A 57671-nucleotide genomic window follows, 5' to 3' on the forward strand; every position below is an offset into this window, starting at 1 on the left:
GTCAACAGTCTTCCTTGACGTCGAGGAGGCCGGACGGGCCGCGGCGGCGGGCCGGTCGCGGCCGCCAGCCAGGTGCGGCGGTTCCAGCCGCCGCATGGGGCATGCCTTGTTACGGAAGCCATCATGTGTGACTGTGGGAGTGGCCGGAAGGAGGCACTTTCATGTTTCAGGGGAACAGCGATGTGATCGACTCCCCCGGCCACGAGGCCGAGGCCTGCACCGTCTTGGAGGTGCTGAACCGGATCAGTGGCAAGTGGGCCATCGGCATCCTGCTGCGGATCAGCGACGGACCGGTCCGGTTCACCGAGCTGCAGCGGTCGATCAGCGGCATCAGCCGGCGGATGCTCACCCTCACACTGCGTAACCTGGAACGTGATGGGCTGCTGACGCGGGTCGTCTACCCCACGGTGCCGCCGAAGGTCGAGTACCAGGCCACCGATATGGCCCGGGAGCTGTATGCCACGCTGCGGACGCTCACATCGTGGGCCGAACGGCACCGCGACGACATCGCCGTGGCCCGCGCGGCCTACGACCGCAACCACGGCCCCCAGGGTGGGGTCGAGTAGAGCACCCTGGAGGCCATGATGCGAAGATGCATCCGAGTATGACATTGGGTGACTGTCGCTGGGCTGGAGCGATCCCGTCCGGATGCCAGTCCTGGAACAGGGCAGCCCGTACACCATGCGCCAGTGCCCGTACCGGGCGGGAACGTCCCGCTACGGTGCCCCGGTCCGCGTCCGCCACCGAATCCCGTCGATCAACTGCCGGCGTGTCCACGTCGGCGGCTGACCCGGTCTCTTCCTCATGCCGATACGCCGGACCACGGGGATAGCGGCGTCTGGTTGGATGTCACGGAGGTTTCCGACCGGGGCTCCGCCTGTCGTCGCCGGCGGCCCGACCGATCAGTCGGACACAGCGAGTTCGCCGAGCTCCGACCAGTCGTCCTGCTCCAGAACCGTGTTCACGATGCGCGGCGTCTCGGCGAGGTACTTCGGCAGTGTCTGCCGGGCGGCCCTGAAGTGGTCGGACTGGACGTGCGCGGCTCCGGCGTCGCCATCCTGGAATGCCTCGACCAGTACGTACTCGGTCGGGCTCTCAATGTTGCGGGACCAGTCGAACCATTTGCAGCCCGGCTCAGCGCGGGTCGCCTCGGTGAACGCCCGTGAGATCTCCGGCCACTGGTCGGCGTACTCCGGCTTGATCCGGAACTTGGCGGTGATAAAGATCATTATAGACCCTTTCCGAGCTCATGGCTCTTGCTGTGGGCGACGGACCGCCTGGGGTACCGAGCTCCAACGACTGTCTCCACACCATCGGCGACGGGTGGCCCCCACGCTCGGCACCTCGCCCATGGTCGTAGCAGTCACAGCCGCCACGGGCAGTCTCGATTTGAGAAATTCGGGGCCTGCCGCGGGTTCGTGATCAGGGCTCGATGCGCTGGGTGGCAGTGACGCTGGGTGGCAGGGACGCCGTAGGGCAGCCGAGGTGTCACGCCGCAGGGTGGGAGAATGTATACTTGTCAGACTTTCCTTGTCCGGGGAGGGCAGGCAATGAGTCTTGAGGGGCGTCCCGCCGGCGCGGAGGTAGCGGGGAGCCGCGGCGGACCTGGCCAGGGGCCGGCCGTGGCAGGCAGCCCGGTCCTGCGCTACGCGATGGCGCGGGATGCGTCGCACTATCACCTGGTGCCCTCCGCGGTGGAACGTGTTGCCGGCGTGGGCGATGTGGCGGGGCTGTTTGCGAGATGCCGGCGGAGTGGTTCGTACCTGACGTTCCGCTCGGGCGGAACGAGCCTCAGCGGCCAGGGCGTCACCGACGGGATCCTGGTCGACGTGCGACACGGTTTTCAGTCGGCCGAGGTGCTCGACGGTGGTCACCGTTTGCGCGCCGAGCCTGGCGTGACCGTCCGTGCGGCCAACGCGCGGCTGCGTCCGTACGGGCGGAAGCTCGGCCCCGACCCAGCGAGTGAGGTCGCCTGCACCCTGGGTGGAGTCATTGCCAACAACTCCAGCGGAATGGCCTGCGGCACCGGGCAGAACGCCTACCAGACGCTTGAGGCGATGACCGTGGTGCTGTCCAGCGGATCCGTGATTGACACCGGTGCGCCGGACGCGGATGAACGGCTGCGCGCGCTGGAACCCGATCTGTATGCGGGCTTGCTGCGGCTCCGCGAGCGGATCTGCCGCAACCCGGCGTCCGTGGCGACGCTGCGTCGGCAGTTCTCAATGAAGAACACGATGGGCTACAGTCTCAACTCGTTTCTCGACTACGAGCGTCCCGTCGAGATCCTGGCCCATCTGATGGTCGGTAGCGAAGGCACGCTCGGGTTCGTCGCCTCGGCCACGTTCCGGACGGTGGAGCTCTTTCCCCACGCCTCGACCGGCTTGGCGGTGTTTCGTGACCTCGCCACCGCGACCGCCGCGTTGCCCGAGCTGGTCGACGTGGGGTTCGCGACGATCGAACTGATGGACGCTCGGTCCCTTGCCGTTGCGCAGACCCTCGGCGCGACACCGGCTGAGATCGGCTCGCTGGAGGTGCGTGACCAGGTTGCGCTCCTGGTGGAGCTGCAGGCAGCGACCACCGAGGAGCTTGCCGACAAGGTGTCCGGGGCCGGCGGCGTGTGCGATGGGCTCGAGATCGAGTCGCCCCTGGAGTTGACCTCGGACCCGCGGCGCCGAAAGGACCTGTGGCATGTGCGCAAGGGTCTCTATACGGCCGTCGCGGGAGCGCGCCAGGCGGGGACCACGGCGTTGCTGGAGGATGTGGCGGTTCCGGTGCCGCACCTGCGGGCAGCGTGCCAGGAACTCACGAAGCTGTTCGACGCGCACGGCTATCAGAACAGTGTCATCTTCGGCCATGCCAAGGACGGCAACATCCATTTTATGCTCACCGAGACCTTCCGGGATCCCGCGCGGTTGGAACGCTACCACGCATTCACCGAGAAAATGGTCGAGCTGGTGCTCGAGCACAAGGGGACACTCAAGGCAGAGCATGGCACCGGCCGGATCATGGCGGGGTACGTCCGTCGCCAGTACGGCGATGAACTGTATGACGTCATGACGGAGGTGAAGCGGCTGTTCGACCCGCCGGGAATCCTCAACCCGGGGGTCGTGCTGTCCGACGGTCCTCGCTCCTATCTGCGCAATCTCAAGGATGTGCCGACGGTCGGCTACGGCGCGGACATGTGCGTGGAGTGCGGGTACTGCGAACCGGTCTGCCCGAGCCGGACGCTGACCCTGACTCCTCGGCAGCGGATCGCCCTGCTGCGGGAGCGTGAGGCCGCGCGGCGGGAGGGAGACGAGGGGCTCGCCGATGAGCTGTCCGCGGCCTACCGCTATGACGCGGTCGACACCTGCGCGGTCGACGGTATGTGCCAGACCGCTTGTCCTGTGCAGATCAACACCGGATCACTCGTGCGAGAGCTGCGCGCCGAGAGGGTGAACAAGGCCGAGGACGCGCTGTGGCGCTCGGCGGCCCGCCACTGGGGGGCGACCACCACACTGGCTGGGAAGGCGCTTTCTGCCGCCGCCGCACTGCCGCCGACGTTGCCGACAGCCGCGGCCTCCCTGGCCCGCAGAACGTTGGGCACCGACAGGATGCCTCAGTATGACGCCTCGCTGCCCCGCGGTGGGTACCGGCGCCGGGCGGTCGCGGCTGCCGCAGAGGCGTGCGCCGTGTACTTCCCGGCGTGCGTCGGGGCCATGTTCGGCTCGTCGTCATCCAGCGGCGGGGTCATGCCCGCGATGCTGACGCTGTGCGCGCGCGCCGGGGTAGCGGTACGGGTACCCAGGGGCATCGCGTCGATGTGTTGCGGTATGCCGTGGAAGTCGAAGGGTCTCAGGGGTGGCCACGAGGTCATCGGGGCCAAGGTCCTGCCGGCGCTGCTCGCGGCGACCGACGGCGGCCGCCTGCCGGTCGTGTGCGACGCGGCGTCATGTACAGAAGGTCTGGAGGAGCTTGGCGCCGAGGCGAAGCGGCTTGGCGGCGGCTACGAGGCACTTCGTTTCGTGGACGCGCTCGAATTCGTGCGCGCCGAAGTCGTGGGCCGCCTCTCGGTGACCCGCCGGGTGGCGTCCCTGGTACTGCACCCTACGTGCTCGACCGAGCGGCGGGGCACCACGACTTTACTCAGGGAACTCGCCGGGCTGGTCAGCGACGAGGTGGTCGTGCCGCTGGACTGGAATTGCTGCGCGTTCGCCGGTGATCGCGGACTTCTGCATCCCGAGCTGACCGCGGCGGCGACGCTGAACGAGGCACGTGAGGTCAACTCCCGTGCCTTCGAGGTGCATGCGTCGGCCAACCGGACCTGCGAGATCGGAATGTCACGCGCAACGGGGCGCGAATACGTCCACATTGTCGAGGCGCTGGAGTACGCGACTCGCCCGATCCGTGATTCTGCCCATCCAGGCGGTGCCGGCTGAGAACGCGACGTGTCGGAGAACGCCGATCGACGACTTCCGTGACCTTGATGGATGCGCGACCCGAGCGAACGTGTCACCCGCGCGCCGTCGCGGCTTCGTACGCGAAGTCCGCCTCCGGGCCCGGTTCGGCGCCGAAAGCGCCCGCGAGTCTCTCGCGCGCGCGGGAGAGGTGTTTGTGGAGTAAGATCGTTGCTGCGTCCTGATCGCCGGTCACGATCAGCTCGAGCAGGCGAGCGTGCTCGCCGTAGATTGATTCCGCGCTCAGTAGCGCCCGACCCTGCACCTGCGACATGCACAGCCGGACTTCACCGGCGAGTTTGTGGTACATGCCGCTGATGCGGGGGCTGGACATCGAGTCGACGAGGCTGAGGTGAAACCGCATGTCGGGCTCGACGATCGCGATCTGAGGGCCATTGATCACCGACTTGATCTCGTCATTGGCCAGCTGGGCCTGCGCGGGAACGCGGCGGGCCGCGGCGAGCAGCCGGAGTGGCTCGCGCTCGAGGCAGTAACGCGTGTTGTAGATGTCGCGAACGTCGTCCGGGCCGAGCTCGGGGACCCGGGCGACCTTGTGACTGCCGCGGACAAGGAGACCGGCCGCGACCAGCTTCTCGATTGCCGCCTTCGCGGTCGGGCGAGCGACATCGTACTGGGTGGCGACGCCTACTTCGGTCAGCGCCTGGTTGCTGCCGATAGTGCCGCTGAACAGCTCGGTGCGAAGATTTTCGACCACCGCGTCTATGAGCGATACCGGCTGTACAGGGCGGCGCATCACCCAGTCACCTTCCAGTGCATGCGAGTCAGGCGGGTTGGTGACCCTCATGGAATCAACACGAGCTAGCCGAGATTACAACCGTCGGTCGTCGTGGCCCCGCGCGGTCTCGACCTCGGTGGGCGCACCTCACGGCGGGCCGCATCGGCCAGCAGCGCCGTGAACCGCACCCACCCATGAGGGCCGGGGCCTGTCAGGGCTGAACCGCCCCCGGGCTCTTGAGAGCCCGGGGCGGTTCACCCGCCCACGTGAGCCGCGCTCTCAGGTATTCAGCTCCGGGGTGTCGCGGGTCGGGGTGAGCTCGGGGGTGGCGTGGTAGTCGACCGCGCCGGCCGCCTGCGGGTAGTGCAGGTCGAAGGCGGGCCGCTCGGAGCAGATCCGCGGTAGCGAGGTGAAGTTGTGCCGTGGCGGTGGGCAGGACGTCGCCCATTCCAGCGAGTTGCCGAAGCCCCACGGGTCGTCCACCGTCACGATCCGCCCCTTCCGGTACGACCACCACAGGTTGTACAGCAGCGGCAGGGTCGACAGCGCAAGCAGGGAGCTGCCAGCGGTGGCGATGGTGTTCAGCGTGGTGAAGCCGTCGTCCGGGCCGTAGTCGGCGTATCGGCGCGGCATGCCCTTGACGCCGAGCCAGTGATCCACCAGGAAGGTCAGGTGGAAGCCGAAGAACATCGTCCAGAAGTGCACCTTCGCGAGCCGCTCGTTCAACATCCGGCCGGTGACCTTCGGGAACCAGAAGTACACCCCGCCGAAGCCGGCGAACAACAGGCCGGCGACGACGTAGTGGAAGTGGCCGACGACGAAGTAGCTGTCCGAGACGTGGAAGTCGATCGGCGGGCTGGCCAGCAGGACACCGGTCAGACCACCGAACAGGAACGTCACCAGGAAGCCGACGGCGAACAACATCGGCGCCTCGAAGGTGAGCTGTCCGCGCCACATCGTGCCAATCCAGTTGAAGAACTTGACCCCGGTTGGCACCGCGATCAGGAACGTCAGGAAGGCGAAGAACGGCAGCAGCGCCGCGCCGGTGACGTACATGTGATGCGCCCACACGGCGATCGCCAGCGCCCCGATGCCGATGGTTGCGTAGACCAGTCCCTTGTAGCCGAACAACGGCTTGCGGGAGAACACCGGGATGATCTCCGTTATCATCCCGAAGAAGGGCAGGGCGATGATGTACACCTCGGGATGCCCGAAGAACCAGAACAGGTGTTGCCAGAGGACTGCGCCGCCGTTACCCGGGTCGAAGATGTGCGCGCCGAACCGGCGGTCGAACTCCAGGGCGAGCAGCGCGGCCGCGAGCACCGGGAAGGCGACCAGAACCAGGATCGAGGTCACCAGCAGGTTCCAGCAGAAGATCGGCAGCCGGAACATCGTCATGCCGGGCGCCCGCAGGCAAAGGATCGTCGTGATGAAGTTGACCGCGCCCAGGATGGTACCCAGACCGGAGACGGTCAGACCCAGCACCCACAGGTCACTGCCGACGCCCGGCGAGTAGGCGGCGTTCGACAGCGGCGTATAGGCGAACCAGCCGAAGGAGGCGGCGCCGTTCGGCGTAAGGAAGCCCGCGGTGACCGTCAGGCTGCCGAACAGGAACAGCCAGAACGACAACGCGTTCAGCCGTGGAAAGGCCACGTCAGGCGAGCCGATCTGCAGCGGGATCAGGTAGTTCGCGAACGCGAACGCGATCGGCGTCGCGAACATCAGCAGCATCAGCGTGCCGTGCATCGTGAACACCTGATTGTACTGCTCGTTCGACAGGTACTGCAGGCCCGGTCGGGCGAGCTCGGCCCGGATGAGCATCGCCAGGATTCCAGCGAACGCGAAGAATACCAGCGAGGTCATGAAGTACAGCAGCGCGATGTCCTTGTGCGACGTCGTCCGCAGGTACTGCGCCAGGGTTTTCACAACCCTGGGCGGGAGCTCGCCCGCCGGCGGGTCCGTGTGCCCGGCCGGCCTATCGTGCACAAGTGTCACATTCCGCTCCCGATGGTGTTGCCGCTGCCAGCGGTGGTGCGCGCGGCCCCGGCGTCGGGTGTCACGACCGCCGCCGGGCAGCCAACAGTGAATGTGTCATTACCGTCGGCGCGGACGGGTCCGCCGGATAGACGGCCCCACGCCGCGCGGCTCGGCGCACCGGCCGAGGAACCTGCCGGCACTAGTCACGTTATCCGCGCATCGGCCGCCGCGGCCCGGTCTGACGTCCTACATCCAGAGGCACTCCGGCACCCGGAGCGGGCGCAGAACGTCCTGCCCAGGCAGGTCCACCATTGGTGGAATCACCTTCTCGGCCGAGGCCGCCGCCACAGCGAAGGCCGCCCTGGCCACCAGTATGAGCGACAGGGAATCGCGTTCGGCATCCCGGTGGATCTTCCCGAGCTCCGTGCGCCACTCGTCGAGGTGGCGCAGGCCTCCGGGAAAGCCTCAGCCCGAAGCCGGCGGAGGTGAATCCCCGCCTGGTACCTGCGGTCCGCGTCGCGCAGGAAGGTGGTCCACCCAGTGGACCGACGCCTTACGCGACGCAGATCGCGGGCGTACTTTTGGGCGACGGGCTCTCGCGCGAGCCACCGGGACCACCGGGACCACCGCGACGTCGCATTCCCCAATGGCCGGGCCCCGAACATTCCCATCACCACAGTCCAACATTCCCGCTATCACAGGAGGAAGGCATGTCCCTCGTCAGACGGATCCTCGTCATGCTGCTCGCGACGGCGGCAGCGGCGATCACCGTGGCCGGGCTCGGAACCACCGCCGCGTCCGCGGCCCCCGCCTGCAACCCGAAGCTGGCACCCTACGGACTCATCGGCGCACGCTGGAACCAGCTCGGCGGCCCCCGCAGTTACCTGGCCTGTCCGACCAGCGGCGAGCGTGATGTCTACTTCACCAACGGTGAATGGGCTGGCCGGCGGCAGAGGTTCCAGGGTGGGGAAATCACCTGGTCTCCCCGGCAGGGGAAGCAGATGGTGATCGCTGCGTGGGAGGCGAACGGTTACGCCCACGTGAGTTGGGGGCCCACCGACCCGTACCACTACGACAAGTTCATCGTCCGCTGGACCGCGTACGGCAACACCTGGCAGCGGGACGTGACCGGAGGGAGATCCGGGCAGTTCCGCGTCGTGAGTGCGACCAACGGCGGCTACCAGTTCCTCATCGAGGGCTGTGACAACGGCGGCATCGGCGGGTCGAAGTGCCGCCAGGGCTGGACCCTGCCCACCGCCACCCGCCGTTAGCCGCCGCAGGCCACTGCCGGGCCGCGTGTCCGCACACATTGCCGTGTCCGCACACATTGCCGTGTCCGCACACATACGGCGTCCGCGCACATACAAACGCCTGTGCTTCGATCGATGCCCTCCGGGTATCCGTCGACTTTGCTTGATGATCGAACGCGAAACTGCTCGGGTACTCCCGCCGGACGTCGGCTTCGCGACATCGGGGAGCCGCATGAAGTCGTGAGACCAACCGATCAAGTCTGGATAAAATCCGACGGAAGGCGAGGTTTTCCTCACTCAGGCAACTACGTCATCGGGGGGTGACCGGATGTCCGGATCCGGCGGGCTGGTGGCGCGAACGCGCTCGCGTGGACCTGACGAGTGCACGGCCGAGGGGGCCCATGACCGGGCCCAGGACCGGACCAACTCGGCTGGTTCACCACAGGCGGCAGGTTCCGCCGAGCCCGCCGAGCCCGCCGAGCGTAGTACGGCACCGCGCGCCGGTGCCGCTCGCGGGCCGGCGGCGCCCCGGGGACGCGGGGTACTCGAAGGCGCCTTCGACATTCTCGACGCTCTGTCCTGGTTCGACTCCGTCGGCCTGTCGGAACTCGCCAGGACCGCCGGGCTGCCCAAGACGACGGTACATCGGCTGGTCGAGCAGATGTGCGCGCTCGGGGTGGTCGATCGGGACAGCGGCGGCTACCGGATCGGCTCCGGCCTGCGCCGGCTGGCAGCCCCGGACCGTTCCCTGCACCGGCTGGCACGGATCGCCCGAGACCCGGTCGCCTCGCTCAGCGCGGCCACCCGTACGACGATCGCCCTGGTCGTCCTGCGGGAGAGGCGGCTGGTGCTGGCCACCAGCGCCGCTGGGGACCGTGGGATCGACCTGCGGGGCAGCACGAGTTCGCTATGGCTCGACACCGCCGCCGGCCAGATGCTGCTTGCCTGCCAGCCGGAGCTGGTGCCGCCGCCCTCGATGTCCGAGCGGGAGTGGAAGCGGGCCCGTGCTGTCATCCGGCGCGAGGAGGCGGCGTTTGACCAGCAGGATCTTGCGGATGGGATCTGCTGCGTGTCGGTCCCGGTGCGTAGCCGTGACGGGGTTGTGGTGGCCGCGCTCACCGCCTTGGTAGTGGCCCAGCGCATCCCCGCCGGCCTGGTCGGGCGGATCCGGCACGCCGCGGGGCGGCTTGGCGGACGCCTCACCGGTCCGTTGGAGGGACGTCCGCTTCCGTGTGGCGCGACTGACGACAAGCGGGCACGAGGCCGGCTGGTCCTGGTCGGTGACCGGTCGGACGTCCCCGGCGGGCAGGGACCGGGCGCAGCCTAGACTCGGACCGGTTCGGTAACCAGGGCTCCGGCAAAGTTGCTGGTTAGCAACTGAAGTTCATGATTGTCTGTAGGGGTCGTTCGGGGCGGCTGGCGTGGTGGCGGAGCGCCTGGGGGCGGGACCGTCACCGGCCAGCCCCCGCTGTCCGGCGTGCAACCAGCCATCGAAGGGATCGCCATCCCGGGCGATCTCGCGGCGGCGATCACCCGCGCGCTCGCCCAGCTCGGCGGGCAAGCCGCGTATGCCGTCCGGTCCAGTGCGACGGCAGAGGACCTGCCGTCGGCCTCCTTCGCCGGCCGACAGGACACGTACCTGAACGTCGTGGGGCCGGCGGCGATCCTCCAGCACGTCAGCCGGTGCTGGGCCTCGCTGTTCACCGAGCGGGCCGTGACCTACCGCCAGCGCAACGCCGCCGGCCCCGAGGTCTTCGCGCTCGACGAACTGGGCAAGATCACCCTTGCCGCCCACGGTGACCACCGCACTGCCGTCACCGACAACAGCGCCGGCATGTTCGCCGCCGCCTCGGGCGACGCCCTCATCGCCAAGGACGGCGCCGCCATCGCCAGGACCACCTATCGAGAGTGGCTCGCGCGCTGACTCGGCCGGGGCGTGCACGACATCCGTCGTGTGGGACCCGGCCGGAATCCTTGTAGATTCGACGTGGTCGACGACCGGCGTTTCCGGCGGGCTACTCCACCACCGCTACCGGTTCGCGCTGTGGGGCCGCCGGCTGGGCGTTCGCGGGGCCGTGCGCCACGGTGGCAGCGGGGCGGCCGGGGAGGAAGAGGCTGGCGACGAAGCCGACGGCGGTCAGGGCGACGACCCACCAGAACGTCACGCCGAACGCCTCGGCGACCTTGTCGGCGACAGGGCCGGGAAGCTTCACCCCCGCCGACTCGGCGAGCGCGCCCTCGCCACCGACGCCCGGCAGCCGGCTGGCGATGGCGTGCTGCAGTTCGACGGCGACCAGCGCGGTGGCCAGCGACCCGCCGACCCGCTGCAGGATGTTCAGCGTCGTGGTCGCGCGCGGCACCGCCGCCTGCCCGAGCGTCGCGTAGGCGGCGCCCATCGCGGGCATCATCGTCGCCCCGAAGCCCAGACCGCGCACGAACAGCGAGAACGCCAGCAGCACCTCATTGGTGTGCGCGTCGACCTGGGTGAACAGCAGCGTGCCGAGCAGGGCGAGGGCCATGCCGAGCGGGACGACCGACCGGGCGCCGCGGCGGTCGGAGACCCGTCCCGCGATCGCCATGGAGATCATGGCGCCCAGTCCCTGCGGCGCCATGAGCAGGCCGGCGTCACTGGCGCTCTGCCCGCGCGCGACCTGGTAGTAGAGCGGAAGCAGGAACATCGCACCGAACAGCATGGCGCCGATCACGAAGGTCGTGACGCTCGCGATGCTGAACACCCGGTCGCCGAACAGCCGCATGTCGAGCAGGGCGCCGTCGCGGCGCAGGGCATGCACGACGAAGCCGGCCAGCAGCACTACGCCGACGGCGATGCTGACCTGCACCTTCGCAGCCCCGAAGCCGCCGCCGTTGCCCGCCTCGGACAGGCCGTAGACGAGCGCAGCCAGCCCCGGCGAGATCAGCGCCAGGCCGGGCAGGTCGAGCCGGTGGTGCGCCGAGCCGCGGTCATCGCGTGGCAGCACCCGCCAGGACAGGAACAGGGCGAGCACGCCGATCGGCACGTTCACGTAGAAGATCCAGCGCCAGCTGAGGTGGTCGATGATCAGTCCGCCGATGACCGGGCCGAGTACCGGCGCGATGAGCATCGGGACGCCGATGATGCTCATGACCCGGCCGATCCGCCGCGGGCCCGCGGCCTGGGCGAGCAGGGTCATGCAGATCGGCATGATCATGCCGCCGCCGAGGCCCTGCAGGACCCGGAAGGCGATCAGCGTCCCTGCCGACCAGGCGAGGCCGCACAGGGCACTGCCGGCGACGAACAGCGCCAGCGAGATGTTCCACATCCGCGTCGCGCCGAACCGCTCGACCGACCAGCCGGCCAGCGGGATCACGACGGCCAGCGCCAGCAGATAACCGGTGGTGACCCAGGAGATCGTGGACAGCGACGTGTGGAACTCGTTACCGAGCGCGTGGATGGCGACCGAGACGATCGTCGTGTCGAGGATCACCATGATCGCGCCGAGCATCACTGTGGCGGACAGCCGGATCAGCGCCGGGTCCAGCTTGGCGGCCGAGGCGGGCCCGGGCGCGGCGGTGGCGGGCGGCGAGGCCGCGTTGGGTTGGTCAGGCACGTTGATCTCCGTGGCAAAGGCGGCAGACGCCGGGGGCGGTCGGTCGCGTTCGGACCTGCGGCGACCGGACGGGACAAAGCTGGTCGCCGCCCAGCATCCGACGATCGTTGAGTTGTGTCAAATATATCGTCATGACAACGAGACGTTCGCGGCGGCTTGCCGATACGATCGACGCATGATCGAAGCCGCTCGGGAGGCCGCCGGAGAGGCGACTGCCCGGGACGCGGGCACTCGCGAGGCGACGGCTCGCGAGGCGTGGCGTGCCATGCTGGCGCTGACCTTCAGCGGCGAGGCGCCCAGCCGGATGCACACCGTCTGCCAGGCGTTTGATCTCACGCCAGCCGCTTTGAAGATCCTTCTGGTGCTGTCGGGGGGGCCGCGCCCGATGCGCGAGCTCGTCGAGATGTTCCGCCACGACCCGAGCTACCTGACCAGCGTCGTCGACCTGCTCGAGCGCCGCGGTGTCGCCCGGCGCGAGCCGCACCCGACCGACCGGCGGGCCAAGACGGTCGCGATGACCGAGGAGGGCCGACGCGTTCTGGCCCAGGCCCAGGAGATGCTGTCCGTTCCCCCGGCGTCGCTGCAGGTGCTCTCGCCGGATGAGCAGCAGCAGCTGCTGCGCCTGCTCATCCGCGTCGTTGACGCGGAGCCCACTATTCCCACGGCGCTGCGCCCGCGTCCCGTCACGTCCCCATCTGACTGATCGGTTACGCTTCTGCTCCTACTGGCCGAGTGGCACCGTCTTCGCTGTCCACAAAAGCGGGATCGCTCCACTGGCGGCGGCGGTCGCCTCGTCGGCAGCGGCCTGGGTGACCGGGCTGGTGAGATCGCTGGGCATGACCTGAGAGATCATCGTGCCGCCGCCGTGGCCGGCCCGCGGACGACCGAGCAGCGCTGGTTCAGAACTCGTACTTCTGCTTGAGCTCGGCGAGCGTGTCGAGGAAGCCGTCCAGGTGTTCGTCGGACAGCCGGTTGTTCACCATCAGCCGGATCACGGCCTGGTTCTTGTTCACCGCCGGGTAGCCGAACATCGGTACCAGATACCCGCGATCGAGGAAGTCCTGCCGGACGCGTACGGCGGTGTGGTTCGAGCCCACCGAGATCGATGTGACGTAGGTCGGCGTGGCGTTGATGGTGCAGCCGATCCCGAGCAGTCGCTCCCGCAGCCGGTCGACTCGGTCGAGGTAGCGTTCCATCACGGACGGGTCTTGTCTCATCCGGCGCAGCACATGGACGATGGCGCCGGCGGTCGGCGGCTGAATGTTGGTGGTGAACACCGAGGTGCCCGACAGGAAGCGGAACGCATCAAGAGCGTCGGCCGGTCCCGCGAGGGCGCCACCGCCCAAGCCGATGGACTTGCCGAACGACACCATCAGGAAAGTCGCCCGGCGCAGCTCCTCGTATTCAGCGGCGAACCGGTGGCCGCCGTTGCCGTAGACCATGAAGCCGTTCGCGTCGTCGACGAAGCTGACCGCGCCGAACTCGTCGCACAGGTCGAGGATCTCGCCGACCGGAGCCATCGAGCCGTCGGAGTACACGGTCAAGAATCCGACAACGACCCGCCGGCCGCGGAGGTTTTCCAGCACCTGCCTGAGATCGGCAATGTCATTGTGGCGGAAGTTGATCAGGTTACGTCCGAACTTGAATCGTTCAACGGCCTTCCACATGCTCCAGTGGCTGTCCCGGTCGAGCACGAACACCGTGTCGGCGTTGTCCACGCCGGGCTGGTCGTTGAACGAGAACCTGGCGCTCATCGCGTGCACGAACCCGACGTTGGCCAGCAGCCCGGTGGCGAAGGTGAGCGCCTTCTGCCGGCCGGTGATCTCGGCGACCAGCGCCTCCAGTTCCAGGTGTGGCCGGGCGACGCCCTGAACCACTCGGGAGCCGCCGACGACCAGGCCATAGTTCATCGCCGTCTCGACGAAGACGTTGCGCACGCCCGGGTCGTGTTGCCATCCGAGGATGCCGATGCCGGCGAAGTTGACCACTTTTCTGCCGTTGATGCTTATGACCGCGTCGTTGCGGTCGTCAAGCTCGGGAGTCGCGATCAGTTCACCGCTTCGCCTCGCGCTTTCGACCCATTCGGAGAAACCCCAGCGGGCCAGCGCCGGCTCCGCGGACAAGGTAGTCATGATCGTCCCTCATTTCGGCGAGTTAGGCCCAGGAGTGTTGGCGTCTTCTCGTTGCTCGGTGGTGGAAGGGCAAATGCGAGACCGCTGGACGGCGCAAACAGAGCAGGCCGAGACCAGGTCAGCCCACGACGGGGCCACCGAGTTCGGAGCCACCGAGTTCCGGTCGGTTCAGAGCAGGGTGCCGAGTCGGGAGTCGACTTCCTCGGCGCTGATGCCGAATTGGGCCAGGTCGTAGCGGTGCGAACGGAGGCGTGCGTCTTCGGCCAGCACGGCCGACATGGCCGGGCGGACCTCGTTGGCCAGGTCCCATCCGAGGTGGCGGTAGATGTCGGCGACGACCGCCAGCGGGTCGGCGGTGAACTCGTCGAATTCGACGTCGTAGAATCTGGCCTGGTCGTGTTTGGCCCGCTCCGTGGCGAATCGCGCAAGAGTGCGAGTGGCGAGTGCGAGCAGGGTAGGGCCGATCACCTCGCCCTGGAAAACCGAGGACATGCCCGCGGCAAGCTTGCTCGCCATGCTGCACGCCGATCCCAGTACCGTACTAGCGGGTCTGCGGTGGGTCTGGATCACCATTGCGTCGGGGTAGGTCGCCAGCAGGGCATCCAGGCAGGGCATGTGACTGGAGGACTTGAGTACCCAGCGTCGCCCGGGGTCATGCAGCCCGATCAGTTGGAGGTTGCGGCGATGCCGCCGGTACGCTTCGGTCGAGTCCCGGCCTGCCAGCCACGCGGAGTACGTCGGCACGTACCCGGTGAACTCGAAATACGGCGAGACCATCGACTGGCGGGTCAACAGCCAGCACTCCTCGACCTCGCCGGCTTTGCGATTGTGGATGCCCAGGTAGCCGGGATGTTGCTCGACAAACTTGTCGACGCCCCCCTGGACCATCTGGAAGATCGGGTTGGTAGGCCAGGTCGAGCGTGCGGGCCGGGGCTGGGGAGCGTAGCCCAGCCACAGTTCGAGCCCTTGGTTGGCCGAGTCGGCGGTGAGTAGCCGGTGCAGGGTGGTGGTGCCGGTCCGCGGCATACCGACGATGAACACCGGCCTCTCGATCGGGACCTGGGCGTGCTCGGAATGTCTCTGCCACCCGGCCTCACTGAACAGGCGGGCCATCAGGATGCCGCACAACTCGTCCTGGACCAGCTGGACGCCGTGCGGCGTCAGGCTCGCCTCTTCCTGATAGGAGGCCAGGAGCACCTCGAGCCCTTCCAGATAGTCCGCCGGGCCGAAGTCGGTGAGTCCGGTGAGGTCGGATGCCGCGGTGTGTAGCTCCTCGATTGTTTGGATCTTGTCCACTGAGTACGCTCCTCTGGTCCGTCAGCAGACGGCCTCAACAAATTCTCGGGATACAACGACCGGTTCCTCCCTGAGGGGCAGCAGGTGGAACCGGTCTTTTCGCGGAGCGTACGGAGGGTGTATAGGGGTCTCCGCGGCTGGCCAGCCGGAAAGCATCCAGTTTCCCAGGCCGGCTCTGGACGCCGTGCCCGATGCCGCTCCTGATTTATCCGCGCCGGCGGGTCCCGGTGCAAGATATGGCCGTCGATCCGGATGACAATGCGAACGTCATGACCGCGTCCCTTCCGCAACTGTCGCGAACGTCCTGGTAAGCCATCGGCGGCACCCGTTCGCCGGGTGCGGCAGTCTGGGCAGCTGAACATGCCGGCGAAATACTGGTCTCCACTGACTTCGAGCTAATCATAGCCGATACGAGTGGGTGATCGACGTTCTGCGCCCGGGGCCAGCCATCGACAATTGAGATCGGCTGATACGAACATCAGCGCCAGCACGGCCGTGGGTTGATACCCCGCTGCTTCGGGCCCATACTTCCTGCCTCGCGGAAACCGAGGTCGCCACGGTCGCATCACGCCACCCATCCCCCGCCGTTGACAACCTGATGGCCGCGCCTGAAGTGACAACGGCGGGCCCGGCCAGGCGCGTGGATGTCCGGGCACAGAACGGCGGGTAACATTTTATCGCGAACGGGTTACGGCTATAGGTCAGCGCGGACCTGCTGGCCGCGTAAACGCTGCCACCCGGCTCGGGGATCCGGTCGGCGGCGTTACTGCCGATGGTGATGATCCGACCGCCCGCTGGTCATGGATCGGCACCTACTGGACGCTGACGGTGGCGCGGTGGTGGCGCGGTTCCTCGATCTCGTCGAGCAGCGCGATCGCGAAGTCCGCGTACCCGATCCGGCTGGCCGGGTCGCCGTGCTCGGCGACCCGGTACTGGCCGGTGCGCGCCCCGTCGTGGTCGAAGTCCCCAGCGGGAGCGACGTACACCCAGTCGAGTTCGCAGGCGCGCAGCACGTCGAGGCCCGCCGCGTGGCCGAGGAAGAAGGAACGGTACTCGTTCGGGTAGCCGGGCTCGTCCATCAACGCGGCGCCGGATGCCCCCGGCAGGATCGAGGAGAGGCCGACGACCACCAGGCGGCGCACGCCCGCCCTGGCCAGCCCGGTGGCCAAGGCGCGGGACGACGCGGTGAAGAAGTCGTGCGCCGGCGTGGACAGGTCGACCGCGGCGCTGATCGCCGCGTCCTGTCCGGCCGCCGCACGCTCGACACTTACCGCATCAGTGACATCACCCGCAACCATCCGGGCGTCGGACGGCAGGTCGCCATGACGTGCGGGGTCACGCATCACGGCGGTGACCCGGTGGCCGCGGCGACCTGCTTCGGCGAGAACCTGCCGCCCCGCACGCCCGCCCGCGCCGAACACCACAATGTTCACGGCAACCCCTCTCCCCGTATGCCGGTGCCCTTGCGCCGGCCGGTGCGCGGACGCTATCGGGGATGGCGGTTACCGCGGGGATACCGGCTGGCTGGCTATCGTGAAGCTGTGAGGAAGCCCCTGCCCGCCGACATGTTCGACGAGCTGTGCCCGTCCTCGCTCAACCCGATCCGCTTCGGCGACAAGTGGGCAGCGCTCATCATCCGCTGCCTTGAAGACGGGCCGCGCCGGTTCTCCGAGCTGCGCGTGCCGCTGAGCCGGGTCACTCCCAAGGTGCTCACCCAGTCGCTGCGTTCCCTCGAACGGGACGGCCTGATCACCCGCACCGTCCTGGATGCCAGGGCCACCGCCCATGTCGAGTACGAGCTGACCGCGCTGGGCCGCAGCATGCTGGAGCCGATGGCGGTCGCCTGCGCCTGGGTCGCCGAGCACTGGGACCAGCTCCTCGACGCCCGCGGGGCGTATGACCGCGCCATCCGTTTCGACCGCGCCGGATGAGGCGGCGTGGCTGTCGCCGACGCGCCGCACAGTTCTGGACACATACCGAAACGTGCGGAGCGACGCCGATCCAGCCGAGCGAGACCCACAGCGTGACCGCTACCTCGGCCGTTTCCAGTTCGACACCGGGACCCTCGCCATCTTCGACCAGCGCCCCGACGTCCCCCGCCATCGGCGAACGCACCGGCGTCACCACGACCGCCGGTCCCGCCGGCCGCGCGATCACTCTGCTTCGCGGGTGACGCGCCTGCCCGCATCGTGCATACGGGCGGGCACGGGGCGGACCGGGCAGGCCGTCGGTACCGGAGGCGGCTCCGGCCGGTGGCGGCGCCTGTGTCCCGCCCGCGCCGCCGGTCGAAGGCCGGTGAAACCGGCGTGCAGGAGCGGTGATACCGCCGTTGTCTAGCGTTCTGGCCAGCTCATCCGACGCCTCCCTCGACCCGACGCCCCCGTTGTCGATCCCCCGTTGTCGCGACACCCCACGGAAGGAAGACGGGTGACAGCCATGCCCGCGGTCCAGGCCGGTGGTCTGGTCAAGAGATTCGGCGATTTTCACGCCGTCGACCACATCGATCTCGAGGTGCGCCACGGCGAGATCTTCGGCGTGCTCGGGCCCAACGGTGCCGGCAAGACGACGATGCTGAAGATGCTGGCCACGCTGTTGGCGATCGACGACGGCCGGGCCGAGATCTTCGGCGTCGACGTCGCAGCCCAGCCGCACCGGGTCCGTCAGCTCATCGGCGTGACCGGCCAGTACGCCTCCGTGGACGAGGACCTCACCGCCACCGAGAACCTGTGGCTGTTCGGCCGGCTCCAGGGCCTGCGCTCGGCCGACGCGCGCGCCACCGCGCCGGCTGCTGGAGCAGTTCGGTCTCGAGGAGGCCGCCGAACGACAGATCTCGGCGTTCTCCGGCGGGATGCGCCGCCGCCTCGATCTTGCCGTGTCCCTTATCACCCGGCCACCGTTGATCTTCCTGGACGAGCCGACGACCGGCCTCGACCCACGTACCCGCGGCCAGATGTGGGACACCATCCGCGAGCTCGTCAACGACGGCTGCACCGTCCTGCTCACCACGCAGTACCTGGACGAGGCCGACCAGCTCGCCGACCGGGTCTGCGTGATCGACCACGGGCGCAAGGTCGCCGAGGGCACGCCGGACGAGCTCAAGACCCAGGTCGGCGACTCGACGCTGCAGCTTCAGCTCGCCCCCGGCGCTGACCAGGAGCGCGCCCGCGAGGTGGTGCTGCGGGTGCTCGGCGAGGAGCTGGTCACCACGCCCGAGTCCGGCCGGCTCAACGTCCCGCTCGACGTCGCCGACCGGGCCGCCGACGTGCTGATCGCGCTGCGCGGGGCCGCCGTCGCGATCGCCTCGGTCAGTGTCGCCAAACCGACCCTCGACGAGGTCTTCTTCGCCCTCACCGGCCACGGCGCCGGTCCCGGCCACGGCGGCCCGGGCGACCCGGGCGACGCCGGCGACCCGCAGACCGCCGGCGGCCCGACCGGAGCGGTACCCGACCAGGACGCGACCGGCCCCGACGACCACGCCACGGAGGTAACTCGATGAACACCGTTCTCGCCGGGCCGTCGGCCGGGCAGCCGCCGTCGCCCGTACCCGGGCCCGCGCCGGGGTGGGGGACACCCTTACCCAGAGCTTCGCGATGGCCTGGCGAGCGCTGAAGAAGATGCGCCGCAACCCGGAACAGTTCTTCGACGTGGCGCTCCAGCCGCTGCTGTTCACCGCGATGTTCGCCTACGTGTTCGGCGGCGCGATCTCCGGCGACGTCCACAGCTACCTGCCGCTGCTCATCCCCGGCATCGTCGCCCAGACCGTGCTCACCACCTGCATGGCCACCGGTACGCAGCTGCGGGAGGACATGGACAAGGGGGTCTTCGACCGGTTCCGGTCCCTGCCGATGTCCCGGATCGCGCCGCTGGCCGGGCCGATGATCGCCGACCTGGTCCGCTACCTGATCGCGGCGAGCCTGACCTACCTGATGGGCCTGATCCTCGGCTACCGGCCCGGCGGCGGCGTGCCCGGCGTGCTCGGCGCGATCGTGCTCGCGGTCCTGACCGGCTGGGCGATCGCGTGGGCGTTCACCTGGATCGGCACGGTCGCCCGCAGCGCCCGCAGCGTGCAGGGAATCTCGATGATGATCCTGTTTCCGCTGACCTTCCTGTCCAACGCGTTCGTGCCGGCGAAGACGCTGCCGGGCTGGCTGGAGACCTTCACCAGGGTCAATCCGGTGTCACACCTGGTCTCCGCCACGCGGGACCTGGCCAACAACGGCGTGCTCACCGGGCAGGTCGGCTGGACGCTGCTCACCGGTCTCGCCATGATCGTGATCTTCCTGCCGATGTCGGTCGTCAGCTACAAGCGGCACCTGTAGCCCGTGCCCCGGCGATGCCCCGTCGCGGCCCGGTGGTAGATCGGCCAGCCGTTCGACGAGGATGCACGCCTCGTCGAACAGCTGTGCCGGGCGCCGGGCCTCGGCGTCCGACCGGGCTGCCGGGAGTGCGCCGGGCGCCCGGCGCTCGGCGAGCGCCTCGACCCGGGCCCACCCCAGCGACGGGATCGTCGCGATGTAGGAGAAACGCTTCGCCAGCGCGAGCAGCTGGACCGCCTCCCGCACTGTCATCCCGGCCGGCATCCCGGCCGGCCGTCGCGAAGGCCCCAGACGCCGAACGCGAACAGCAGCGTCCCGCACGCCGGATAGTCGATCGTGGCCCGGCTGCGTCGCAACGCGTCGGCACACCGGACGAGACCGGCGCGAAACAGGTCGTGGCCGGTGGCGAGGTCGTCGGCGCTGGCCGCGTGCCAGGCGAAGGCGGCGAGCGCCACCGCGTCGCCGGCCAGCACCCAGGGCTCGACGCCGGTCGTTGCGACGCCGGGCCATCGCAGCGCCCGCATCCCCGCTGCCGCGTCCAGATGCTGGCGCAGGCCCCCAGCCGTGTCGCCGCGCACGATCGCGAGCTCGGCCCGGCCGATCGCAGCCATCATCGGGCCGCCGTACACGGCCCCGTCCGACGGGTCGATCCGGGCGAGATACTCCTCGGCCGCGTCGAGCCGGCCGCCGTTGACGGCGTCGAACGCCAGCAGCACCCGCAGCTGTGCGACGTCGTCGCGGGCACCGAGCCGTTCCAGGACCGGCAGGGCCGCCTGGGCGTGGGAACGGGCGACGGCGAAATCTCCGCGCCGCATCGTCAGCTCGGCCAGCCGGGTGTGCACCATGGCCGTCAGCCACGGCCATTCCCGCGGTGTGGCCAGGGCCAGCGTCTGCTCGGCGGCTGCCGCCGAGGCCAGTGCCTCACCGGCGTTCTCGTGCAGATGGGCCAGCCACACCAGACAGACCAGGCGCAGGTGCCGGTCGGCACCGTCCGCCAGCCGCACGAGCTGTGTCTCGGTGTCCGTGGGCTGCGCCGGGTCGAGGGCGAGCAGCACCCGCGCCGTGTTGGCCAGCCACGGGTCGCCCGCAGCCTCGGGGCCGAGCCGCTCCAGCAGCTCGCGGATCGGCGCCGGGAGAAGCCCGTCCCCCACGAAGATCGCGACCGTCGCCATCGCGGTCCCGGCAGCCACGGCAGCCTGGGCCACGGCAGCCTGGGCCACGGCAGCCTGGGCCGCGGCGGGCTGCGGTGTCCAGCCGGACAGCATCGCGGTGACCGCGTCGATCAGCACCGACATCCGGAGGTGCTCGCCGCGGATCGCCCAGAACATACCGAGCACCGCCAGCAGCCGCACGACCGTCTCGGTGTCGCCGTCGGCCACCGCGTCACGCAACTCGTCGGCGAGGTTCGTCTCCTCGGCCGCGATCGCGTCGATCGCCGCGAACTGCCGCTCCGTGACCAGACCCACGCCGTGCCGGGTGGCGTAGCCGACCGCCCAGTCCCGCTGGGCCCGTCGCGCCGCGACCTGCTCGCCGGATTCGGCCAGCCGCAGCCGGCCGAACTCCCGGACCGTCTCCAACATCCGGTAACGCACTCCGCCGGCCGGCTCGCGCACGCTCAGCAACGACTGTTCGACGAGGTTCTGCACCGCGTCGACCGCGTTGACGGGATCGGAACCCGCTGCCTCGTCCAGGTCCTCGTCGTCGGGCTGCTGCGCGTGCGCCGCCTCCAGGAGCCCGAGCGCCTTGGCATGCTCACCTGTACGACTCGTGGCCCGGGCCAACAGCAGTCGGGCCGCCGCCAGGTCGCGGCCGGCCGCCCGGCGCACGTCGGCGAGCGGCCCGGAGCCGTTCACCGGCACCGGCGGCAGCGCCGCGCCGAGGTCCAGCGCAGCGCGGGCCCGCTCGACGGCGGCCCGCGGATCGACAGCGACGAGCTCGGCGGCCTCGGCCACCAGCCGGCCCAGCAGACAGCTGTCGACCTGCGTCGGCGGGAGACCGAGCCGGTAGCCGTCACCGTCGCGCACCACCGCACCGGCACCGCACGCCGCCCTGGTCCGCGAGACGACCAGACGACCACCTGAAGGCCCTTGGCCGGGTTGGCCAACGACCCCTCGCCCCAGATCATCTCGGCCAGCCGCTGCGCCCGCACCGGCCGGCCGGGCTCGGATGCCAGCGCCGCCAGCAAAGCTCGGGGGCGGTCGCCCATCACCGGGGTGCCCTCCCAGCGCACCCCGTCCAGGAGCATGAGGCTCACGACCACTCTGATCAGTCTAGAACGGCAGCCAGGAACGATCCGTACGTCCCCAGGAGCGTTGCCAGGGCCGGTTCCGCGGTCGAGCGACATGGTCCGGGCGACGACATGGTCCTGGGCTGGTTCGTTCGGGCCGCCCGCCGAGCACATCGCCATGACGAACCTCAACGAGGTGAATAAGTGGATCATTCTGCCGTATGGCCGCGGAATTGATCATCGAACCTGGGGTCGGTCCTTCTCGCTCCGGTCGACATGCGATCCTTGGGGACGAGAGATCAGGATTCCCTCTGAGCGAGGTGATGGGTGGGCAGCCGGAACCGGGAACGACGCAAGGCAAAACAGAAGGCCCGCGCGAACCGTGTCCGCGCCCAGGCGCCGGAGTCCGGGGCAGGGGCCTTCTACCAGGAGGAGCGCGGCCAGCGGGAGATGTTTCGCCGGATCGCCGATCAGCTGGTCGCGGCGGCGCTGAGCGCCCAGCTCGCCCGGGATGAGGCGGCACTGGCCGAGTACGTGGAGTTGCTCGTCGCCGCGCCGGGCGGGCCGGCCGGACGCCGAGTTGTCAATCGGTCCCTGGCCGGGTGGTTCGACCGCACCGTCGAGGCCGCCTGGCAGCGCGGCTGGCAGCCGGCTGACGTGCACCGGATCGTGAACCGTCAGGCGGGCCAGCGCCAGGCGCGACTCGCCGTCGACGCCATCGCCGGCCAGATGCGGCAGTACGCGGCCGCCACCGTCGACGAGCGGTGGAAGAACCAGCTGTATGATCTTAACGCCGTTCTGTGGTGGGAGGATGACGGCACCTGGCTGGACGCCTGGGGTGACCGGGAGGGCCGGGACCGGGTGGAGGCGCTTGCCGACACCCTCGGTCTGCTCACCCTTCTGCACACCCTTCCCGCGATCGAATCCCTGTGCCCCCCACCAGGCACCACACGACGCGACCCACCAGGTCGCCCTGCGGGACGCGGCCACGGCCAGGCGGACCCGGGCCGCCGGGCCGGGGCCGGCCGGAGCGCCGACCCACGCATCCTCGACAAGGTCCGGGCGCTGCTGGCGAAGGCCGAATCGACCGGGTTCGCGGACGAGGCTGAGGCGCTGACCGCCAAGGCACAGCAGCTCATGGCCCGGCACAGCATCGACGAGGCGCTGCTCGCGGCGCGGGAGGGAACCCGCGACGAGCCGGCCGGCCGCCGGGTCGGCGTCGACAGCCCTTACGAGGCGGCCAAGGCCAGCCTGCTCGACGTGGTCGCCGGTGCAAACCGATGCCGTTCGGTGTGGACAAAGAACCTCGGGTTCGCCACGGTGATCGGTTTCCAGCCTGACCTCGACGCCGTCGAACTGCTGTACACCTCGCTCCTGGTCCAGGCGACCGCGGCGATGATGCAGGCCGGGTCCCGCCACGGGCGGTCCCGCACCCGGTCGTTCCGCCAGTCGTTCCTCGCCTCGTTCGCGGTCCGGATCGGCCAACGCCTGACGGCCGCTACCGAGCAGGCCAGTGAACAGGCCGCGGCCGAGGCGGGCGAGAGCCGGCTGCTGCCTGTGCTCGCCGCCCGTGGCGACGCCGTGAAGGAGGCAGCCGAGACGATGTTCCCGCAGGTCGTCGCCCGGGCGGTGAACGCGACCGACGGCGAGGGGTGGGCGTCCGGCCGGGCCGCCGCTGACCTCGCCTCCCTGCACACCTACGGCGAGGTGACCACCGCCCGGTCCCGACAGCAGTGAAGGGCTTCGCCGTCTCATGTGGGGTGTGGGAGTTTCTTCCAGCAGGTGATCGTGGCGGCCAGAGTGAGGAGCCCGAGGAAGTTCCGGCCATCGCGTTCGTAGCGGATGGTCAACCGGCGGTAGCCATCCAGCCAGGAGATCGTTCTCTCGCCTTTCCACCGATGCCGGCCGAGACGTTCGGTACTGTCCACCGTTGTGTTCACACTGCCCGCCGGAGACGCACCCACCTGGCTGGACACGCGTCAGGGCTGTTCGCCGCGCGCTGGATCACCGACATACCCGGGGGGAGCTCACTCGTCGAGTTCGTAATCGAACCAAATGTGGTGGGTGCCGTCGGAGTCGATCTCCATGCCGCCGGTGCCGCGGATGCCGGTAAGTTCGCCGGCGCCGCTGGAAGGCACGATGGTGAAGAACTCGTCGTAGCGATTGGTGCCGGTGGTGGCGGCGGAGTGCACGAAGTTGAAGGCACCCTTCCTGCCGCCGAGCGTGCCGTCGAAGGACTCCATGGCCACGTAGGTGCCGACACCGCTTGAGCGGTCGAAGGCCGCGGTCAGCAGAGTGGCCGAGCGGCCCGTCAGTTCGCCGGCGTAGTGCTTCTCCATGGTCCACACGCCAACAGGCAGGCCTGTCCCGAGGGCCGGTCTGGGAGACAGTTCCGTTTGTTCGAATACGGCTACGTCGAAAGTTCCGGAAGCCTTCATGGCGGCATTGTATCGGTTACCGAACCGCCTGTGAATCAGGGCTCTTCGAAACGGATCGTATGGGATGCGGCTTCCGGACGCATGAAGCGGGCGAGGCGCTCGGCTTCTGTGGCAAGCGCTTCCCGGTCTTCGTGGCTCGGCTCGGTGAACTGCTTGAGGACGACGCAGACGGAACCGCCTTTTATCTGCTTCGTCTCCACCGACCATATTCCCGCCACGAGGCCGTCGACCAGAATCGTGGGTAACAGCTGTAGATTCGCCTTCATGTAGACGAGGCCCTTGTAGGCGTCCGGAAGGATTCTTCTGCGGTATTTCGCGTCGTAGGCGAGCAGGGCGCTGTCGAACCACGGGAGCAGCCGCACCGGAGCCGGAGTCGCGGAGTCCGGGCGCGGGGCGTCGGGGAGGTCGTACAGCGTGCGTCCCGCCTCATCGGTGAGGCGGGCGAGGCAATCGCCCAGTTTGTCGAGTACTGGCCGGATCTGCGGGACGCGGCAGCCGAGCCAGTACGCGACGTCCTCCGCCGCGGCGGGGCCGAAGGCGCGCAGATGACGCGGCACCACCTCGGAAAGGGCGGCATCCGCCGCCACGCCGTCACCCGTGATCGGGGATTGCGGCGCGGCGGTGTGCTCGGCGGGGCCCTTGGCCGTGTTCCAGTTCCCGTCGGCCGGAACCCGCAGGAATGCGCTGGTACGCAGGAACAACCTGAAGGACCGCTCGCGCAGCCAGGCGACCTGCTCCGCGGCGAGTTCCTCGGGGCGCGCGGCCAGCCACTTCTCGATGAACTCTGCAATCTGCGCTCCGCTGAGCGCCTCGCCCTCGGCGAAACGGTACAGGTCCCGGCGTAGCTCGTCGAGCGGAGGCAAGCTTCGCATGGACTTCGGCAGGAAGAACCGCCAGTCGTTCGTGCCGGCATACTCGGCCACCGCCGAGTATGCCGGGTGCTCGCGGGCACTGACCAGGTGGAACGTGCCACGGAGGAGGATGCCGTTGGCGAGCTCGCGCGCGGCCAGGGCCTCGTGCACCTGCCGGACCGTCACCTCCCGCATCCGGGAGAAGAGCGCGACCGGCGGCGCGGGCCAGTACTGGGACTGCACCGCGCCGATCCGCTCGACGACCTCGGCGAGCGGCAGGTCGTACGGCTCGAGCAGGCCCTGCCTGGCCAGCAGCGCGCGGCCGAGCGCACGATCGGACAGGGCCGGACCTGGTGCCGCCTTCCCTCTCATCCGCGGCCGTCAGGAGCCGAGTTCATAGTCGAGGATGAAGGCGTGCCCGGGGGTGATCTGCGCGGTCCCGGTGATGCCGTCCAGCTCGCCGGTACCGGAGCCCGGCAGCACGGTGATCATCATCTCGTTCTCCGCGCCGAGCGACCGGGCGTTGTGGACGAGTACGAAGCTGCCCTTGCGGCCGTGCAGCGTGCCCTCGACCCGTTCCACGCCCACGTACACGCGGGGGCCGTCGCCCTCCACCAGCTGCCCCATCACGAATTCGATGCAGCTGGTGGCGGTCAGGTCGCCGGTGAAGCTCTTGGTCCAGCGGGCGCGGGTCATCTCCGCCCCCAGCCACTCGACGGGGGAGCCCTGCCGACTGTCGATGGTGAGTTCGCTCTCAGCGCGCTGAGTCATCAGATCACCGCTCCCTTACGGCTCGCTCCGTACCCTATCCCTGACCATCCCTGACGTGCCGCCACCGCTACGAACCGATGGCGTTGCGTGTCCATGCTAGCCCCGTGTTTCGCACATTGGGTTGCGTTGCGCCATCCGGCCTCTGTGATCTTGTTGTTGGGTCGGGGGGAGCCGGGCGGGTCGGGCACCGCCGGGGCCGTCGAGTTCGCGCAGGTTGGTGTAGGAGACCAGCTTGGTGTCCCCGACCAGTAGGAACCGCCGCGGGCCGGCGCTCCTTGGGATGGCCGTCCCGGCGGCGTCGCGTAGCCGGGGTCGGTGCCCGGGACTGCTCAATACGGTGTAGTCAGATCAATACGGTGTAGTCAGAGCCCGTGCACACGGCATGCTCCCCGGATTCGGCATTCGGACCCGGGTTCGCCGGACGCTCACTCCTGAGCAGACGGCGGCGTGGTATGCGGGCCACAGTCCTGTGCGACGGAATGGGAGATCGCCACCGTAGCAACGGGACTGGAGGTTGGACCGATGGCCGACGCGATACCGGAGCTGCAGCAGCAGATGCCGCAACTGCATCCGGTGTTCAGCGAGATGGTCCAGCGCCTGATGACCGACGACACCGACGGGCTGATGGAGCTCTACCACCCGGAGGTGGAGTGGACCCGGTTCCAGAAGGTGCTCCGGGGCCGCGGCGAGGTGCGTGCCTTCCTCGACGACTACAAAAAGATGGGCCTGGCCTTCGTCGAGGTGAACGAGTACGTGCACACCGTGGACACCATCATGACGCGCAGCACGATGTCGGTGAAAGGCGAGAACATCGTCGCGTTCGGGGCCTACGTCATCCGCGACGGCATGATCTGGCGGGTCTTCGGCGCCGATGAGGGCGGTGCGCGGGACTGGTGGGCGGAGCAGGCATGAGCTCCAGCACCTCGGCCGAGGTGACCGCCGCGCCCGGCAGCGGCGCCGGGCAGCCTGCGCCGATGATGGTGGTGCCGGACCTGATGACCGCGCGGCTCGAGTCCACGCCGGACGCGGTCGCGTTCAACGTCGACGGCGTGGACGGGCCCACCTTCGCGGAGTGGGATCGGCGCGCGACCTCGGTGGCCTATGGGCTACTGGCCCGCGGCGGGAGCACCGGGACGCGGGTGGCCCTGTTGTTCGAGGGCATGGACTGGGGGGCGTACGCGGTCGCCTATCTGGGGCTGCTCAAGGCGGGGGCCACTGCGGTGCACCTGAACACCGGCCTCGCGCCGGCCGAGGTCGCCCGTCGGCTGACGCAGTGCCGGGTCGCGGGGATCATCCACGCGCCGGCGCTGACCGTGCCCGCCGACTTCGACGGCTGGACGGCGACTCCCGCCGACCTCGACTCGGGGATCACCGACCCGGTGCCGGTCGAGATCTCGCCACTCGACATCTCCGACATCCACTACACCTCGGGCACGACCGGACTGCCCAAGGCGTACCAGGTGCCGCACGGCAACCTGACCTACGGCCGTTCGCCGAGCTGGTTCAAGCAGTTCGGCGACGCCGAATACATGCTCGTGCCGATGGTCCTGGGCACCGGAACCAGCGCCACGGTCATCAACATCGCGCTGTCCTCGCCCGCGGTGGTCGTGCTTGTGGACCCGCGTTCGACGGAGCGGATGGGCGAACTGGCCGCATCGCTGCGCGTCGGCTCGGTCATGCTCACGCCGGTCATCGCGCTGGACATCATCGAGCGGAAGCTGACCGAACGCTACGACCTGTCCAGCGTGCACACGCTGGCGTGCGGCTCGGCGCCGCTGGCCCCGGCGACGGCGAACACCCTGCTCGCGATGTTTCCCGGCGTGAAGATCTCTACGGCCTGCTCGCAGTCCGAGGCAGGGCCGGCGCTGGTGGTGAACGTCTACGATCCCGAGTGCCCGACGAGCGTGGGCAGGCCGAGCCCGATCACGGAGTTGCAGATCGCGGACAAGCACGGCGAGCCCGCGCTGACTGGTGCCGTCGGCGAGATCTGGCTGCGCACGCCCGCGCCCAGGCGCACCTACCTCGACCTGCCGGAGATCACCGACGAGCTGCTGGTCGACGGCTGGCACCGCACCGGCGACCTGGGCCGCCTCGACGACGAGGGCCGGCTGCACCTGTTCGACCGGGTTGTGGATGTGATCCGGGTCGGCGGCGTGATGGTCTCCTCGCTGGAGGTGGAGGCGGCGGCGTACGGCTGCCCAGGGGTGCGCGAGTGCGCGGCGATCGGCGTGTCCGATCCGGTGGACGGCCAGCGCGTGTTGCTGGTCGCCCGCCTCGCGCCCTCGACGACGGTGGCCGAGCTCGAGGCGCACCTCGACGCGCGGCTGGACGAGCGTCGGCGGCCGGTGCGGATCGTGCTGTCCGGCCCGCTGCCTCGCACGCTCAACGGCAAGGTGCTCAAGCGCGAGCTGCGCGCGCAGTACGGCGCTCCCGGCCGTAGCCCCGCCGCGGACGTTGTCCATCGGCGGTCTGAGAACACGGGGGATATTTCATGGTGAGCCGGCGCGGATTCCTGGCCGTGAGCGCGGGCGCGGTGGGCGCATTCTCGCTCGGCGCCTGCAGCAGTTCGAGCAGCCCGAGCTCGTCTGCGTCCTCGGGCTCGGTCAAGCTCCGCGTAGCCGCTGCCGACACCACCGGTAGCTCAGGGCTCGATATCAGGACAATGGGATATGGCGCCAGCTATGTGGTGATGTACCACCTCTACGACTCGCTGGCCCATCTCACCGGCTCCGGGTACACCCTCGGCCTGGCGTCGTCGGTTTCGTCCAACAGGGATGCCACGACGTGGACCATCAAGCTGCACGACGGCGCCACCTTCCACAACGGCGCCCCGGTGCGGGCCACCGACGTCGCCTTTACCTTCAAGACCCTGGCCTCGCCGCACAGCAACCGAGCCTCGGTCTTCGCGGTCATGGACACCGCCGCCATCACCACACCCGACGACCTGACCGTCGTCGTGCCGCTCAAGGCCGCCCGCGGCGACTTCGTCGAGTCGATCCTGGCGATCTTCTCGCCGATCATCCCTGCGGGCACGACGAACTTCAGCGTGGGCATCGGCTCCGGGCCGTTCAAGTACGCCGGGCAGAGCGAGGGCACGATCAAGCTGATGCGCAACGACTCCTACTGGGGCACCAGGCCGACGATCACCGAGCTCGACGTGGTGCAGATCGCCGACGCCGACACCAGGCTCAGTGCCCTGAAATCAGGGCAGGTGGACTACGCCGTCTCGATCAGCGCGGTCGGCGCGCAGGCCGCCGTGGCCAGTCCCGGCATCAACGTGATCCGCGGCGGGGCAGCGAACTCGAACGCACTGTCCTTCGCCATGAACACCACGCTCCCGCCGTTCAACGATCCGCGCGTGCCGCAGGCGGTGCGCATGACCGCCGACCGCAACGCGCTGATCCGGAACGCGCTGCTCGGCTTCGGCACCGTGGGCGACGACGTCGTGGGAAAGGGCTTGGGCGGCTATGACACGTCGCTGCCGCGGCGCGATCAGGATCAGGCCCAGGCCCGCGCTCTGTTCTCGGCGGCTGGGGTCAGCTCGCTCACCCTGGACACGGCGGAGATCGTACCGGGCATGACCAACGCCGCCCGCCTACTCGCGCAGCAGCTCTCGGCGGTCGGCGTGACGCTGAACCTCAACCAGACACCGCCACACTCTTACTATGCCGACCTGGCCGCGCTCGTCAAGCGGCCGTTCCAGGCCTTCTATTATGACAACCGGCCGATCGAGGTGCACCTCGGAGCGGTCACCGCGCCCGGGTCCCCCTTCAACGTGACCGGCCTGGGCAGGAGCTGGTGGACGAAGCTCGCCGCGGCGCAGGCCGAGCCGAACGCCACGCAGCGTGCCGCGCTGTTCGACGAGCTGCAGCAGTATCTCCACCGGTCCGGCGGCGACCTGCTCTGGGCCTTCCAGGAGGAGCTTGACGCGTCCCGCCCCGGGATCAGCAGGGTGCAGACCGTGCAGTCGACGCCGGTGTTCCGCACCGCCACGGTCACGGCGTGAGTCTCGTCCGAACCCTCGCCGGCAGGGTGCTCTCCGCGCTGGGCACCCTGCTCGGCGTGTCCCTGTTGTTGTTCGGGTGCTGCAACCTGGTGCCGGGTAAGACCGCCACGGCCGTGCTCGGCCCAGGAGCGAGCGCCGTCCAGATCGCGCAGTTCAACCATGCGGCCGGGCTGGACCGGCCGCTGGTCTCGCAGTACCTGGCCTGGCTCGGGCGCGCGGCGCGCGGCGATCTCGGGCAGAGCTGGGTGCGGAACGAGCCGGTATCCTCGGTGATCGGCAGCGCGCTCGGCGCCACGCTGATCCTGGTCGCCCTCGCTGGCGGCCTCACCGTGCTCGGCTCGCTGGCGGTGGGCGTGTACGCGGGGCTGCGGCCGGGCCGCGCGGTGGACACCCTGCTCACCGCCGCGTCGGTCACCCTCGTCTCCATCCCGCAGTTCGTGCTGGCCTCGCTGGCGGTGCTCGTCTTCGCGACCTGGCTGCACTGGCTCCCGGCGGTCTCGCTGGTGCCCTTCGGCGAGACGCCTTTTTCCCGGCCGAAGATACTCGCGCTGCCGGTTGCGGCGCTCGCCTCGTTCGGCATCGCCTGGGCGGGACGGCTCGTGCGTGCGTCCGTGCTGGACGCCTCGCGCAGCCCGCACGTCGAGGCGAGCAGGCTCGCTGGTCTGTCGGAGTGGGCCGTGGTGCGCCGCCACCTGCTGCCCTCGGTCGCGGGCCCGGTCTCGCAGACGCTGGCATGGCTGGTGGGCGCGCTGGTCGGCGGAACCGCCGTGGTAGAACGCCTGTTCGCCTATCCGGGGCTCTCGCAGCCGCTGACCGAATCGGTCACCCGGCACGACACGCCGGTGGTCGAGGGCGTCGGGCTGCTGCTTGCCGCGATCATCTTAACTGCGCTCATCCTCGCGGACATCATCGGCCTGATCGCCGATCCGCGAACGAGGACGCCCCGATGACCGGCGGCTCGCTCACCGCGCCCGACACGGCGCCCCGCGCCCAGAAGACGGCACCCGCGGGCCGGGGCACGTCAGCGCGACGGCGCCGGGTGCCGGGCTGGCGCATCGCGGCGATCGTGCCCGGTGCGCTCGCCGCCATGCTGGCCCTCATCGGCAGTCGGCTGCCGCACACTCAGCCGTCGCGGATCGTCGCCGCGCCCTATGCTCGGGCAGGACACGGCCTGTGGCTCGGCGCCGACAGCGCGGGCCGCGACGTCCTCGCGCAGGTGCTCTGCGGAGGCCGCGCGCTGGTGCTGATCCCGGTCGCGGCGACCCTGCTGACCGCGGTTCTCGGCTGCGCGCTCGGGATTCCGGCGGGGTATTTGGGCGGCCGGGCCCGGCAGGTCCTCGCCGCCGTCGAGGACGTGCTGATCGCGCTCCCGCCGGTGCTCGTGCTGCTTACGCTGCTCGACGGCTGGGGCTATTCGGCGTGGTCGCTGATCACCGTGGTCGCGCTGACCGGCGTGCCGGTGGTCTCCCGGGTAGCGCGCAGCGCCACGTTCCAGGTGCGCAACCTCGGCTTCGTCGACCAGGCGGTGGCCCTCGGCGACGGCCGCGCGACCGTCATGGTGCGCGAGATCCTGCCGAACATCCTCGGCCCGCTGCTCGCCGATGCGGGCGCCCGCCTGGCCCTGGCCATCACGCTCACCGCCTCGGCCGGCTTCCTCGGCTTCGGCCCGGACACGCCGAACTGGGGGGCCATGGTCAGCGCCAACATCGAAGGGATCTCGCTTTCGCCCTGGGGCGTGCTGGTGCCGGGTGCACTGCTGGCCCTGCTGACCATCGGCGTCAACCTCGCACTCGACATGGTAGCCGCGAGGTTCGAGGCATGATCAATCTCTACGAACTCACCATCGAGACCGCGGACGCCAGCCGCGTGGTGGTGGACCGGCTCGACCTCGCTCTTGCGCCGGGCGAGCGGGTCGCCGTGGTCGGGGAATCCGGTTCGGGCAAGACAACGCTGGCGCTCGCGATGCTCGGGCTGGTGCGCGACGGGCTGCGCGTGGCCGGGGGTCGCGTCGAGGTCGCCGGGCACGACGTGCTCAGATTGGCCCCGCGTCCGCTGCGCGCGTACCGGCGAGGAGTCGTCTCGTACCTGCCGCAGGACCCCGCCTCCGCGCTCACCCCGTCGATGCGGGTTCGAGCGCTGCTGACCGAACTCGTTCCGCAGGACACCGATCCCGCCGTCGAGGAACGGCTGGCCGCGGTGGGCCTACCCGCCGACAAGGCGTTCCAGCGCCGGTACCCGCACGAGCTGTCCGGCGGGCAGCGGCAGCGGGTGGCCGTCGCCCGTGCGCTTTCGAACCGGTCCTGCGTGCTGATCCTCGACGAGCCAACCACCGGCCTCGACGCGGTCAACCGCGGAGTGGTGCTGGACACGGTGGGCGCGGTCGTCGCCGAGTACGGCCTGACCATGCTCTTCATCACCCACGACCTGACTGCGGCCCGCCGGATCACCGACCGGATGGTCGTGCTGCACCGCGGCCGCGCGGTGGACGACGGTCCGACCGGCGCGCTGCTCGACGCGCCGGTCGTGGACTACACGCGGCGGTTCGTGGACAGCGTCCCATCCCTTGACGAGGCGGCCGACCGGGTCGATGAGCCCTCGGCGCGGACCGACGCGCCGCTCCTGGAAATCAGGGAACTGACAGCAGGGCACGGTTCACGCCGGTCCGCGCGGCTGACCGCGGACGGCGTGAGCCTTCAGCTGCGGCGGCGCGAATGCCTCGCGATCGTCGGCGAATCCGGTACCGGGAAGACCACGCTGCTGCGTTGCGTCAGCGGGCATCAGCGTCCGATCTCCGGCACCGTCCTGCTCGACGGCGAGCCACTGCCGGCCCGGCTGCGCGACCGCAGCATCACCCAGCGCGGCGCGGTGCAGCTGATCAGCCAGGACCCCGCGGGCACTCTCAATCCGCGGCGCAGCGTTGGCGCGGCGCTCGAGCGGCCGCTGTGCGTGCTGCGCGGGATGGCCGCCGCCGAGGCGGCCGAGGAGCGCGACAGGCTGCTGACAGAGGTGGGGCTCGATCCGGCCGTGGCCGCCCGCCGCCCGCGGCGGCTGTCCGGCGGCCAACAGCAGCGCGTCGCCATCGCCCGTGCGCTCGCGGCGCGACCGCGCGTGCTGTTGTGCGACGAGATCACCGCTAGCCTCGACGTGCGCGTGCAGGCCGGGGTAGTCGACTTGCTCCGGCGGCTGATCGAGTTCGAACATCTCGCCGTCGTGCTGGTTACCCACGATCTTCCGCTCGCGGCCCGGCTCGCGGACCGCGTGCTGATCCTCGCTGACGGGCGGATCCGCGAAGAGGGACCCACCGGGCGCGTCCTGCCGCGCCTGACCGACCTGTGGACCCGCCCGCTCGTGGCGGGCGCGAGTTCGGGCCCCGCAAAGCGGTGAGTCACACGCACCACAGAACAAGGGCTGGAGTAAACCATGGCAGAGGTCCTGATGAACGACTCCGCGGGGCAGCCCCCGCGCGGCGCTGCGGACGAGGCGCCACCGCAGGCGGCGAGCCGCCCGGCGATCAGCCCCGTAGTGCTGCCACTGCTCCTGCTGGCCGAGTTCATGATCCAGGTCGACGCCACGATCGTGAACGTCGCGCTGCCCACCATCAAGTCCGACCTCGGATTCACCAACGGCTCGCTGGCCTGGGTGGTCAACGGCTACGTGCTCGCCTACGGCTCCCTGCTGTTGCTCGGTGGCCGGCTCGCGGACGTCCTCGGCCGGCGCAGCCTGCTGATGATCGGCATCACCGTGTTCACCGTCGCCTCGGCGGTGTGCGTGTTCTCGACCCTCCCGCAGGAGCTCGTCCTCGCGCGCGTGGTGGAGGGCGCGGGCGGTGCGGCCATCGCTCCCGCGGTGCTCTCGCTGATCATCACGATGTTCCCGGAGGGCAAGCCGCGCGCCTCCGCGCTCTCGGCCTGGGGCGCCGCGGCAGCCTGTGGCTCGGTGTTCGGCTCGCTCATCGGTGGCGCGCTGACCACCGGCGTCGGCTGGCGCTGGGTGTTCATCATCAACCTGCCGATCGGCGCCGCGGTGCTGCTGTTCACCCCATGGGTGATGGTGGCGGGCCGCTCGGAGCGGCCACCGAAGCTGGACCCCTTCGGGGCCGGAGCGATCACCCTCACCCTGTTCGCCCTTGTCTACGCGGTCATCGGCACGGAGACCCACGGCTGGCGCTCCGCCCAAACGATCGCGTTGCTGGCGGTCGCGGCCGTACTGCTGCTCGTGTTCATCGCGGTGGAACGGCGGCACGACGACCCGATCCTGCCCGCGCGGCTGCTGGTCAGGCGTAACACGGCCGGATCCATCGCCACCACGGTCCTGTTCGGCTCGGCCCAGCTGGGCTGCTTCTTCTTCGTGACCCTGTACCTCCAGCAGGTCTGCGGCTACTCGGCGCTGCGCACGGGGCTGGCGTACCTGCCGATCATGGTTGGCTTCGGTGTCTCCTCTGGCCTCGGCAACTCGCTGGTCAAGGGGCGCGACGGGGTGCGCGCGAGCCTGGCCGTCGGTCTACCGTTGATCGCCGCGGGCCTGTTCTGGCTGGCCACCGTACCGGTGCATGGCGGCTTCTGGGCGCACATCGCTGGTCCGACGCTGATCACCGGCCTGGGTCTCGGCCTGACCTACGTGCCGCTGTCGGTCGCGGTCACCGCCGACGCGGACCCCGAGAACACCGGCGTGGCCTCGGCCCTGTTCACCTCCTCGCTCATGGTCGGCAGCGCGGTCGGCCTCGCGGTCTTCTCCACCGTCTCCAGTGGCCGGACCTCCGTCCTGCTGGCCGCCGGTCACCGTCAGGTGGATGCGCTCGTCGGCGGATTCCACCGGGTGTTCTTCATCGGCGGGGTGCTCGCACTCGTCGCAATGGTGATGGCGCTTTTGGTTCTCCGCGTCGCCGGCACCGGTCTGCTCAGAAATGAGCAGACCTGATCCCCGGCACAGCCTAATGTCGGGTGCAGGATCCGCGACCGTGAGGTGGACTATGATTCGGTATTCTGAGGTAGAAGGCGAGCGCGTCGAAATCGTGCCGCCGGCCCAGCACCAGACCGCGGTTCCCGCCGCGGAACTGTTGGACACCTCGACCGCGGGCGTGGTCGTGGAACGGGTCGCGCAGGTACGCGCGGAGTTTCGGAACGAGGCGCGGAAGTTCGCGCGGGAGCTCGCCGAGCATATCAACAAGCGGCAAAACGGAACGGCCACTGTCTTCGTGTACGAAGAGACCTTCGGCACGAAGGACAGGATCCACTTCCTGATCCATCTGAAGTCCCTCGCCAGCTATTACCCGATGGTTCTGATGGGCGATCAGGACCAGGCCTACCGCGATTCCATCACCAAGGACCGGGTGGAGGAGGACAAGGGCGGCGGCGCCTGGGACCGGCTGTTCGTGGACGGCAGTATGCAGGAGACCGTGATGCTGCCCCAGTTCTGGGGCATGTACGGCACCGTGGCTGACGGCAGGCTGGAGAAGCAGTCCACCGTGTACACCGACCACTCGGTGGACAACGTGCCGCCGGCCTGGCAGCAGACCAAGCAGGCACGCGAGCTGCACCTGCACTCCGGTAACGCGGGCATCCTGATGCACCGCAGCGCGCAGATCGACTACAACTTCCGCTCCGAGGCACGCAAGTTCGGCCGCGACGTCGCGGACTCGATCAACGACAACCTGCCCGGAGACTGCACTGTCTTCGTGTACGAAGAGGCCTTCGGTACGGCCGACCGGCTGCACTGGATGATCCACATGAAGGATCTCACCACCTACCAGCGGCTGCTCGAGCTGCACGTGCGCAACGAGGCCGTGCGCAACCTCTACTTCGAGCAGCGCATCCCGGCCGAGAGGGGCGGCGGCACCTGGGCGCGGATGTTTGCGCCCGACTCCATGCGCGACATCACGCTCACCCCGCACCACTGGGGGCTGTACGCGACCCGGGCCCAGGGCTGAGGCCCGCGGACCCGAGCCCGCGGACCCGAGCCCGCCGACCGATGCCGACCGAGACACGGCTGGACGAGCTGCTGGGCGAGGTCTGCCGCCGGTTCCCCGACCGGACCGCGGTCCTCGGACCGGCAGGCCCGCTCAGCTACGCGGAGCTGTGGAACCGGGCCGGCCGGCTGGCGGCGCACCTGCGCGCCGTCGGCCCAGCCGCCGGTCCGCTGACCGGGCTGATCGCCAGCCCCGGCCCTGACCTGATCGTCGGCATGGCGGCGATCGCCCGCGCGGGCAACGGATACGTCGTTATGGACCCGGCGTATCCGCAGGCCCGGCTGACCTATCTGCTGGAAGACGCCCGCCCCCCGATCGTACTGGCCGGTCCGCGTGAGGAGGAGCTGCCGAAGCGGCTCGGCTTCACCGTCATCCCCCTCGACGCCTGGCAGGATGCGGCGCCCGGGAACGGGCAGGGACAGTCCGTGGCGGGCCCGCGGGACGTCGCATACGTCATCTACACCTCGGGCACCACCGGCGCGCCGAAGGGCGTGGTGGTGGAACACCGGCAGGTGACGCGGCTGTTCAGCGCGACCCGGCACTGGTTCGGATTCGATGAGAACGACGTGTGGACGCTTTTCCACTCGGCCAGTTTCGACTTCTCCGTCTGGGAGATCTGGGGCGCGCTGCTGCACGGCGGCTGCCTCGCGATTGTCCCGACCGCCGCGCGGCGCCATCCCGAGGCGCTGCTCGAACTGCTGACCCGGCATCAGGTCACCGTGCTCAACCAGACCCCGTCGGCCTTCCGTCAGCTGCTGCTCGCCGAGGAGGCCGACCCATCCCGGATCCCCGACTCGCTGCGCACCATCGTGTTCGGCGGCGAACGCCTCGACCTCGACCTGGTCGCCGGATTCATGCGCCGCCACCCGGACATCGGGCTCGTCAACATGTACGGCATCACCGAGACGACCGTGCACGTGACCTACCGGCGGCTGGCCGAAGCGGACCTCGACGGCCCGGCAGTGAGCCCGATCGGCGTGCCGGTCCCGGACCTCACCGTCACGATCCGGGACCCCGACGGCAGGCCGGTGCCCGCGGGTGGGCCGGGGGAGATGTGGATCGGCGGCGCGGGCGTGGCCCGCGGCTACCTCAACCGGCCGGAGCTGACGGCGCAACGATTCGTCACCGGCCCCGATGGCGCGATCTGCTACCGCTCCGGCGACCGGGCCGCCTGGCGCGGCGGCGAGCTCGTCTACCTGGGCCGAGTGGACGACCAGATCAAGCTCAACGGCTTCCGGATCGAGCCGGCCGAGATCGAAGCGGTGCTGTGCCGTCACCCGACGGTGGCCGGGCCCGTCGTGGTCACCCCCGGCGTCGGTCGGCACGGCGCAGCCGAACTGGTCGTCCTCGCCGTCCCGGCCGCGGGCGCCGGCGACCCCGCGGCCCTGGCCGAGGCCTGGCGCGGCCACCTGCGCGGGGAACTGCCTGTGCACATGCGCCCGGCCCGTTACTTCCCGGTCGACGCGATCCCGTTGACCCGGAACGGCAAGGTGGACCGCTCCGCGGCGAACGTCACCGCGGCCCGGCTGTTCGCCGGCGAGGAGACCGAGACCCCAGGGATGACGACGTGACCGACACAAAGCAGGTATGCGCGCTGCTGGAGGAAACGGTCGCCAGGTCGGCCGCGGCCGCGCTGCCGTACACCGACATCAGCGTCGAGGACGACCTGTTTTACCTCGGACTCACCTCGCTCGGCTTTGTACGCGTCATGGCCGAGCTCAACACCGCCTACGGGACCTCACTCAATGGCAGTGAGCTCGAGGACGTGGCCTCGGTACGCACGATCGCGCGGGCGATCGCGGACGCTGTCGAGGACCCGGAGATCGTCGTCAGACATGCGGAGGGGGTGGCACGCATGGGCGCCGCGAGCGCCGCCGGGCAGGGCGGGCGCAGGTTCGCGCTGAGCGCCGAGGAGCTGGAGTCCTTCCGCCGCAACGGCTTCTTCGGTCCGTTCACCGTGTACGAGCCCGACGAGATGCGGGCGATCTGGAAGCGCGAGCGGCTGTCCATGATGGACCGCAGCGCGGCCGTCTACCAGACGACCGACGCGCTCTCGGGCAACACCAACATCGCCAACTACGACCGGCACCTCGACATGGAGTTCCTCGCCGACCACATCTGCCGCCCGGAGATCGTCGACCGGGTGGTGAGTGTGCTCGGGCGGGACGTGCTGTGCTGGCGCACCGAGTTCTTCCCCAAGTACCCCGGCGACGAGGGCACCGACTGGCACCAGGCGGACACCTTCGCCAACGCCTCCGGCACCCCGCAGATCCTCTGGCTGGAGGGTCTGGAGGGTCTGGAGGGTCTGGAGGGTCTGGAGGGCATCGGCGGCACGATCACCGTGTGGACCGCGTTCACCGAGGCGAACGAGCAGACCGGCTGCCTGCAGTTCATCGCCGGGACGCACACGCGGATGAATTACGACGAGGCCAGGCGCATGCACTACGACCCGGACCTGATCAACACCGTGGACAAGGGTGGGGTGCGCCGCGGTTTCTTTGGCTACGACTACCGCGAGCTGCAGAAGGATCCGGACTGGAAGCCGGACGAGTCCCTCGCGGTGCCGATGATCATGCGTCCGGGGCAGGCCGTTATATTCTGGTCCACGCTGATGCACGCCTCGCTGCCGCACAGCGGCGAGTCCCGGGAGATGCGGCTCGGCTTCGCCAGCCGGTACGTGCCGACCTCGGTGCGGATCTACCCGGACACCGAGGAGATCGAGGAGTACGGCGGCCGGGTAAGCCTGGAGCGCTACGGCGCGGTGCTGGTCGCGGGCGAGGACCGGATCGGGCACAACCGCCTCGTCACCGAGACGATGCGCGGCCACCGCTTCGGCGAGGTCCGCGGGTGACGCCCGGTCAGGCCGCGGCCGCGGGGGATCAGGCTGTGGACGGCGCGGCGACGACGCCGGGTACGGACGGGCTCGAGGCGGCGGTGCGCTCCCTGCTCCCGCTCCTCGAAGTCCTGCCGTGCCCGCAGTACTTCCGGCCGGCGACGCCGCTCAGCGGCCCAGACGCCCTCGCCGCCTTCCGGCGCGAGCTCGCCGCGCACGCAGCCCGCTGGGGCGCCCCGGCGCCGGTGCCCTCACTCGACCCGCCGGCCGAGCCGGGGGTCTTCGGCGGCGTGGTGGCGCGGCGGCTGGCCATGGACCTGCCGTACCCCGACCTCGACCTCGAATACTCCGTGGCCGAGGGCATCGGTAGCACGACGCTGCGCGGCTATGCCGGCGGCGCGCCGGACGCCCCGCCGGTGCTGCTGGTCGCGCCGTGCGGCATGCCGGTCGAGTTCGTCGCCGCGTGGGTCTCGGCCCTGTCCGCCGATCACAGGGTGTTGACCTGGGAGACGAGCGGGCTGTTCGGCAACGAGGGCGAGCGCGCTCGGTTGGACGGCGCGTACCTGGCCGGAACCGTGCGGGACCGCGTCGCCGGGCAGACCCGCGATCTGATCACCGTGCTCGAATCGGAGAAGGCCCGGGATGCGCATGTGATCGGACTGTGCGGCGGCGCGGTGCTCGCGCTCGCGGCCGCCGCGCAGCGCCCCGACCTCGTGCGCTCGCTCAGCCTCTGGCACGCCGACCTGCTCGTGCCGGGCTGCCGCACCGCGCACCAGGCGAACCTGAGCGCGGTGTTGGAGCTGGCCGCGCGCGACCCGACGACCGCCGCGTCCGTGCACGACGTCCTGCTGCGCACGATGCTCGACAGCGTGCCACGGGACCTCGCGCACCTCGTGCTGCATCCGTACGCCACCGCCGAGCTGTTCCACCGCTATAGCCGGATCAACGGCGCCATCATGGCGCTGGACGCGGCCGACCTGGTCGACGGGGTCCGCCAGCCCGTCCTCGTGGTCACCAGCACCGACGACGAGACCGCGCACCCCGAGGCCTCCCGCGAGATCGCCGGGACCCTGCGCGACGCCCGGCTGGTGGTCCGCGACCACGGCGACCACATCGCGCTCTTCCGCGGTTCGCCGTCGCTGTTCGAGCTGGCGACCGACTTCATACGACGTCACTCCTGAACGAAATCGAGACCTCGGATGACCACCGCACCTGCCGCTCCGGCTCCCCCCGTCCCTGCCGCCCTCGACGAGCAGACCGCCGCCCTGAACTCCGGCAGCTGCGGGCTGCTCCTGCACCGTGTAGGCCAGTTCAACTACGGCTTCGCCCGCGAGGGCCGCCAGTACAGCCGCGACCTGGTCGCCTACATGAACGGCAAGGTCGGCGGCACCATCTCCACGTTCTTCTACGACGAGGTGTTCGGCGTGCGCGACCGCGTGCACTGGCTGGTGCACCTCAAGGCGCCGAACGACTACCGCGTCCTGCTGCGGATGGTCGACGACGACGAGGAGTTCCGCGACATCTCGCTGGTGGACCGGCTTCCGGAGAAGGGGCACGGCAGCTGGGAGCGGATGTTCGTGGCGGGCAGTCTGGTCGAGCAGGTGCTGCTGCCCCAGCACGGCCTGCACTACCGCCACGAGGACGCCGCCCCCGACCCGGCGCTCTATGTCCCCGCGGCGCGCAACCAGACCAGCCAGCCGATCAGCGCTCAGCTGAACTCGGCCAACGCCGGCGCGGTGGTGCTGCGCACGGCTGACGTGACCTACAAGTTCCGCGAGGAGGGGCGGCTGTTCGCCTTCGACTGGCAGGAGGCGGTGAACGTAGCGTTCCCCGGGCACGTCACCTCGCTGCTCTACGAGCAGAACTTCGGCCGCCAGGACCGTATCCACTGGCTGATCCACCTGCGCGACCTTGAGGACTACCGGCTGCTGCGCGAGTTCGACGACAGCGAGGCGACGATGTCCTCGATCTTTGCCAAGCAGCGCGTCCACGAGTCCAAGGGCGGCGGCACCTGGGACGACCTGTTCTTGCCCGCCAGCATCCATGACGTCGTCATGGTGCCACGGTTCTGACACGGCGGAGGCCGCGGGCGGATGGGTATCGGGATTGAGTCGATCAACGCTTACGTCGGGCGGACCTCGCTCGGCGTGCTGCAGCTGTTCGAAGCGCGCGGGCTCGACCAGCGACGCTTCGAGAACCTGCTGATGGAGAGCAAGTCGGTGAACCTGCCATGCGAGGACGCGGTCACCAACGCGGTCAACGCCGCCAAACCGCTCATTGACGCGCTGGACGACGGCGGGCGCGCGGCGGTCGAGCTCGTCGTGGTGGGCACCGAGTCAGGCCTCGACTACGGCAAGCCGATCAGTACCTACGTACACGACCTGCTCGGCCTCGACCGCCGCTGCCGCTCCTTCGAGGTCAAGCATGCCTGTTACGGCGGCACCGCGGCGCTGCAGACGGCTGCGGCGGTCATCGCGACCAGTCCGGTCCCCCAGGCCCGTGCCCTGGTGATCGCCGCCGACTCGGCCAGCGTCGCCGCCCGCGGGACGTACTGGGAGCCTTCGCAGGGCGCCGGCGCGGTCGCCATGGTCGTGAGCCGGAGGCCGCGTGTGCTCGAACTCGACGCGGGCGCGAACGGCTACCACAGCTACGAGGTGATGGACACCCTCCGGCCGCGCCCGGACCTTGAGGCCGGGGACAGCGACCTGTCGCTGCTGTCGTACATGAGCTGCCTGGAGGCCAGCTACGGTGCGTACCGGGAGCGGGTGCCTGAGGCCGACCTGATGGGGTCCTTCAGTCATCTGGTCCTGCACACGCCGTTCGCCGGCATGGTCAAGGGCGCGCACCGCCGCCTGCTGCGCAGGCATGCCGACGCCGGTCCGCAGGCGATCGCGGCCGATTTCGGGCAGCGCGTCGTGGAGAGCCTCGCGTACTGCCAGGTGGTCGGCAACCTCTACTCCGCCGCCCTCTATCTGGCACTCTGCTCCCTGATCGACCACAGTCCGCTGGACGCGCCGCGCCGGATCGGCCTGTTCTCCTACGGATCCGGCTGCGCCTCCGAGTTCTACAGCGGCGTGCTCGGTCCGGGGGCGAAGCGGGCCGTGGGAGAGCGGCGGATCGCCGCCGCCGTCGCGGAACGCCACCCGCTGACCATGCCCGAGTACGAGCTGCTCAGCGATCTGAGCCTGCGTCGGATGGCGGGCGTGCAGGACGAGGTCTTCGACGTCGCGGAATACGAGCACATCTACAAGAGCCACGTCGCGGACCGCGGCTACCTCGTGCTGGACCGGATCGACAACTTCCATCGCCGCTACCGCTGGAGCTGACCGTGGCGACCACCGAAACCGCGCATTTCCGGACGATCGAGGTCGTCCGGACACCCCGGTCCACCCGCATCGTGCTTAACCGGCCGGGGCGGGGCAACAGCATCGACCCGGATCTGCTGCGCGAACTCGCCGAGGCCCTCGACGTGGCGGGGCGCGACCCCGACTGCCGGCTGGTCGTGCTTGCCGCGGCCCCCGGCCCGGGCTTCTGCGCTGGCATGGACCTGGACGCTGCGGCGCGGGACCAGCCCGCTGGCTCGGACGCCGAGGCGTTCTTCGCGCTGCTGCGCCGGATGCGGAACCTGCCCAAGGTGATCGTCGCGACTGTGGACGGGCAGGTCACGGGCGGTGGCACCGGCCTGGTCGCGGCGAGCGACCTGGTCTGGGCAACGTCCCGCAGCACGTTCGCGCTGCCGGAGATGTTGTGGGGCCTGCTGCCCTGCTGCGTCCTGCCGTTCCTCGTGCAGCGCTGCGGGCTCCAGTTCGCCCGGGCCATGACCCTCAGCACCATGCCGGTCGAGGCCGTCGAGGCCGAGCGGCACGGCCTGGTCGACCGGGTGGCCGAGGATTTCAGGCCGGGCCTGCGGGCCCTGAGCTACCGGCTTTCCAAGGTTGCCCCGGAGACTGTGCGGGCCGGCAAGGAATATCTGCACACGCTGTGGCCGATCGACGCGGAGACGGAGCGGATCGCGGTGTCGGAGTTCGATTCCCTGATGAGGTCCACCCCGGTCGCCGAGCGGCTCAGCGGCGGCCTGCCCGTGACCGGGGTGGCGCGGTGAGCGGCGGGGGAACGGTCCACCTGTTCCCTGGGCAGGGCTCGCAGGCGCGCGGCATGGGCCGCGAGCTGTTCGACCGCTACCCGGCCCACGTCGCGCGGGCGGAGGCGGTCCTCGGCTACTCGGTCCGCCGCGTCTGCCTCGAGGCGACCGGCTCCGGCGAGCCGAACCTCCGTCAGACGCAGTACGTGCAGCCGCTGCTCTACGTGGTCAACGCGCTGTCCGACCTCGACCGGCGGCGCGAAGGCCTGCCCGGTCCGGACTACCTGGCAGGTCACAGCCTCGGCGAGTACAACGCACTGCTCGCCGCCGAGTGCTTCGACTTCGAGACGGGCCTGCGGCTGGTCCGGGAGCGTGGGCGGCTGATGGGCCTGGCCGACGGGGGCGGGATGCTCGCCGTGGTCGGCGCCGCGGTCGCGGACGTGACGGGATTGCTCGAGCGCGTGGGGCTCGCCGACGTGGACGTGGCGAACTGGAATTCCGCCGAACAACTTGTGCTCTCGGGAACTAAGGAAGCCCTCACCGCCGCCGCCGCCGCGCTCACTGGCGCCGGGCTCGGCCGCTGCGTGCCGCTGCAGGTCAGCGCGGCCTTCCACTCGCGACACATGTCTGCGGCGGCGGAAGAGTTCCGTGCGGTGCTGGAGTCCGTCACGTTCGCGGATCCGCGTATCCCGGTGGTTGCGAACGTCACCGCGCGGCTCTACGAGCCGGGCACGGTGGCCCGGCTGCTCGCGGAGCAGATCCGCAAGCCGGTGCGCTGGTGGGAAAGCATGTCGCTGCTCATCGAGCGCGGAGTGCGGACCGGGGTCGAGGTGGGGCCGGGGACGGTCCTCGGAAAATTCTGGAGTGCGGCGCTCGCGAAGCCGGCGACGCCGCTGGGGACTGGCGTGCCGTCAACTCAGGCCCCGCGGCGGCGGGCGTGGGCACCAGCAGTCGTCCAGACCTCCTCCAGCCTGAAACTGCGCCCCGCCGCGCTCGGCTCGGCCGAATTCCGCCGCGACTACCGGCTGCGCTACGCCTACCTCGCCGGCGCCATGTACCGCGGGATCGCATCCGAGAGCCTTGTGACCCGGCTCGCATCCGCGGGGCTGATGGGCTTCCTCGGCACCGGCGGCACCGGAGCCGACGAGGCCGCGAAGTCCGTCGCCCGGATCCGTGGGGAACTCGGGCCGAACACCCCCTTCGGCGTGAACCTCATCTCGACGCCCTACGCCCCCGCGCTGGAGGACGAACTGGTGCGTGTACTGCTCGACGTGCGCGTCCACCACATCGAGGCGGCGGGCTTTACCGGCATCAGCCCGGCGATCGTCGCCTTCCGGTTCCGCGGCGCGCGGCGCACCGCCGACGGCACCCCGACGGCCGTGCGCCACGTGCTGGCGAAGGTCTCCCGGCCCGAGGTCGCGGCCGCGTTCATGGCCCCGCCGTCCGCGGAGATGCTCAACCACCTCGTCGCGAGCGGGCGGCTCACCCGCGAGGAGGCCGAGATCGCGGCACAGCTGCCGGTCTCTTGCGACATCTGCGTGGAGGCCGACTCGGGCGGCCACACCGACGCGGGGAATCCGTACGCCCTCGTCCCGGCCATGATGTCGCTGCGGGACGAGGTGCAGGCCGAGCGCGGCTACGCCAAACGAATCCGCGTCGGGGCGGCGGGCGGGATCGGCACCCCCGAGTCCATCGCGGCCTCGTTCACGCTCGGCGCGGACTTCGTGCTCACCGGCTCCGTGAACCAGTGCACCGTCGAGGCCGGTACCTCGGATCTGGCCAAGGACATGCTCGCCGACGCCGACGTCCAGGACACCGCGTACGCGCCGGCAGGCGACATGTTCGAGATGGGCGCGCGAGTCCAGGTGCTGCGTAAGGGCACGCTTTTCGCGGCGCGCGCCAACAAGCTCTATCAGCTGTGGCGCCAGTACAACAGCCTCGCGGACATCGACGAGGACACCCGCCGCTCGCTCGAACAACGCTGCTTCCGGCGCAGTCTCGACGAGGTGTGGGCGCAGGCCCGCCCACACCTGGCCGCGAAGGGCGGCGGCGCGCTGGAGCGTGTCGAGGCCAACCCCAAGGTCCGGATGGCGCACGTCTTCAAGTGGTACTTCGCGCAAACCACACGTGCCGCGCTGGAAGGCGTGGCGGAGGAGAAGGTCAACTTCCAGATCCACTGCGGCCCGGCGCTCGGCGCGTTCAACCGCTTCGCCGCCGGCACGGACCTGGCCGACTGGCGCGCGCGCCACGTGGACGCCGTGGCGGAACGGCTGATGACCACCGCCGCCGACCGTCTCGCCGAGGCGGGAGCACGCTGGTCGGCCGACTGAGCCAAATTTCGCACAAGGTGCAGCAGATCTGTTCAAAATTGTGCATACACCTCAAATCAGGACCGAACATACTGGCGGCCGAGACCGGGGAGGTGGCTTTTCGGTGGCGGGCGATTTCTCTTTGGATGACGTCACACGTCAGGTGCTCGAGGCGCTGGCCGAACTGCTTCCCCGCGATGCCTCGGCGGTGACGGCCGATCAGCCGCTGCGCGGACTCGGACTCGATTCGCTCGCGGTCACCCGCCTGTGGTTCGGCCTGCAGTCCCGGCTGGGGGTCGACGTCCCGGTCGAACGGCTCCGGCAGTGCGCGACTGCCGCCGAGATCGCCGAGCTTGTCGGGCCGACGGCTCCGACATCCCGCCTGTCGGCGGCGGAGCCCGCCGCAGCGAGCGACGCCGGTTCCGCCGAGACCCTCCCGCTGACCGACCTTCAGCAGGCGTACTTCTTCAGCAAGCAGCCCGAGTCCGGTGACGACACCGTGGGCTGCCACATCTACCGCGAATTCGAGGTCAGAGATCTCGACGTCGCCCGCCTGGAGCGCGCGTGGCTACGCCTGGTCGCGCACCATCCGATGCTGCGCGCCAGGATCGACGCCGACGGCACCGGGCGGATTCTGCCGGACGTCGAGGGCTACTCGATGACTGCGCGCGCCACGGAGGACCGCGCTGAGGCCAGGTCCCTGATGCGCGAGGCGGCCTTCGCGGCAACTGCGTTCCCGCTGTTCGACATCGCCGTCAGCGCGGCGGAGAACGGCGTCAGCACCGTGCACCTGAGCATGGACGCCGTGATCGTCGACGGGCCCTCCGTGCGTCTGCTGCTGTGCCAGTGGCGCGCCCTGTACGAGGACCCCGACGCGGAGCTGCCGACCAGCTCGCTCAGCCCTCGCGACTGTGTCGAGGCGATCGGCGCGGCCACGCCACGGGCGGCGGACGACCGCGAGTACTGGCGCGAGCGGTTGGCCGGGGCCGTTCACGCCCCCAATCCTCGGCCCGGTGCACCGGCCTTCGTCGCCGCGAGCGCACCGGAGGGACGATGTCCCGAGCGTCGTACCCTTTTGGCCGATCTCGACGCCGATGCGTGGCGCGCGGCCCGGGATCTGGCTGCCTCGCATGACGTGTCTCCGAGCGCACTCGTCCTCACCGTCTTCTCTGAAGTCCTCGCCCGGCGCACGGACTCGCCCGACTTCACACTCGTCCTGACGACAAGCCACCGGCCCCGGCTGCCACGGGCGGTGGACGATCTGATCGCGCCGCTGACCTCGACGATGCTGTTCACCGCGCCGGATGTCAGGGACCTGCCGTTCGGGGAGGTCCTGCGCGCGGTCCACGCCCGGTTGTGGGAGGGCCTGGACCACACCGCGATCTCCGGCATCGCCGCCCTGCGCGCCGCCCACCCATCGGGCCGACAGCCCGCGCTTCCGGTCGTCTTCACCAGCGAGCTCGACACCGCGGCGGAGCAGCGGTCTGCGGGACAGGCTTCGTTCGCCGACTCCGTGGTCTACGGCGCCAGCCAGACGAGCGGCGTCACCCTCGACCACCAGATGTGGGAGCGCGCCGACGGAGTCCTGGGGATCCGCTGGGACGTGGTGCCCTCGGCGTGGCCCGCCGGCTGGACTGAGGCGGCGTTCGCCGAACTTCTCAACCGCCTTCTCGCCCTCCGCACGGTCGCGGACGCCGCTGACCGCCCGCTGAACCAACTGCAGCAGTCGTACGTGGTGGGCCGCGCGTCCTCGGGCCGCACGTGGAACGGCTGCCAGGTCTTCCACGCCTTCCACATCGAACACTTCGGCCTCGATCGCCTGGAGCGCGCCTGGCTGGACCTGGCCGAGCAGCACGACGTCCTGCGCAGCTGGGTCGGTGACGACGGTCGGTTGCGCGTAGGCAGGCATGCACCCACGCGGCGGTTCATCTCCGTACTCGATGCCGACGAGATCGACGACGCCGCGCTCTTCGCGCGGGTATCCGCGGACGAGCTCGTCTGCACCGGGCTGCCCATGGACCGCGGACCGCAGGCCGACCTGCGCGTCATCCGCCGCGCCGACGGCTCCGCGACCGTGTTCTGTCTGCTCGACCTGCTTGCCATCGACGGCGGCAGCATTCATATGCTGATGCGCGACCTCTTCGATCGTTACGCCGATCCGTCCCGGCCGCCGCGCCGCCACGGAACCTACTCCGAGTGGACCGAATGGCGCCGGACGATCGCATCTGGCTCCGACGCCTCACTTCTTGATGCGAACGGAGCCAGGGAGCACTGGCGTCGCCGCGTGGCCGAGCTCGTCCCCGGACCGGCGCTGACCCGCGGCGAATCCCGGGCTCGCACGCGCTTCGTCTTCGAGCGCGAGGGCTGGGACGCGGTGGACCAGGCGTTGCGCGAGGCCGGGGTCGACGCCGACGCGATGCTCGCGGCGGCGCTGGCCGAATCCCTCGGCACTCGCTACGCCGACGGCTTCTCCTTCCCCGTCGTGCGGTGGACCGAGGCCAGCGCGCCCTACCGTCCCGGCGAGTACACGGCGTTGAGCTGGCTCACCGCTCAGCCGGGTGCTCGTGCCACCCGGGACACTGCGCGTGCCTACACCCGGACGCTCGCCGAGGACGTCGCTGCAGACGCCGTCAGCGGTCTGACGGAGCTGCGCCGCCACGTGATGCGGCACCGGTCGTCCGGCGGCTTCGAACTGCCGGTCGTCTACACCTCGCTCCTCGACCTCACCGAGCAGCCACTGCCGGACGGGGTGACCGCGGGCCCGTGGCTTACCTGCACCCCGGACGTCGCGCTGGACTGTGTCTCGATCCGGGAGGGCGACCGGCTGAGCCTGTACTGGGACGTCGTCGTGGACGACTTCCCGCCTGGCGTGGCGGCCGCGATGTTCGCCCGCTACCACGAGATCGTGGCCGCGCTGGGCACCGCCGAGGAACCGGCCGCGGGGGAGAACCGCCCGCTCGTCGACGCGTTCAACGACACCGCACGCCTCTTCGAGGACGGCTTCCCGGCCCAGCACCTCTTCGAGCAGTGGGTGCTGCGCCAACCGGATGCCCCGGCTGTGCAGTCCTCCCGCGGCACCCTCACCTACGCCGAGCTCAATGCCCGCGCCAACCGGATCGCGCGGGCACTGCGCGAGCTCGGCGTGGGCCCCGAGGTCGCCGTGGGGATCTCCACGCCGCGCGGGCCCGAGATGGTCGCGGCCGTCTTCGGCGTGCTCAAGGCCGGCGGCCTGTATGTGCCGATCGAACCGGGCCTGCCTGTCGGTCGGGCATCCACAATGCTCGAAGACGCCGATGTCAGCCTTCTGCTCACCACCGCCGACCGGGTCGGCTGGCAGCCGCCCAGGCACGTGCGCACCCTCGAGACCGACCGGCTGACGCCGGACTCCGTGCTGGACGCTGAGAACCCGCCGGAGGAGCTCACGTCCGCCCGCACGGCCTACGTCATCTTCACCTCCGGCAGCACAGGCCGACCCAAGGGCGTGGCGGTGACGCACCGCCCGGTGCTGAACCTGATCGACTGGTGCCGCCGGACGTACCGTTTCGGCCCGGGTGACCTGGGCCTGTGCGTCACCTCGCTCGGCTTCGACCTGTCCGTCTTCGATCTGCTGGGCCTGCTCGGGCTCGGCGCGGCCGTGTACGTCGCTGACGAGGCCGAGCGCAAGGACCCCGAGCTGCTCGCGCGACTGCTGATCGAAGGGCCGATCACCTTCTGGAACTCTGCTCCGATCATGCTGAACCAGCTCGCGCCCGAGCTGGCCCGGCTGGCCGGTAGGCCCGGCACCGACGACCTGCGCCTGGTCTTCCTGAGCGGCGACTACACCCCGCTGACCCTCCCGGACAAGATCCGCGCCGTCTTCGGCCGCGCGCAGATCGTGAGTCTGGGTGGTGCGACAGAGACGACCGTCTGGTCCAACCACTTCCCGATCGACAAGATCGACCCCGCGTGGACCAGCATCCCTTACGGCACGCCGATCTCGAACGCCCGCTACTACATCCTCGACGCGGATCTCAAACCGTGCCCGATCGGCGTCGAGGGAGGCCTCTACATCGGCGGCGAGTGCCTGAGCTCGGGCTACTACCGTCGACCCGAACTGACCGCCGAGCGCTTCATCCGCGATCCCTTTGTGATCGGCGATTCAGCGACGATGTACCGGACCGGCGATCGGGCCGTGTACTTCCCCAACGGCGTGATCGGCTTCTGCGGGCGCCAGGACAACCAGGTGAAGATCCGCGGGTTCCGGGTGGAGCTGGAGGAGATCGAGCATCGGCTGCGCGCCCACCCGAGCGTGGCGGACGTCGCCGTCCTCGCACGCCGGGATGCCGCCGGGGACACCAGGCTCGTGGCCTATGTGATCGCGGCCGACGGGGCCGAGGTCGAACCGGGTCCATTGCGCGCGCACGCCACGGCGGCGCTGCCGGACTACATGGTTCCGAACGTGGTCGTGCAGATCGACGGCTTCCCCGCCACCGACAACGGAAAGCTCGACCGCGACGCGCTGCCCTGGCCCGTGGCGACCGGCACCCGGCACACACTGCTGGCTTCGGCGCAGGTGACGGCGACCTCGGCTGCGGCCCCGGAAGGCCTGGTCGCTGAGGTGACCGAGGTGTTCAGGGAACTGCTTGAGGCCGAGATCGATCCGGCAGCCGACCTGTGGAACCAGGGCGCGACCTCGTTCACGATGGTGCAGGTCGCGCGGATCCTCAAGGAGCGACACGGGGTTGCCATCTCCGTCGCCGCTCTGCTCGACGATCCCACGGTGGCCGGTATCGCGGCCCGGCTCGGCGGTGGTGAGTCCGCGGCCCCGGCCGTCCCCGGCGAGCCAGAGCCCGTCGAATTCTTCTCGCCCGAGGAGCGGCTGCGATTCAAGGCGGGTCAGTGGAATCGGCGTCTCCCGCAACCCGGTGAGCGGACCCTCGACGTTCCCGTCTCGATGTTCGTTCAAGCCTACCGGCCCTACCGCGCCACCCGACGCGACTTCCTCGACGAGCCGCTGCCGCTGGCCGCACTCACCGGGCTGCTCTCAGTGCTCGGCGACGCTCCGGGTGAAGGAGGCGGTCGGCTGTACCCTTCCGCAGGCGACACCTACACGGTGCAGATCTACATCTACGTGCCCGAGGGCGGCGTCACCGGTCTGCCAGGCGGCGCCTACTACTACGACCCGACGGGCCACCAGCTGCGCGGGCTGCGCCCGGGCGCTGTACTAGACCGGTCCGCGCACTTCGTATACAACCGCGAGTTGCACGACGCCGCGCGCTTCTCTCTCTACCTCGTCGGCGAGCGCCGCGGCATCGAGCCGCTGTACGGCCCGCACAGCGAGCGTTTCCTGCTGCTGGAGGCGGGCTATCTCGCCCAGTCGCTCATGTTCGCGCAGGCGGCGCACGGCATCGGCCTCTGCCCGGTCGGGGACGTGGCGGAGTCGACAGTGCGCGAGGTCTTCGACCTGCCCGATACTGCTGTCTATCTGCACGCGCTGCTCGGCGGGGCCGTCAGCCGGGAAGCGGGTACGGTGCCTCCGCCCTTCACCGCCCTTGCGCCCACCGCCCTTGCGCCCACCGCCCAGGCGAGAGCGTCCACCGATCCGATCGCCGTGATCGGGATCGCAGGCTGTTACCCGGGTGCCGACGACCTCGACTCACTGTGGCGCGACCTGTGCGCGGGCACGAGCGCGATCGGCCCGGTTCCCGAGGCCCGGCGAGCCGAGATCGGCACCGACCATCCCGAGCTCGTGGGCGGCTTCCTGAGGCCTGAGCTGGTATCAGGGTTCGACAGCCTGACCTTCGGCATCGCGCCCGCCGAAGCCCCGCTGCTCGACCCGCAACTGCAGCTGCTGCTGCGCGTGGTCTGGGAATGCCTTGACGACGCGGGGCACACTCCCGAATCGCTCAGGCGCGCCGGTCGGGTCGGCGTGTTCCTCGGCGCCATGTGGCAGGACCATCAGCACGTCGGCGTCGACAAGCGGCATGCGGGCGAGACCGCGCGGATCTCGGCGACGGCCTCGGACGCGGCTGGCCGGATCTCGCATGTGTTCGGATTCACCGGTCCCAGCGTCGCGGTCGACACGGCGTGCTCCTCCGCTCTGTCCGCCCTGCACCTGGCCGTGGCCTCGCTGCGCAGCGGCGAGTGCGAGGTCGCGGTGGTCGCCGCCGCCAACCTCTTCGGTCACCCTTACCACCTCGATCTGCTCTCCGGCCTCGACCTGCTGCGCGGCACCGACGCGCCCGGCGCATACGACGAGTCGTCGCCCGGCTGGCTGCCCGGTGAGGGGATCGGTGCGGTGCTGCTGCGCGCGGAAGACATGGCGCGGACGGTCGGCGACGTCCGGCATGCGATGATCGAAGCCACAGCGATCGGCCATCTGGGCGGCGCGGGTTCGCGTTTCAGCGCCCCGTCCGCCGCGCGGCTCGCCGAGTCGATCGGCGAGCTGCTGGCGACGGCCGAGCTTCGCGCCGAGGACATCGATTACGTCGAATGCGCCGCCGCGGGCGCTGTGCTCGCCGACGCCACCGAGCTCGAGGCGTTGACCGAGGTGTTCGGCAGCGCCGCGTCGAGCCGTTCGCAGCCGCTCGCCTTTGGCACGGTGAAGCCGAATCTCGGTCACCTGGAGGCCGCGGCGGGGCTCGCCCAGCTGACGAAGGTCGTGCTTCAACTGCGACATCAGACCATCGCCCCGACACTGCTGTCCGACCGAGGCGGCGCCCTGCCCGACATCGACGCGGCGAAGCTGAGCGCCGTGCGCACTGCCGTCCTCTGGCCGAGCCAGCCTGCCGACAGGCCGCGCCGCGCACTGGTGAACGCCGTCGCCGCGGCCGGCTCTTTCGCGCAGGTCGTGGTGCGCGAGCCTGCCGCCGAGCAGCCTCGCCCGGCGGGGCCCTCCGTGCCGCGACTGGTGGTGCTCTCGGCCGATTCGTCTGCCGGGCTGAGGGCCGCGGCGGCGCGGCTGGCCGGCGCGCTCGCCGAGGCCGAGCGCACTGGCGAGCCGTACCGCCTGGCCGACGTCGCCTTCACCCTGCAGACCGGCCGTCGGGCGCGGCGTCACCGGCTCGCCGCGATCTGCCTCCAGGTCCCGGAGGTGATGCGCGCGCTGCACCGGTTCGCGGAGGGCGAGCCGGATACCGCCGTGCGCACGGCCGAGGTGCCGGTGCCCGCCGCGACGGCGCCCTCGACACCGTTGACAACCGCCGAGGCCGCACGTGCCTGGCTGGCGGGCGAGCCGATCGACTGGCATGCGATGTGGGCGGACGGCGAGGCCCGCCGTGTCTCGCTGCCGAGCCACCAGTTCGCGCTCGTCGACGGCACCTCCCGCGCCGTCGAGGTCGCTGCTCGGCCGCGCACGCCTCAGCGGCAGCCGGATGCCGTCCTCAGCCACCTCCTCCGTGTATTCTGCGGTGTCACCGGCACTCCGGCCGACCGGGTGCACCCGTATGCCCCGCTCGCGGACTACGGCCTCTCGTCGGTGCTGGTCGCCGGTATCAGTGCCCGACTTCAGCGCGAATACGGGCCCGTACCAAGCACGCTCTTCTTCGACCGGCCCGACCTGGCCTCCATCGCCGAGGACCTGTGCGCGATCCCGAGCCCGCAGACCGCCGTCGACTCGGCGAGCACCGGCTCGGCGAGCACCCCCGCCGCTCCCGAGCGCATCGCGATCATCGGTGTCGCCGGACGCTATCCCGACGCCGGTGACCTGGATGCGTTCTGGCGGAATCTCGCCGAGAGCCACGACAGCATCCGTCCCGGGCCGCCCGCCGGACGCCGTCCCGCCGACCAGCGCGGCGAGCAGATGTGGGGCGGATACCTCGACGACGTCGAGCTCTTCGACCCGATGCCCTTCGGCATCACCCCCCGCGACGCCGAACTGATGGACCCCCAGGAACGACTCTTTCTCGAGATCTGCTGGCGGCTGTGGGAGGTCGCGGGCTACTCGCCGCGCCGCCTGCACACCCGGCACGGCGGACGCGTCGGCGTCTTCGCAGGCTCGATGTACAACGAGTACCCGCTGTTCGGGGCCGAAGTCGCCTCGCCGGACGCGCCATCCACGGGTTCCGCGCTCGCCGGAATAGCCAACCGGGTCTCCTACATCTTCGGGCTGACCGGTCCGAGCCTGACGGTCGACACGATGTGCTCCTCGTCGCTGACTGCAATCCACCTGGCGGTGCAGAGCCTGCTCAGCGGCGAATGCGAACTCGCCGTTGCGGGTGGCGTGAACCTCTCGCTGCACCCGAACAAGTTTCGTCAGCAGCGCCAGCTCGGCATGGCATCTTCGGACCACCGCTGTCGGGCGTTCGGCGCGGGTGGCGACGGCTTCGTCCCTGGCGAAGGCGTCGGCGTCCTGTTGCTCAAGCCGTTGAAGCAGGCGCTGGCAGACCGCGACCAGGTACTCGCCGTGATCCTCGGTAGCGCCGTGAACCACAGCGGCCACAGCAACGGCTACATGGTGCCGAGCGTGCCGGCCCAGGCCGAGGTGCTCGGCCGGGCGCTCGACCGGGCCGGGATACCCGCCGAGAGCATCGGCTACCTCGAAGCGCACGGCACGGGCACCGCGCTCGGTGACCCGATCGAGCTGCAGGCGCTCTCGCGCGCGCTGCGCCTTACTGATCGGCATGTCCTGCCGATCGGGTCGGTGAAGTCGAACATCGGCCATCTCGAAGCGGCCGCAGGTATCGCCGGTCTGACCAAGATCCTGCTGCAGTTCGAACACAGTCAGTTGGCGCCGTCGCTGCATGCCGAAGAGCTGAATCCGAACATCGACTGGCAGCACGTGCCGTTCCGCGTGCAACGGTACCTGCAACCATGGCCTGCGCCCGCGTCTGACGACGTACCGGCGCGGCGAGCCGGGATCAGCTCCTTCGGCGCGGGCGGGGCCAACGCGCATCTGCTCGTCGAGGAAGCGCCTCAGCGGCCTGCTGTGTCGCAGGGGCTCGCGCAGCACGCGGGCGCGCTCGACAGCGTGTTCGTGCTCTCCGCCCGAACCCGCGATCAGCTTCGCGGGGTCGCAGCCCGGCTCGCCCGGGCACTGGTTGACGAGCCCGAGCACGCATTGCCGGACGTTGCGTACACGCTGCGCGCGGCCCGCGTCGCGCTGGCACATCGGGCGGCGATCGTCGCCGAATCACGGGACCTGCTCGTCGACGAACTGAACCGACTCGCCGACACGGCCGCGGCCACAGACGCGACCCGGCTCGGCCGTGCGCCGACCGGCATCGGCGGCCCGCACCAACAGCGCGAGTCGCTGCCCGAGAGCGACGACGCCACGCCCGCCGATTTGGCGCGGCACTGGGTCGCTGGTGGTGACCTGCCGATCGGCGAGCCGCGGACGATCGTGCGTCTGCCGGAGTATCCGTTCGCCCGCGTCCGTTGCTGGGCGCCATCGCCGGACCTGCCGTCCAGCGCCGCGCTCGACCTGGTCCGGCTGTGGACCAAGGACTGGGCGCCCCTCGCCGACGAATCAGTCGAATCAGTGCTCGCCGAGCCATCCGCAGGCGACCTGATCGTCTGTCTGGCCACGGAGAACCAGTACCGGCTCGCTCAAGCGGTCTCGGCGCTCCTCGCTCCAGCCACCGTCGTGCGGCTGGTTCCCGAGGCCGCCGCGGACGCGCTGAACGATGTGGCCCAGGACCTGGTGGTGACCGGCTGGATTGACCTGACCGCCCTCGCGGACGGCGGGCCGGACTGGCAGGTCGTCGTGCCGCTGCTGCAACACTTGCTGCGCCGTCGCCCGCAGGCACAGTTGCGAATGCTCCAGGTGACCACCGGGCTCTTCGGACCCTCGGCCGGACCCGTCGCCCGATGCGCGGGTGCGGCGACCGCGGGGTTCGTGCGTGCGCTTGGCGCCGAGTCCAGCCGTGTCACCGCGAACGTCCTGGACATAGACGTACCCGAGAATGATCCGGAGGCCGTGGCCGTCACGGTGCACGAGGCGTTCTGCAAGCGGCCCGCTCACGGCGAGATCGCGGTGCGCGGCGGCCGACATCATGCTCCGCTGCTACGCGAGCTCCCGCCGCCGTCCACGCGGGCCGTGCTCGGCCCGGACCGGGTATACGTTGTGTCCGGGGGGACACGTGGCCTCGGCGCCCTCGTTGCCGACCACCTGGTCGAGCGCGGTGCACGGCGCCTCGCGATCCTCGGCAGGCACCAGCCCGAGCCCGCCACGCGGCGGGCCAGGGAACTGTCGGCGGCGCAAACGAGGCTCGATGCGCGCGGCGTCCGGGTGCTGAGGTACTTCGGGCCGCTGACCGCCGACGGCGGCATCGCCGAGTTCCTGGACGAGGTGCGCGGCACGCTCGGGCCGATCGCGGGCGTGGTGCACTGCGCAGGCCGGGCCCGGCGCCGGCCGGCCAGCTTCGTCTCGCTCGACCTGGCCGAGATCGCCGAGGTCTGGGAGCCGAAGGCGGCCGGGTTCGACACTCTTGCAGGGCTCTGCGAAAAGGACCGGCTGGAGTTCTTCATCTCCTTCTCCTCGGTCTCGGCGGCCCTGCCGAGGCTGGCGGCAGGCGTCGCCGATTACGCGGCCGCCAACGCGTACCTGGACTACGCGGCGGGCGACCACCGCTTCCGCGGCGTCGACTGGCCGGTATGGAGCGAGAGCGGTGCGGCCGCGGGCGGCGTCGCGGCGGGTGAGTCGATCACCGACGCGCAGGGGCTCGCGGTGCTGGACCACGTGATCGCGACGGCGCCGCGCGGGCCGGTACTGGTCACCGTCGGCGCGCAGCCGCCCGCCGCCGACGCCCTCACCGTGAACACCCGCGAGCCGCGACCGGCTCCGGATCCGATGCCGCTCGCGGCTCTGTCTCCAGCCGCCGCCGCACCGTCCTTCTGGCTTGCCGAGCTCTTCGGGGCGGCCCTGCATGTCCCCGCAGCCGAGCTCGACCCAGACATCGGCTTCGCGGAGCTCGGCGTCGAGTCGGTCCTGCTCGCCGAGATCGTCGCCAAGCTTGAGGAGCGGCTTGGGCGCAGCGTCAATCCGGCCGTGCTGCTCGACCACCCCACCCTCAACGAGCTCTCCGGCGCACTGGACCTCGGCGCCGAGGAGGGCCCGTCGCGCGCCGCCGCACCCACGCCCCGGGCGATGACGACGGACCGGCGTATCGCCGTCGTCGGCATCGGCTGCCGCTTCCCCGGCGCCGAGGGCGTCGACCGGTTCTGGGAGCTGCTGCGCGCGGGGGAGTGCGCGGTCCGCGAGGTGCCGCCGTCGCGCTGGAGCGTCGAGGAGTTCTACGACCCGAACGGAGGCCCCGGCCGCACGCCGAGCCGCTGGGGCGGGTTCGTCGACGGCGTCGAGGACTTCGACCCCGAATACTTCGGCATGACCGACGACCAGGCGCGCGCCATGGACCCGGCCGTCCGGCTGTCGCTGGAGACGGCCGTCGCCGCACTCTGCGACGCCGGTTACCGTGCCGAGGAACTGGCCGGTCGGCGCGTCGGCGTGTACCTCGGGGCGCGGATGTCGGACTACCGCCGCAGGCTCTCGGCCGAGGAACGGGCGCGCTCGCTGGGCGGGGACCAGAACTTCATCGCGGCGTGGCTCGCCCACCACTTCGACCTGCACGGACCGAACCTCGTCGTGGACAGCGCCTGCTCCTCCTCGCTGGTGAGCGTGGAGCTGGCCTGTCAGAGCCTGCTCGACGGCAGCAGCGAGCTCGTGCTGGCCGGCGGTGTCCAGGTGCTGCTCGACGAGGAGCCCTACCTGGACTTCGGCGCGGCCGGGGCGCTCTCCCCGCGTGGGCAGTGCGCGGGCTTCGGCAGCGGGGCCGATGGCTTCGTGCCGGGTGAGGGCTGCGGGCTGCTGTTGCTCAGGCCACTGACGGATGCGCTGCGCGACGGCGACCGCATCCACGGAGTCATCGACGCGGTGGCGGTCGGCAACGACGGCCGGACGATGGGCCTCACGACGCCGAATCCGGTGGCACAGGCCGACGTTGTGCGCCGCGCGTTGGCTGCCTCGGGCCACTCGGCCTCAGCCATCGGCCTGATCGAGGCGCACGGCACGGCGACCCGGATCGGCGATCCGATGGAGCTGCGGGCGCTGGAGACGGTGTGGGCCGAGGATGAAGCGACCAGGGGCCGCGTTGGCACCTGTGCGCTGGGCACGGTGAAGTCCAACCTTGGCCACCTGTTCAGCGCCGCGGGCGTGGCCGGGCTCATCAAGGCCCTGCTGGCTGTGCGGCACGCGCAGGTCCCGCCGACGCTTTTCTGTGAAAAGCCGCACCCGCGCTGCAGCTTCGAACGCTCGGTCTTCGCCCCCGCCCAGACGTTGCGCCCGTGGCCGAAGCAGACAGAAAGTGCCCCGCGCGTCGCCGGAGTGAGCGCGTTCGGTCTGGGCGGCACGAATGCCCACGCGGTGGTCAGCTCGCCCCCCGAGCGCGGCCTGGCGGCGGTGATCCGCGAACCGCTGCCGCCGCCGCGGTTCAACCGCCGACGCCTCTGGCGTGAGCGTACGGAATCGTCAGCCCCCGCGCCCGCG

At 70.1% G+C, this 57671-nt stretch carries 37 protein-coding genes and 1 pseudogene (1 of these 38 running past the window's edge); 26 read left to right on the forward strand and 12 right to left on the reverse strand.

The annotated features are described in order from the left end of the window. Positions 1–161: 161 nt before the first annotated feature. Positions 162–566: a winged helix-turn-helix transcriptional regulator gene (locus AC08OO_RS01865; RefSeq protein ID WP_011436436.1), complete on the forward strand. Its 405-nt coding sequence runs from the start codon at positions 162–164 to the stop codon at positions 564–566. Between the two features lie 336 nt (positions 567–902). Here the strand turns inward: AC08OO_RS01865 and AC08OO_RS01870 are convergent, their stop codons facing one another. Continuing rightward, positions 903–1229 carry a putative quinol monooxygenase gene (locus AC08OO_RS01870; RefSeq protein ID WP_011436437.1) on the reverse strand — a complete coding sequence of 109 codons (327 nt, stop codon included), beginning with the start codon at positions 1227–1229 and terminating at the stop codon, positions 903–905. Between the two features lie 393 nt (positions 1230–1622). Between AC08OO_RS01870 and AC08OO_RS01875 the strand changes: the two genes are divergently transcribed. Further along, the gene (locus AC08OO_RS01875; protein ID WP_476618170.1) at positions 1623–4418 is read left to right on the forward strand and encodes an FAD-binding and (Fe-S)-binding domain-containing protein; all 2796 of its coding nucleotides are present in this window, start codon (positions 1623–1625) and stop codon (positions 4416–4418) included. Between the two features lie 73 nt (positions 4419–4491). Here the strand turns inward: AC08OO_RS01875 and AC08OO_RS01880 are convergent, their stop codons facing one another. Both AC08OO_RS01880 and ctaD read right to left on the reverse strand, forming a co-directional pair. Then, positions 4492–5241, reverse strand: a complete 750-nt coding sequence (locus AC08OO_RS01880) for a GntR family transcriptional regulator (RefSeq protein WP_476608715.1) — start codon at positions 5239–5241, stop codon at positions 4492–4494. Between the two features lie 210 nt (positions 5242–5451). Beyond that, complete coding sequence (ctaD, locus tag AC08OO_RS01885) at positions 5452–7167, reverse strand: aa3-type cytochrome oxidase subunit I (RefSeq protein ID WP_476608716.1); 1716 nt, start codon at positions 7165–7167, stop codon at positions 5452–5454. A 692-nt stretch (positions 7168–7859) separates the two neighbouring features. On the opposite strand from ctaD, the gene AC08OO_RS01890 reads away from it, so the two are divergent. The 3 genes from AC08OO_RS01890 (at position 7860) to AC08OO_RS01900 (ending at position 10323) form a co-directional block, all read left to right on the forward strand. Continuing rightward, the gene (locus tag AC08OO_RS01890; RefSeq protein WP_476608717.1) at positions 7860–8420 is read left to right on the forward strand and encodes an LGFP repeat-containing protein; all 561 of its coding nucleotides are present in this window, start codon (positions 7860–7862) and stop codon (positions 8418–8420) included. A gap of 307 nt (positions 8421–8727) precedes the next feature. Further along, positions 8728–9726, forward strand: a complete 999-nt coding sequence (locus AC08OO_RS01895; RefSeq protein ID WP_476608718.1) for an IclR family transcriptional regulator — start codon at positions 8728–8730, stop codon at positions 9724–9726. A gap of 63 nt (positions 9727–9789) precedes the next feature. Next, on the forward strand, positions 9790–10323 hold the full coding sequence (locus AC08OO_RS01900; RefSeq protein ID WP_476608719.1) for a PEP/pyruvate-binding domain-containing protein: 534 nt from the start codon (positions 9790–9792) through the stop codon (positions 10321–10323). A gap of 91 nt (positions 10324–10414) precedes the next feature. On the opposite strand, the gene AC08OO_RS01905 is transcribed toward AC08OO_RS01900, so the two are convergent. Further along, a complete protein-coding gene (locus AC08OO_RS01905; protein WP_476608720.1) occupies positions 10415–11986 on the reverse strand; it encodes a DHA2 family efflux MFS transporter permease subunit in 1572 nt (523 codons plus the stop codon). 175 nt (positions 11987–12161) lie between these two features. Between AC08OO_RS01905 and AC08OO_RS01910 the strand changes: the two genes are divergently transcribed. Continuing rightward, a complete protein-coding gene (locus tag AC08OO_RS01910) occupies positions 12162–12689 on the forward strand; it encodes a MarR family winged helix-turn-helix transcriptional regulator (RefSeq protein ID WP_476608721.1) in 528 nt (175 codons plus the stop codon). A 196-nt stretch (positions 12690–12885) separates the two neighbouring features. On the opposite strand, the gene AC08OO_RS01915 is transcribed toward AC08OO_RS01910, so the two are convergent. The 3 genes from AC08OO_RS01915 to AC08OO_RS01925 all read right to left on the reverse strand — a co-directional run bounded on the left by AC08OO_RS01915 (position 12886) and on the right by AC08OO_RS01925 (position 16847). Beyond that, on the reverse strand, positions 12886–14118 hold the full coding sequence (locus AC08OO_RS01915) for an aminotransferase class I/II-fold pyridoxal phosphate-dependent enzyme (protein ID WP_476608723.1): 1233 nt from the start codon (positions 14116–14118) through the stop codon (positions 12886–12888). Between the two features lie 168 nt (positions 14119–14286). Next, complete coding sequence (locus AC08OO_RS01920) at positions 14287–15414, reverse strand: sulfotransferase family protein (protein WP_476608724.1); 1128 nt, start codon at positions 15412–15414, stop codon at positions 14287–14289. Between the two features lie 812 nt (positions 15415–16226). Beyond that, on the reverse strand, positions 16227–16847 hold the full coding sequence (locus tag AC08OO_RS01925; RefSeq protein ID WP_476608725.1) for an NAD(P)-dependent oxidoreductase: 621 nt from the start codon (positions 16845–16847) through the stop codon (positions 16227–16229). A gap of 108 nt (positions 16848–16955) precedes the next feature. Here AC08OO_RS01925 and AC08OO_RS01930 point away from each other — a divergent pair, with 108 nt between their 5' ends. The 3 genes and pseudogenes from AC08OO_RS01930 to AC08OO_RS01940 all read left to right on the forward strand — a co-directional run bounded on the left by AC08OO_RS01930 (position 16956) and on the right by AC08OO_RS01940 (position 19733). Beyond that, positions 16956–17345: a winged helix-turn-helix transcriptional regulator gene (locus AC08OO_RS01930; protein ID WP_476608726.1), complete on the forward strand. Its 390-nt coding sequence runs from the start codon at positions 16956–16958 to the stop codon at positions 17343–17345. A gap of 496 nt (positions 17346–17841) precedes the next feature. Then, positions 17842–18910, forward strand: a pseudogene (locus AC08OO_RS01935) (ATP-binding cassette domain-containing protein). Between the two features lie 64 nt (positions 18911–18974). Further along, the gene (locus AC08OO_RS01940) at positions 18975–19733 is read left to right on the forward strand and encodes an ABC transporter permease (protein WP_476608727.1); all 759 of its coding nucleotides are present in this window, start codon (positions 18975–18977) and stop codon (positions 19731–19733) included. Positions 19734–19978: 245 nt separating this feature from the next. On the opposite strand, the gene AC08OO_RS01945 is transcribed toward AC08OO_RS01940, so the two are convergent. After that, complete coding sequence (locus tag AC08OO_RS01945) at positions 19979–21754, reverse strand: hypothetical protein (RefSeq protein ID WP_476608728.1); 1776 nt, start codon at positions 21752–21754, stop codon at positions 19979–19981. A gap of 530 nt (positions 21755–22284) precedes the next feature. Between AC08OO_RS01945 and AC08OO_RS01950 the strand changes: the two genes are divergently transcribed. Continuing rightward, positions 22285–23694 (forward strand): DUF2786 domain-containing protein, encoded by a 1410-nt coding sequence (locus AC08OO_RS01950; RefSeq protein WP_476608729.1) that lies wholly within the window; start codon positions 22285–22287, stop codon positions 23692–23694. A 14-nt stretch (positions 23695–23708) separates the two neighbouring features. Here the strand turns inward: AC08OO_RS01950 and AC08OO_RS01955 are convergent, their stop codons facing one another. The 4 genes from AC08OO_RS01955 to AC08OO_RS01970 all read right to left on the reverse strand — a co-directional run bounded on the left by AC08OO_RS01955 (position 23709) and on the right by AC08OO_RS01970 (position 26017). Beyond that, the gene (locus tag AC08OO_RS01955; protein WP_476607419.1) at positions 23709–23885 is read right to left on the reverse strand and encodes a hypothetical protein; all 177 of its coding nucleotides are present in this window, start codon (positions 23883–23885) and stop codon (positions 23709–23711) included. A 99-nt stretch (positions 23886–23984) separates the two neighbouring features. Next, positions 23985–24395: a DUF3224 domain-containing protein gene (locus tag AC08OO_RS01960; RefSeq protein ID WP_476608730.1), complete on the reverse strand. Its 411-nt coding sequence runs from the start codon at positions 24393–24395 to the stop codon at positions 23985–23987. Between the two features lie 35 nt (positions 24396–24430). After that, positions 24431–25618, reverse strand: a complete 1188-nt coding sequence (locus tag AC08OO_RS01965) for a winged helix DNA-binding domain-containing protein (RefSeq protein ID WP_476608731.1) — start codon at positions 25616–25618, stop codon at positions 24431–24433. A gap of 9 nt (positions 25619–25627) precedes the next feature. Beyond that, entirely contained in the window at positions 25628–26017 is a 390-nt protein-coding gene (locus tag AC08OO_RS01970) for a DUF3224 domain-containing protein (protein WP_476607422.1), read from the reverse strand. A 522-nt stretch (positions 26018–26539) separates the two neighbouring features. On the opposite strand from AC08OO_RS01970, the gene AC08OO_RS01975 reads away from it, so the two are divergent. From AC08OO_RS01975 to AC08OO_RS02050, 16 genes are all read left to right on the forward strand, one after another. Beyond that, positions 26540–26929 carry a nuclear transport factor 2 family protein gene (locus tag AC08OO_RS01975; RefSeq protein ID WP_476608732.1) on the forward strand — a complete coding sequence of 130 codons (390 nt, stop codon included), beginning with the start codon at positions 26540–26542 and terminating at the stop codon, positions 26927–26929. Beyond that, a complete protein-coding gene (locus AC08OO_RS01980; RefSeq protein ID WP_476608733.1) occupies positions 26926–28515 on the forward strand; it encodes a class I adenylate-forming enzyme family protein in 1590 nt (529 codons plus the stop codon). The genes AC08OO_RS01975 and AC08OO_RS01980 overlap by 4 nt, the downstream gene beginning before the upstream one ends. Next, complete coding sequence (locus AC08OO_RS01985; RefSeq protein WP_476608734.1) at positions 28509–30023, forward strand: ABC transporter substrate-binding protein; 1515 nt, start codon at positions 28509–28511, stop codon at positions 30021–30023. The genes AC08OO_RS01980 and AC08OO_RS01985 overlap by 7 nt, the downstream gene beginning before the upstream one ends. Then, complete coding sequence (locus AC08OO_RS01990; protein ID WP_476608735.1) at positions 30020–30973, forward strand: ABC transporter permease; 954 nt, start codon at positions 30020–30022, stop codon at positions 30971–30973. The genes AC08OO_RS01985 and AC08OO_RS01990 overlap by 4 nt, the downstream gene beginning before the upstream one ends. An 89-nt stretch (positions 30974–31062) precedes the next feature. Then, the gene (locus AC08OO_RS01995; RefSeq protein ID WP_476618171.1) at positions 31063–31845 is read left to right on the forward strand and encodes an ABC transporter permease; all 783 of its coding nucleotides are present in this window, start codon (positions 31063–31065) and stop codon (positions 31843–31845) included. Beyond that, positions 31842–33407: an ABC transporter ATP-binding protein gene (locus tag AC08OO_RS02000; protein ID WP_476608737.1), complete on the forward strand. Its 1566-nt coding sequence runs from the start codon at positions 31842–31844 to the stop codon at positions 33405–33407. Before AC08OO_RS01995 ends, AC08OO_RS02000 begins: the two co-directional genes overlap by 4 nt. A 36-nt stretch (positions 33408–33443) precedes the next feature. Beyond that, complete coding sequence (locus tag AC08OO_RS02005; protein ID WP_476608738.1) at positions 33444–34940, forward strand: MFS transporter; 1497 nt, start codon at positions 33444–33446, stop codon at positions 34938–34940. Positions 34941–34980: 40 nt separating this feature from the next. Beyond that, a complete protein-coding gene (locus tag AC08OO_RS02010; protein WP_476618172.1) occupies positions 34981–35949 on the forward strand; it encodes a DUF6039 family protein in 969 nt (322 codons plus the stop codon). 41 nt (positions 35950–35990) lie between these two features. Continuing rightward, positions 35991–37559 carry an amino acid adenylation domain-containing protein gene (locus AC08OO_RS02015; protein WP_476608740.1) on the forward strand — a complete coding sequence of 523 codons (1569 nt, stop codon included), beginning with the start codon at positions 35991–35993 and terminating at the stop codon, positions 37557–37559. Further along, the gene (locus AC08OO_RS02020) at positions 37556–38839 is read left to right on the forward strand and encodes a chlorinating enzyme (RefSeq protein ID WP_476608741.1); all 1284 of its coding nucleotides are present in this window, start codon (positions 37556–37558) and stop codon (positions 38837–38839) included. Before AC08OO_RS02015 ends, AC08OO_RS02020 begins: the two co-directional genes overlap by 4 nt. Beyond that, positions 38836–40002 carry an alpha/beta fold hydrolase gene (locus AC08OO_RS02025; protein ID WP_476608742.1) on the forward strand — a complete coding sequence of 389 codons (1167 nt, stop codon included), beginning with the start codon at positions 38836–38838 and terminating at the stop codon, positions 40000–40002. Before AC08OO_RS02020 ends, AC08OO_RS02025 begins: the two co-directional genes overlap by 4 nt. Positions 40003–40020: 18 nt before the next feature. After that, positions 40021–40893 carry a DUF6039 family protein gene (locus tag AC08OO_RS02030; RefSeq protein WP_476608743.1) on the forward strand — a complete coding sequence of 291 codons (873 nt, stop codon included), beginning with the start codon at positions 40021–40023 and terminating at the stop codon, positions 40891–40893. 21 nt (positions 40894–40914) lie between these two features. Then, on the forward strand, positions 40915–42147 hold the full coding sequence (locus AC08OO_RS02035) for a hydroxymethylglutaryl-CoA synthase family protein (protein WP_476608744.1): 1233 nt from the start codon (positions 40915–40917) through the stop codon (positions 42145–42147). A 2-nt stretch (positions 42148–42149) separates the two neighbouring features. Next, on the forward strand, positions 42150–42923 hold the full coding sequence (locus AC08OO_RS02040) for an enoyl-CoA hydratase/isomerase family protein (RefSeq protein ID WP_476608745.1): 774 nt from the start codon (positions 42150–42152) through the stop codon (positions 42921–42923). Further along, entirely contained in the window at positions 42920–45232 is a 2313-nt protein-coding gene (gene fabD, locus AC08OO_RS02045) for an ACP S-malonyltransferase (protein ID WP_476608746.1), read from the forward strand. Before AC08OO_RS02040 ends, fabD begins: the two co-directional genes overlap by 4 nt. Positions 45233–45353: 121 nt before the next feature. Next, a protein-coding gene (locus AC08OO_RS02050; RefSeq protein ID WP_476618173.1) for an amino acid adenylation domain-containing protein crosses the window boundary here: on the forward strand, positions 45354–57671 show its 5' portion. Its footprint extends 93 nt past the window's final position; the window shows 12318 of its 12411 coding nt (coding positions 1–12318); the start codon lies at positions 45354–45356; the stop codon falls past the right edge of the window.

The organism is Frankia sp. CeCAU1 (assembly GCF_977971845.1).

What these genes read in the sequence shown, in the direction of transcription:
- AC08OO_RS01965 (WP_476608731.1), bottom strand. Translation starts at nt 25,618, where the DNA reads ATGAGAGGGAAGGCGGCACCAGGTCCGGCCCTGTCCGATCGTGCGCTC.
- AC08OO_RS01915 (WP_476608723.1), bottom strand. Translation starts at nt 14,118, where the DNA reads ATGACTACCTTGTCCGCGGAGCCGGCGCTGGCCCGCTGGGGTTTCTCC.
- AC08OO_RS01895 (WP_476608718.1), top strand. Translation starts at nt 8,728, where the DNA reads ATGTCCGGATCCGGCGGGCTGGTGGCGCGAACGCGCTCGCGTGGACCT.
- AC08OO_RS01980 (WP_476608733.1), top strand. Translation starts at nt 26,926, where the DNA reads ATGAGCTCCAGCACCTCGGCCGAGGTGACCGCCGCGCCCGGCAGCGGC.
- AC08OO_RS02035 (WP_476608744.1), top strand. Translation starts at nt 40,915, where the DNA reads ATGGGTATCGGGATTGAGTCGATCAACGCTTACGTCGGGCGGACCTCG.
- AC08OO_RS01960 (WP_476608730.1), bottom strand. Translation starts at nt 24,395, where the DNA reads ATGAAGGCTTCCGGAACTTTCGACGTAGCCGTATTCGAACAAACGGAA.
- AC08OO_RS01975 (WP_476608732.1), top strand. Translation starts at nt 26,540, where the DNA reads ATGGCCGACGCGATACCGGAGCTGCAGCAGCAGATGCCGCAACTGCAT.
- AC08OO_RS01985 (WP_476608734.1), top strand. Translation starts at nt 28,509, where the DNA reads ATGGTGAGCCGGCGCGGATTCCTGGCCGTGAGCGCGGGCGCGGTGGGC.
- AC08OO_RS02030 (WP_476608743.1), top strand. Translation starts at nt 40,021, where the DNA reads ATGACCACCGCACCTGCCGCTCCGGCTCCCCCCGTCCCTGCCGCCCTC.
- AC08OO_RS02000 (WP_476608737.1), top strand. Translation starts at nt 31,842, where the DNA reads ATGATCAATCTCTACGAACTCACCATCGAGACCGCGGACGCCAGCCGC.
- AC08OO_RS01865 (WP_011436436.1), top strand. Translation starts at nt 162, where the DNA reads ATGTTTCAGGGGAACAGCGATGTGATCGACTCCCCCGGCCACGAGGCC.
- AC08OO_RS01910 (WP_476608721.1), top strand. Translation starts at nt 12,162, where the DNA reads ATGATCGAAGCCGCTCGGGAGGCCGCCGGAGAGGCGACTGCCCGGGAC.
- AC08OO_RS01890 (WP_476608717.1), top strand. Translation starts at nt 7,860, where the DNA reads ATGTCCCTCGTCAGACGGATCCTCGTCATGCTGCTCGCGACGGCGGCA.
- AC08OO_RS02015 (WP_476608740.1), top strand. Translation starts at nt 35,991, where the DNA reads ATGCCGACCGAGACACGGCTGGACGAGCTGCTGGGCGAGGTCTGCCGC.
- AC08OO_RS01880 (WP_476608715.1), bottom strand. Translation starts at nt 5,241, where the DNA reads ATGAGGGTCACCAACCCGCCTGACTCGCATGCACTGGAAGGTGACTGG.
- AC08OO_RS01870 (WP_011436437.1), bottom strand. Translation starts at nt 1,229, where the DNA reads ATGATCTTTATCACCGCCAAGTTCCGGATCAAGCCGGAGTACGCCGAC.
- AC08OO_RS02005 (WP_476608738.1), top strand. Translation starts at nt 33,444, where the DNA reads ATGGCAGAGGTCCTGATGAACGACTCCGCGGGGCAGCCCCCGCGCGGC.
- AC08OO_RS01970 (WP_476607422.1), bottom strand. Translation starts at nt 26,017, where the DNA reads ATGACTCAGCGCGCTGAGAGCGAACTCACCATCGACAGTCGGCAGGGC.